Genomic DNA, 56,455 nt, shown 5'->3' with positions numbered 1-56,455 from the left:
GCCGGGAAACTCTCGGTGGGGCGTTTTGGGCTCGGGCGCATCGTCAAACCCGGTGCTGGCTACATCGTCAAATAAAGCGCTCGCTAACACGTGGTCGATCTTCAGCACGGACGAGGCTATCTCTCCTCCTACCTGAGCGCCACGGTCGTATGCTACGGCTACGAAGCCGAAGTCCTAACCCGTGACCTCGATCGGGACTACTCCTTTATTGAAAACAGCGGTATCCCGGCCGTTGTCAAACTGCGCAACGAACTCGCTTTAACTGAAGCAGATAGAAGAGTAGTGATTGCATTCCTCGATATGCACCTTGATCGGGGGCGGTACGCAGATCAGGCCAAAACCAGGAGCCCGGCCGTCTTGTTGAGAACCGGGGGACATATAGAAGATGCCGAGCTGAGCCTCGGGGATAGGCTACTCCTCTCACAGTCCCTCCAGGATGTCCTTAGGCTGGCCACGCTCGGGCTCGAACAATGGCCGTGGCAAGTGAAAGAGGCAAAGGGTCTGGCCACTGGAGACGGCGGAGTCCTCCTTTGGCAGCCGACCGACGGCGCCGACATCTCGACCGTCTCCTTCGCACTGTCCCCCACCCAACTGCTCGTGATCGGCCAAGTCCTCCCTGACGACATTCCCCTAAATCCTCTGCTCGGAATGAACAGCAGGCGGTGGATCGTCGGCACTAAGGGATCTCTCAATTTCAACACGGCTGCCGCCATTGCGTCACGACGTTCGCAGGGAAGATCTCGCCCGTAAACCGGTCCTCTTGCGTGCGAGCAGGAGCCTGAATCGCACCGGGTTTGATGGAGAGATCGATTACCCGAAAGGACGCATCTCATGCCAGCAAAATCGAAGTATCCCGCGGAGCTGAAGGAGAGGGCCACGCGCCGGCAGGTCCGCCCCGGGACACAAGGCCTCCATTGACGACCACTCAACCAAGGGACGACTGAACTGGGAGCGTACGTACTCTGGGCAGGCCTGTCGTCAGAGGCTTTTGACCTGCGAGTAGAGCTCACGTAGCGCTGCGTCCGACATGTCGATAATGGGCTCATACATGAATGAATTCACGTGGATATTCTCCGGCGTCATTAGAACGACGCCGTCGAGCGTCTCCTGCGCCTTAGAGCTACCAAGGCCGCAGTCCCTGAACTTCTGAAATAACGCGTGAGCTTGGTTAGCGGTGATTGCATCCGTGAAACCGGGGTCGTTAATTTCCGTCACCATGTGCTTCTCCGCGAGGATCCGTGTCGCGATCGATAATACAATCTTGTTCGCGAAGTTCACGCCCTCATCAGCCATGATCGCTTGGTCTGCCTGCTCGAGTAGGAGGTCGACAACAGGCTCAGCTGGTGAATCCCAGCCCTTTTCCCCCTGCCCGTCAAACGTGTCTTTAAAGATTCGGTCCAACTCCGCGTTTGTAATGGCAGCCGAATCGCCCTTCCAATGGAGGAGAGATGTCAGCTTGATGTAGTCCTCGTCATCAGATCCCTTGGTGTACTCAAGAATATTCCGTACGAACGGGATCGAGGCAACGCGCTGCATGCCATCGGTGAAGAAGTTCTTCTTGAATCCACGGATGAACGGGTTGTTGACGTGCTCGGCTTGGTTGAGAACGATCCCCGGCGTGCCCTTTTGTGCCATGAAGCAGCGATTATATGCCACGACGCCGCGACTGACGAGAGTTCGGAAGAAGTCGAAGTTGTGCGTTAGCAGGACGAGCTTGAAGTCAGTATGGTCAGCCATCTCTTTGAGGTACTGGATGATGGCGTACTTGTTCTTGTAGTCGAACGAGTCAGCGAGGTCGTCGATGACGAATATCGTCTCGCGCCCCGCAGCTTTGCGCGCCTCCATTTCGAACAATACGTTGAGGATGTAGAGAGCCTTCTTCTCTCCGTTACTGAGGACAGAAAGCAGGTCGTCTCGTGCCACACTGGTGGACTCGCCTCCCTCCTCGAACTGGAAGACCAGCTTGAGCATAGTCTCCTGGCCCAACAAGACACGGTGCTTGTTTTCGGCGCTGAGGCGGAACGGCACATAGAACCGATCATTGAAAATCTGAATGACTTTCTCCCACTGGGTGCTCTCCGCAGCGGCCTGCTGCTCAATCTCCTTCCGGCGTACCTCCGTATCTTTGAAGCACTTCACGACGCGCTGGAATAATTCCTCGTGCGTCTTGAGGTAGGACTTCCAGATGCTTTCCTGGAACAAATCGACATTCGCGAACTCCGGCAGGAGCTCTTCTCTGCTGGCGATGAAGTCGAAGAAACGGCGCGTCTCCACGTTCTTCTGCAAGGCCTTTTCGACAGCGTCCAGCTTCTTGCGCAGAGCGTCGTCTCCGGTAATGCGCGTCTTCTCCTCGACGATCAGCGCCTTTAAGTCTGCGTCGCTAGTCACCGCCCGAGGGGTCTCCTCACCATGCAGGAGCAATGAGTGGTTTGCGTCGAAAAACCCATTGTCACCCAAGCTCTTAGTTACGTTAGTCGCGTTGTAGAAGGTGAAAGAGCTCCGATTGAAGAAAGTTGATTCGTCCAGAAGCTCGTTCAGGCGGGTGACGTACTCGGTCAATTGAGCCTGAACACCTGGTGTTCGCAGAATTGCATCGACCTTGTCATTAAACAAGAGATCGTATGGGAGGTCAGCGAACCGGACGTCCTCCAGCTGCTCAACCTCGTAGCTGATGCGCACGAGCGCATCGAAGAACTTGTCGTCCTGCTGCATAAAAACACGCGACAGTGCGCTGGCCACGCTCTGCTTTGTCCCAGACTGCGCCTTGAGAGCTGCCACTAGTTCGTCACGAGCGTCGATGAGTTCAACCTGGAGCCCCTCGTATTCTTTACGCAGCTCCGGGTTCACGAGGAGGGTCGATGTCGACTCGGTTGGCCCTAGCGCCTCGTCGTAAGAAAGGACGACGACCACATCGTTAGGGTCCAAGTCGTCACCGTTCTCATCGGTAACGCTACGCTCTGTCTCACGCGTTGGGAACATGCGGTCAGACGTTTCAATTCCGACAGCGAAGTCCTTGAAGGTCCTCGCCAACGACGTCTTCATCGTGCCGTTAGGTGCATAGATCGCGACCGCGTTGCCCTTCTTAAAGCTGAACGACGCGTCGAGCTCGCGGATCCCGTGACAGTTTTTCAAAGCAACATTCAGTGTCTTCACGACTACCAGCCTAGAGGACGGCTGCGGCGCCTCCATGCAGACTGTGAGGAGCCTCCAGCAGATGTCGAGTGTGAAGAGTTTCAATGGCCATGAGCAACTGCCCGTTGGCGGCCACATGCATCAGATCCTCTGGCAGCTTCGGCTCGGCGAGCACATCGAGGACAAGCGCCGCATCGAGAATGAGCAGGACATCCCACCGGCGTCTATCGAGGAGATCGAGGGCAAGCGGGGCGAGACGCGCAACAACGCGGCCTACGCGTTCGTCCTGCCGGAGAACCCGTTCGAGAACGTCGGACGACCCGGTTACGAAGCACAGGACCGCGTGTTGTCGATGCTCATGCAGTGCGGGCCGAACATCGAGAATGAAGATCCCGGCGACGATAACTGAAGTGTTTGCGCGAGGGATTTAATCCTCGGCGAGCCGGCCCGCCAACGCCTGGAGATATCCCGGGCCGGAAGCCTCGATATAGTCGAACCAGCTGAAGGGGTGCCGGTCCACAAGGACAGCAGGCAGGAGCGGATGTCCGTTACGCAGCGGCACCTCCCACTCGTCCCAGCGGCACCGGTCATCGAAGCCGTCGCTCACGACGTCCCAGTCGTTATCTCCGATGAGATAATGCTCGCTCTCCTCGTCGTCGACGCTTTCACGAGGCCCAATCCGCTCGAAGAGCTCGGGCATCTCCTCCAGGGAAGCCTGAGCGCCGCTAAGTGCCGCTCCGATCAGCACCTCATCGATGAGTGGCCCCGGCCGGTCGAAGGGTAGGATGCCCGTCTCGATCCCGTCCGACAGCTTGTAGCAGCGCTGTCGAACCGCTTCGGCCCAGGCGCGGCTCTCCCCTACGAGCATCATCACCCGCAGATCGAAGAGGTCGAAGGGGCTGATCTGGTGGAGTGGCCTGTCGGGCTGCTGGATCCAATCGGCGATATCCATGTCGCCCCAACCGTCCACTTCCATCGCAATCGCATACGCCTGCCGCGGAGTCAGATAAGGAGAGTCGCCCCAGGCCACCTCGAAGGCGGCAACGGACTTAGCAAGGGCCCGCGCGTGCTCAGTCTCGCCAGAGAGGACACGCTCGCACTCCGTGCGAGTCTTGGCGCTCACGGACTCGGGATTCTCCTCCCAGCGTCGCCAGGTCGCGAGGCTGAGACCAGCGCTAGTAGCAGCGGCGCTCTGAGTTAGACCCAGTTCGGTACGTCGATCAGTGCGAGAGTTCATAGCATCAGACTACTGAGTACTCAGTAAGTACTCAATAGGCAACGTCAGGCCAGTATGTTGAGATCGAGCCCCCACTTTTTGCGACGCAACCGTCAGCAGATGTTAGAGCGCGAATCTAAAATCGACGACGTCGCCGTCCTTCATGACGTATTCTTTGCCTTCGATGCGCGCCTTGCCGGCGGCCTTGGCAGCGGCGGTTGACCCGGCAGCAACCAGGTCTTCGAAACCAATGATTTCCGCCTTGATGAATCCACGCTGGAAGTCGGTGTGGATGACTCCGGCTGCCTGGGGTGCGGTTGCTCCCTGCGGGATCGTCCAGGCACGTGATTCCTTCGGGCCGGCCGTCAAATAGGTCTGCAACCCCAGGGTGTTGAACCCGACGCGGGCCAGCTGATCGAGGCCGGACTCCTCATAGCCGGCGTCGGCCAGCATCTCGGCGGCTTCGTCCTCTTCGAGTTCGACGAGGTCGGATTCGAACTGGGCATCCAGGAAGATCGCCTCGGCCGGAGCCACGAGCTCGCTCAGGCGGGTGCGCAGGGCCTCATCGGCAAGGGCCTCTTCGTCCATGTTGAAGACGTAGATGAATGGTTTGGTGGTCATGAGCTGCAACGAAGCGATCTCGGCAAGGTCGAGCTTGGCTGCTGCGGCACCGGCGTACAGCGTGGTGCCCGTTTCCAAGACCTCCTGCGCCGTTTTGATGGCCGTCAGCAAGGAGGCGTCGGCCTTCTTGGCCTTGACTTCCTTCTCCAGTCGCGGGAGCTGGTTCTCGATCGTCTGCAGGTCGGCGAGGATCAGCTCAGTGGCGACGGTGTCGATGTCACCTGCGGGGTCGATCTCTCCGTTGACGTGGACCACGTCTGGGTCGGCAAAGGCCCGGGTGACCTGGCAGATGGCATCTGCTTCGCGGATATTGGCCAGGAACTTATTGCCCAGCCCTTCCCCCTCGGAGGCACCCTTGACGATTCCTGCGATGTCCACGAACGACACCGTCGCCGGCAGGATTCGCTCGGATCCAAAGATCCCGGCCAGGACCTTCAGCCGCTCATCCGGTAGCGGAACGACGCCGACGTTGGGCTCGATCGTGGCGAACGGGTAGTTCGCCGCGAGAACCTGCGCGCGGGTCAGTGCATTGAACATGGTTGACTTGCCGACATTGGGCAGTCCGACGATTCCGATAGTAAGTGCCACGGGAGACAACTCTACCTGCCGCAATGTGTCGGCGCGGACTGGCACAGTGGACCCATGGACGCTTTTGCATGGGTTGTGTCGACTCTCACGTTGTTATTGGGCTTGGTTCTCGGGGCTTTCGGTCTCTGGATGCTCGGACTCAAGGACCGCTTTTCCGTGCTCAACCACGAGAACCGAAGGACCACCCAGGAACTCGCCACCGCCGAATCTGCTCTGGCGGCGGCACGGGAGCATCTTGATTCCCTCCAGTCCCGGCAAGACGCTGAACGTCAACGCGACGCTGACGATCGGAAGGTCCTGCAGGTGTTGGCTCCCGTGGCGGAGAAGCTCCAACAGGTCCAACAGCAGGTGACGGTCCTCGAACGCGACCGGGTCGAGCAATACGGTCAACTCAGCCAGCAGTTGAACATGGCGGCCGAACAGGATGCTGCCATTCTGAGAACGACGTCGTCACTCGCCGGAGCATTACGGAACACCTCGGCACGGGGCACCTGGGGTGAAGTTCAGCTGCGGCGGGTCGTGGAAGCAGCGGGCATGCTGTCCCGCGTGGATTTCAACGAACAGGTCACCACGTCCAACGGCAAGCGTCCTGACATGGTCATCACCCTGCCCGGCGGCAAATCCGTCGTCGTCGACTCGAAGGTCCCGCTCAATTCCTACCTGTTGGCCCAAGAGATTGACCTCCTGGCGGAGCCGTCACGGGAGGCCGAGCGACGGACGTTGCTCGAAGCCCACGCCAAGGCCCTGCGGGCGCATGTCGACGATCTGGGTTCGAAGACTTATTGGGATTCCCTGGCAGCTAGTCCCGAGTTGGTGGTCTGCTTCCTGCCGGCGGAGTCCTTCCTCGCCGCAGCCGTCACCAGCGATCCGGAGCTCCTCGACCATGCGTTTTCGAGGAATGTCGCCCTGGCGGCACCGGCCACGCTGCTCTCGATCCTCAAGGGTTTGTCCTTTGCTTGGCGTCAAGAACTGCTCACGGATAACGCCCGGGCCCTCTTCGACGAGTCCAAGGAGTTATACAGCCGTTTGGGCACGCTGGGATCCCATGTGACGAAATTGGGCTCGTCGCTGAAATCAAGCGTCGAACGTTATAACTCGTTCGTGGGGACCCTTGAGTCCAGGGTTCTGCCCTCGGTACGCAGGATCCAGAATTTGGATCCGGGACATGACCTCTCCTCCGTCGATGGCGCGGGATTGTCCGTCCCACCGCTGGAGTCCACGCCTCGGGTTCTCAGTGCCAGCGAGCTCCTGCAAGCGGAGATGCCGGCCCAAGAACAGATGGTGGAACCGCCTAGCGGAGAGAGCGCCTAGTTTGCTGTTCCGTGCCCGCCGAGCCCCGTTGACGTATCGCCGGCTTCCTTGAGCTTGGCCCGCAGTTCCTTGGGCAGCGAGAAGATAATGTCCTCCTGTGCGGTGACGATCTCTTCGACCGGGCCGAACCCGTAATCGGCGAGTAGTTCCAACACCTCGTAGACGAGGACTTCAGGAACCGAGGCACCCGAGGACACGCCCACACTGGAAATACCTTCGAACCACGTCTCGTCGATCTCATGCGCGAAATCAACTCTGTGGGCGTACTTCGCCCCGTATTCCAGGGCAACCTCCACCAGGCGCACCGAGTTGGAGGAGTTCGACGATCCAACGACGATCACCAGTTCCGCCTCGGGGGCAATCTTCTTGATCGCTGTCTGGCGGTTTGAGGTGGCATAGCAAATATCGTCACTGGGCGGGTCCTGAAGCTTCGGGAACCGTTCGCGCAGGATATCCACCATTTCCAGCGTCTCGTCGACCGACAACGTGGTCTGTGACAGCCAGATCAGGTGCTCCGGATCCTCGACCTCGACGGTGCGGGCCTCCGCGGGGTTGTTCACGATCGTGATGCTTTCCGGGGCTTCCCCGTAGGTGCCTTCGACCTCTTCGTGGTCTGCGTGTCCAATGAGCAGGATGTGATTCTTGGCCTTGGCAAACCTCACGGCTTCCCGGTGCACCTTCGTGACCAGGGGACAGGTCGCGTCGATGGTGCGCAAATTGCGATCTTCTGCTGACTGGACGACGGCGGGACTGACCCCGTGAGCCGAGAAGACGACGAGCGCGCCTTCGGGGACCTCATCGGTTTCCTCCACGAAGATCGCTCCGCGTTCCTCCAACGTGGAGACGACGTGGACGTTGTGCACGATTTGCTTCCGGACATAGACCGGGGCCCCGTAGTGCTCCAAGGCCTTTTCCACCGCAATCACCGCGCGGTCAACACCGGCGCAATAACCTCGCGGGGCAGCCAAGAGGACACGTTTGGGTCCGGCCACGGGGGCAACGGCGGCTACTTCCTCGGGCGAACGACGACGACGGGGCACCTGTGGCATGGGCACGGAAACCGGGGCGGCAGAACTGATGGACATGCCATCCATGCTATCCGTTCCTGCGACGCCCCACGAGGAGCCGGATCACAACCCCGGCAACCAGGACCGCTGCCCCACCAACGAGTGAGGACACCCCGACGCCATGCACCTGCTCCGATAGCCCGGTCATGATCTTGGATCCCGCCAATGCGCCCAGCCCCGCGGACGCCTGAACAGCACCTTCCGGGGCGATGCGCGTCGCCAAGACCAACAGGGCTGCCGACCACAGGCAAACGACGATCCCTCCCACGGCCACCACTCCTCCCCGCGACCACGGGCGAGCCAGGACTACGGCGCCCAGCGCCAAGAGCCCTGAGCCGAGGGCTACCCAACCCCAGAAGCCTGCCAACCAGACCGTCGTGGCGACTCGTTGCGCTACCGCTGGATCGGAAGACGGTAGATCAAGGGGCACGGAGGTCTTGATGTCCTGGCCCAGGGAATCGATGACCAGCCCCAGGCCCACTCCGGGGCTAGCATCCTTGAGCCCGCCGATCCCCAAGTCCACTACCGGGCCAAGTTCTAGGGTGGCCGGCGCCGTCTTGGCGGATCCATCCCTGACAGTCGAGAGTCGATCCACGAAGATTTCGCGGGATTCGTCAATACTTTCAAGCCAGGCCGGTTGGAATCCGTCACTGTCCAACACCACATCCACGGCCCGTGCACTGGCTCGGTTCAACGGCTCAGCCAACGCCTCCGGCAATTCGATGCCGCCGGGGAGGGCATCGCGGATGCCATCGATCATGACCTGGGGCAATGCGGCGCGAATATCCTGGTCTGCGGGGAGCCCTCCAGCGATCTGGCGGGCGGGTTCTGCGGTGTGCGCCAAACGGTCGACAGAAGATCCCGTCACGGCCCCGCAGGCTAGTAGCGCCGACAAGATCATGAGCACCACGGGTCCTATAGAGCGCACGGCCTCCCCTTTACGGGTCGTTTCCATCGGCACGCCCGGCCGGGCGTGCGCCAATTATCCCAGCCTACTGGTATGCATGTACATGGGCCCGGACGACTGCCGGAGCCGCAACGAGACCGGGGAGCAAGAGCCGTGGAGAACCCGAACCCGTCCGCCGCAGCGGGCCGACAGCCCGAAGGTGGGGCCACCTTGCCACCAATGGCCGGTGACACGAGCCCCGACTCCCCCTGGCCGCTCCGAGTCTTCTCCGAAAAGCTCAAGCAGCATGTCGAAAGGGCGCCGGCGGCCTGGATCGAAGGCCAACTACTCGAAGCCAATGTCCGCAACGGCCACGCCTACCTCACCATGCGCGATGTTGATGTCGAATATTCGCTGTCGGTCAACGTCTGGTCCTCGGTGATGCGTCGGCTGGACACCAAACCAGAGGTCGGTTCCCGGGTGGTGGCCCGTGTGGCACCCAACCTGTATTTGAAGACCGGCCGACTCTCCATGATCGCCTCGGATTTGAGGCCGGTGGGGCTCGGTGATCTACTCGCCCGGCTCGAACGGTTGCGCCATGCGCTGGCCGAGGAAGGGCTGTTCGATCCTTCTCGGAAACTTCGCCTTCCGCTCCTGCCGCAACGCATTGGTTTGATCACCGGGCGTGACTCGGACGCCGAGAAGGACGTCATCCGCAATGCCACACTGCGCTGGCCCGCGGTGGAATTCGCGGTCCGTAACACCGCAGTGCAGGGGGTCAATGCCGTTCCGGAAGTCATGGCCGCACTCCGGGAGCTCGATGCCGATCCTACGGTCGATCTCATTGTCATCGCCCGAGGTGGTGGCGCCCTGGAGGACCTGCTGCCGTTCAGCGCCGAGGAACTCGTACGTGCGGTCGCCGCAGCTAAAACACCTGTGGTCAGCGCGATCGGCCACGAAGCCGATCGGCCGATTCTGGACGACGTGGCCGATGTGCGGGCTTCCACCCCCACTGATGCCGCCAAGCGGATCGTCCCTGACCTCACCGAGGAACTGCAGGGTATCGACCAGGCCCGGCGGCGGCTGGACCGTTCGGTGGCCCTCTTCTTGGACCGTGCCTCCCAACAACTTGACGCCCTGCGCACTCGACCAGTCCTGGCCCATCCGGAAGGCATGGTGCAGGTCAGAAGCGAGGACCTGGAGCGGCTGCGCGAGAGATCCCATCGGTCCATCGATATGTTGGTCCGTCGCGGGCACGACGCCGTAGCGCACCTGCGGGCCCAGGTCCGGGCACTTTCACCACAACAGACCCTGGACCGGGGGTATGCGGTGGTGCAAACGAGCGAAGGTACGGTGGTCCGCTCCCCCGCCGAGGCCCCCACCGATACCGAGCTGGCCATCCGGCTGGCCCGTGGAAAGCTCACCGCCGTCGTCTTATCGGGGCATGACGACCCACACGAGGCAGCACACGATAGAAAGGCATCAGCATGACCGAGACGGACTCCACAGCAGATATCACCGCGCTGAGCTACGAGCAGGCCCGCGAGGAGCTCGTGGCCGTCGTGGCCCAGCTCGAAGCAGGAGGTGCCAGTCTCGAGCAGTCGCTGGCCCTCTGGGAACGTGGCGAGGCGCTGGCCGCCCGCTGCGAAGCCTGGCTCGAAGGAGCCCGGGAACGTCTGGATGCGGCACGCAACCGTGCCGGTCGCGGCGACACCGAGGATCCTCCGGTCAGCTGAACGGTTCAGCCAACGTCCTTCGCTTCCTTGAGCCGGCGGCGTTCGGCTTCCACATCGAACCGGGCGGCCGGCCATTGCGGGTGGATCCCGGTCAAGGTTTCGAGCAGCAAATGCTGGACGGCCACCCGGGCATACCATTTGCGGTTGGCCGGGACGACGTACCAAGGGGCGTGCTCGGCGTCGGTTTCTTCGATGACCCGCTGGTAGGCCTGCATATACTCCTCCCAGAGAAGCCGATCATCAATGTCGTCGGGGGCGAACTTCCAGTATTTGTCCTTGCGATCCAGCCGTTCGGAAAGTCTTTGATACTGCTCCTGCGGGGAAATATGGAGCATGACCTTGATGATGCGCGTGCCTTCGTCTGCGATGCGCTGCTCGAACTCGCGGATCGCCCCGTAGCGTCGTTCGATTTCCTGGTCGGCGGCCAGAGACCTCACCCGGCCGATGAGCACGTCCTCGTAATGCGATCTGTCAAAGACCCCGATCATGCCCGCATGCGGCAGACGGCGTTCGACTCTCCAGAGGAAGTCGTGGCGCTTCTCGGCCGTCGTCGGTGCCTTGAACGATTGCAGCTCCACCCCCTGCGGGTCCACGGACCCGATGACGTGGCGCACGATGCCTCCCTTGCCAGCGGTGTCCATGGCCTGCAGAACCAACAGCACCCTTTCGGTGGCGTCGCCCCCGATCGCCTGCGCGTAGAGGCGTTCCTGGAGGTCATCGAGGCGTTCGTCGGCGGCAGCCAAGGCCTTCCTGCCGTCCTTCTTGCCTCCGGGGAAGCCGGGCTTCGCTCCCGGGTCGGCATCCTGCAAGGAGAAACCCCGACCGGCCCGCAACAGGGACGATAGCGGGTGGGTGACTCCGAAGGATGCCCCGGGAAAGTCCTGGGATTTCTTGTGCTTTGTGCCCATCTGAGGCCCCTTTGCCGTTGCTTCGCCCGGCGGCACCTCCACCGTGCGATCCACTATGCCATCCGGGGCACTCCCCCGATAGCGCCGGAGCGTCCCCGGATGGAAGGGAACGGCTCAGCGGCGGATATCGTCCAGGAACTCGGCGATCCGTCCGATGGCTTCCTCCAGGTCGGGTACCGAGGGCAGGGTCACCAACCGGAAATGGTCTGAGGTGATCCAGTTGAAGGCCCGCCCGTGGGAGATGAGGATCTTCTGCTGTTTGAGCAGGTCCAGGGCGAACTGTTCATCGTTATCGAAACGGAAGACCTCCCGGTCCAGTTTCGGGAACAGGTACATCGCCCCCTGCGCCTGCTGGACCGAAACGCCGTCGATATCGTTGAGCAACCGGTAAGCGGTGTCCCGCTGCTCCTTGAGCCGGCCGCCGGGCAGCAGGAGGTCGTTGATCGATTGGTATCCACCCAGGGCCGTCTGGATCGCGTGTTGCGCCGGGACGTTGGCGCAGAGACGCATATTCGTCAGCAGGTTGATGCCCTCGATGTAGTCCGCAGCCTGATGCCGGGGCCCGGAGATCGCCATCCAGCCGGCCCGGAAACCGCAGACCCGGTAGGCCTTGGAGAGCCCGGAGAACGTCATGATCAGCACGTCGTCGGCCAGGGCCGCCGTGTTGTAGTGCACGGCATCGTCGTAGAGGATCTTCTCGTAGATCTCGTCGGAGAAGACGATCAAGGAATGTTTGCGGGCCAGCTCGAGCATGCCCTCCAGGATGTGCTTGGGGTAGACCGCGCCCGTGGGGTTGTTCGGGTTGATGATCACCAGGCCCTTGGTCCGCGGGGTGATCTTCGCTTCGATGTCCTCAAGATCCGGTAGCCACCCTTCCTCCTCGATATTGAGGTAGTGCACCGGGGTGCCCCCGGCCAGTGAAACCGATGCGGTCCACAGCGGGTAGTCCGGCGCCGGGATGAGGATTTCGTCACCGTTATTCAACAGGGCGTTCAGGCTCAGGGTGATCAGTTCGGAAACCCCGTTGCCCAGGTAGACGTCATCAACGCCGATCGTCTGGATGCCGCGGGTCTGGTAATACTGCGAGACGGCTGTCCGGGCGGAAAAGATCCCGCGGGAATCCGAGTAGCCCTGGGCCTGGGGCAGGTTGCGGATGATATCCACCAGAATCGAATCGGGGGCGTCGAAACCAAAGGGTGCCGGGTTGCCGATGTTCAGCTTCAGAATCCTGTGCCCCTCGGATTCCATCCGTTGGGCGTGCTCGAGGAGCGGGCCGCGGATGTCGTACAGGACGTTGTGGAGCTTATTGGACTGCTTGAACTCGGGCATTGTCCCAGCATATGACAGCAGCGCCGGGTCGTCGTGGAAGGACGACCCGGCGCTGCGGCATCTGTTCTGTGGGGTGCCGGCCTACTTGCCGTCCAGCCCCTTGTCCTTCAGCCACTCGGCTGCGGCATCGGCGGGGTCCAGTTTCGCGTCGCCGGAGACCGAACGGTTCAGTTCAACCAGGTCATCGGTAGTCAATTCGCTGGAGACCTTATTCAGCACCGCAGCCGCGTCCTGGCTGACGACGCCGGAGTTGATCAGCGGAAGGACCTGCTGGGCGATGAAGTTGTCCTTCGGGTCTTCCAAGGAGACCAGTCCGTTGTCTTCGATCGCTGGGCTGGTGGTGAAGATGTCCGCGATCTGGACCTGATCGGAGATCAGCGCCTTGACGGTCAGCGGGCCTCCGCCATCGGCGATGGGTTCGAAGGATTTGGGAACACAGTCGTAGGCCTTCTTCAGTCCGGGCAGCCCGTAGGCCCGCGTCTTGAATTCCGGCGGAGCGCCCAGGACGAGTTTGTCGCAGACCTTCGCCAGATCCGACACGGTCTTGAGGTCATATTTCTCGGCCGTCGCCGAGGTGACGACCATCGAGTCCTTGTCTTCCGCCGCTGAGGCCTTGAGCACGCCCAACCCTTCGGGCACGGCCTTCTTGAGCGCCTCGGTAATCTCCGTATCGGAGACGGCCTTGGCGTCCTTATCGAAGAACAGCAGCAGGTTTCCCGAATAGTCGGGGACGACGTCGGCCGACCCGTCCTTCACGGCGCCGACATAGGCCTCCCGGGCCCCGATGCCCGGTTTGGTGGTCGCTTCGATGCCGGCGCCTTCCAAGGCTCCGGCATAGAGCTCGGCGATGATCTGGGATTCGGGGAAGTCGGCGCTGCCGATGACCAGTGGTCGATCCAAGGCCGATCCCGAAGCCTGTGGGCTATCTCCGGCGAGCGGGTCGGAGCCACTACAGGCCGACAGGCCCAGGGCTGCGACGATTCCGAGCGCTGCCATCAGCCGCACGCGGCGGACCGGACGGGCTCCAGAGGTGTTGATGTGGTTCATGGGGTGCCTCCTGTGTTGGTTCTCAAGCCGGGCGAGACGGCAATCCGTTGGACCATCGCCAGCACCGCATCAACCACAATAGCCAATGCTGCAATGATGACGGCCCCGCCGAAGACCTGGGGATAGTCACGGACGGCAATGCCGTCAATGAGATAGCGGCCCAGACCTCCGAGATTGATGATCGAAACGATGGCGACGGTGGCAATAACCTGCAAGACAGCCAGACGCAGGGCGCCCATGAGGACGGGCAACGCGTTGGGGACCTCGACGGTGAAAAGCACCTGCGATTCCGTCAGGCCCATGGCCCGGGCCCCATCGACGACTCCCGGGTTGACGGCCGAAATACCTGCCGCGATGCCGGCCAGCAGTGGTGGTACCGCCAACAACACCAACGCCCAGATCGGCGGCATGATGCCCAGGGTCCCCGAGAGCAGGATGAACAAGGTGACCATGCCCAACGTCGGCAGGGCACGCAGCATGCCGGATCCGGCAATGACGGCGACCCGGCCCCGGCCGGTGTGCCCAACGTAGAGGCCGATCGGCACGGCGATGACCAAGGCGATGGCCAAGGTGAGACCCGTATAGGCCAAATGCTCGACCAGACGGGTCGGTATGCCTCCGGGACCCGAGAGCGTCCCGGGGCGGGAAAACCATTCGGCGAGTCCGCCCAGTGGGCTGGCAGTGGGCACGGCAGCGGGCAGCAGGGCGATCGCGGCAGTGGAGGCACTCATGCTGCCACCCACCGTGTCGGTCGGGGTGCCGTCCGGGCGCGCTCCCAGGGGGTGAGCATCCGTTGGGCCAGCACCAGGATCAGGTCCATCAACAGGGCCAGCACCAGGGTGGCGACGATGCCCACCCCGACTTCGAAGGTGAAGCTGCGCCGCAGTCCGTCCATGAACAAGGTTCCCAGGTTGTCGATGCCGATCAGTGCCCCCACGCTGACCAACGAGATGTTGCTGACCGATACCACGCGCAATGCGGGGAAGAGGACCGGCAGCGATAACGGCAAGTCCACCGAGAAGAACCGACGCACGGGCCGGTAGCCCATGGCATCGGCGGCTCGCAGGACTGCGGGGTCCACCGATTCCAGGGCGTCGGCCGCGCTACGGACCAGCAGGGCGATGGCATACATGGTCAAGGCGACGATGATGTTCAGCGGGTCCAGGATCTGGGTGCCCAGGATGGAAGGCAGCACCACGAATAAGGCCAGTGAGGGAATCGTGTAGAGCAGGGCGCTGAGCTGGACGACGCCCCACCTCACGGTACGACGGCGCCGGGTTCCATTGATGCGGATCAGCCGGGCCACGGGAATGGAGATCAGGGCAGCGAGCAGCAGCGGCAGGATGGATTGAATGAGGTGGCTACCGGCCAGGCTCAGGATCTCCTGCCAATGACCTTCAAGCCACTTCATCGTGGTCTCTCCCACCGATCTGACGGCCAATTTCCGCGGCGTCCAGAAGTCCGGTTTCGGTTCCGTCCTCGTCCACGGCGAGCGCCAGCCCGGAGAGCGACGTCAGGGCGGCATCCAAGGCGGCACGGACGGTGGACGATCGTGGGATCCGGACGGCGTGTGCCACATCGTCGTCGGTATGCCCGGCCATCGGCTTCCAGTGCAGCTCGGTGGCGGGGCGGAAGGACAGCGCCCTGAAACCGCGGTCGCGGCCGATGAAGTGGGCGACGAAGTCATTGGCTGGGGCCCGGAGTAGTTCGTCGGGTGGGCTGAACTGTTGCAGCACTCCCCCGTTACCCATCACGGCGACGTGGTCTCCCAGCAGAACCGCCTCGTCAATATCGTGGGTGACGAAAACGATCGTCTTGGAGAGCTGGCCTTGCAGGCGCAGCAGTTCGCTTTGCAGCTCTCCGCGGACCACCGGGTCCACGGCGCTGAAGGGTTCGTCCATGAGGAGCACGGGGGGGTCCGCGGCCAGGGCCCGGGCCACCCCCACACGTTGCTGCTGGCCTCCGGAGAGTTGGGCCGGATACCTGCCGGCGAGCTCTGCGTCGAGCCCCACCGTGTCGAGCAGTTCCTTTACCCGGCGACGGTAGTCGGCCTTCGCGGTACCGATGAGTCGGGGCACCGTCGCGATGTTCTCGGCAATCGTGCGGTGCGGCATCAGGCCCCCGGCCTGCATGACATACCCCATGGAACGGCGCAGTTGATAGGGGGCGACGTCGGCGATATTGCGGCCATCGACCTCGATGGTGCCCGAGGTCGGATCCACCATGCGGTTGATCATCCTCAAGGAGGTGGTCTTCCCGCAGCCGGAAGGACCCACGAAGACGGTGATGGAGCCCTCCGGGATCTCCAGGTTGAGATCGGAGACTGCCGGAGCACCGCCGTCGTACTGTTTATTGACGTTCTCAAAGCGGATCATGGACGGCCCCCGTCAACGTGGTGGTGGTGTGCTTTCACTGCCCAGTCGACCCGTGAGGTCCGCTCCAACCGGGACAGCTCCTCGAGGTCGAACCAACCTGCCTGTGAGGTGGTGCCGTCAACTTCGAATTCCAGCTCACCACCGGTGATTTCTGCCGAGTAGAGCACCGCCACGTTTTGCAGTGGTTTATCGGTCGGGTGAAATCTGGATTCGGCAGGTATATGTCCGGCGTCCACGTCCAACAGTCCTGTCAGGCGCACGTCGTAGCCGGTTTCCTCCGAGACCTCTCTGACGGCTCCGTCTTCGATGGCCTCTCCAAGTTCAACGCCTCCCCCGGGCAGCGTCCATCGGGGGGTGAAGCCCGGCCATCTGGAACGCATGTCCCACAGGGCCAGCAAGATTTTGGAGTGACGGACCACCACACAATAGGCGGCCAGCCGTGTATCGAAACCTGTGTCCGGCTCCCGGGGCGCAGTGCTCATGGCCCCAGCGTACTGCGCCGGTCGGCCTCCCGCTCCGCGAACCGGGCCGCATGTGGTGGAATATTGGCATGTCTGCCGCCAAGAAGCCCTCAGGAAGCACCCCGTTGGACGAGGTTGACCGTGTGCTGATCTCCGAACTGCTCGCCGATGCCCGCATCAGTAATGCCGCGTTGGCCCAGCGGGCCGGGATCGCTCCGTCGACGGCCCTGCTGCGCACCCGCCAGTTGGTCGAACGCGGGATCATCGAGGGCTATCACGCTCGACTGCATCTACCGGCGGTCGGCCGGAGCGTCCAGGCGTTGATTGCCGTGAAGTTGCGCATCCACGACCGCGTTCAGATCGACAGGTTCACCGGTGGGGTGCCGCAGTTGCCCGAAGTCCTGTCGATGTTCCATGTCTCCGGCGGCACCGACTACCTGCTCCATGTGGCGGTTCCTTCAACGGAGGCACTGCGTGATTGGGTGCTGGACAACCTGGCGACCGATGAGGCCGTCGGCCATACCGAGACGACGCTGGTCTTCGATCATGTCCAGGGCCAGGCCGGCCCGCTCTGAAGAGCTGGCTGATGCCCCTAGGCGGCGTCGGGCTGCCGGTGGGCCAGCACGCTGATGGCCACCGCCAGGCATCCTGCGGCAATCACTCCGGCGAACCAGGCCACCGCTGCCGGTAAGCCGATCACTCCTGCGACCAGGCCGAGGCACAGGACCGGGACGGCGCTGCCCAGATAGGTCACCACATACACGGTGCTGATCACCTGGGAGTGTCGGGCGGGTTCCACCGCCAGGGCGACGTCGTTGAAGGCCGTGCGGAAGGCGGTGCCTTGTCCGGCACCGGCGAGCAGGCTGGCGGCGATGAGCAATGGCAGGCTGCGTACCGACCCTGCCACGGCAATCAGGACGATCCCGGCGGCCATGACCATCAGTGCCACCGGCAGCAGCTTGCGGTGCGAACGCCCCAGCAGTTGGGCGGCGGCCGAAGCGATCAGGGTCAGGGCGGCCAATGCTCCGATGCCCAGCATCGAGGTGATCCCGAACAGGTCGGCGAAATAGCGCGGGGCCAGCGAGAGCCCGAATCCGAAGAGGGCGAAGCTGAGGAACCCGATGGAAGCCGCCCGGCGGAACTGCACGCGGGCATCGGCTACGGGGCCCAGCCGGCGTGGCCGCAGGGCCTTCACCGCAGCGGCTCCGGGGGCAGGGGCCAGGGCGGGGCGGGCGTGCAGCACCCACAACGGCACCAACACGAGTAGCAAGGCGAAGCCCAACAGGAGGAACGGGGTCAGGTCGGGCCGGGGCAGGACGCCCAGCGCACCGCCCAACAGAGGGCCCGCAGCCACCCCCGACGCCGAAGCCAACAGGGTCAGCCGACTGGCCCACTCGGGGTTGCGGGGCAGGAGTTCACGCAGGGCGGCGCTACTGGCGCCCGTGCAGAGGGCGACGGCCGCCCCCTGCAGGATGCGTCCGAAGATCAGTCCCCCGAGCCCGGTGGCCAGACCGAAGACCACCGCTCCGGCCAGGCCCACGAGGACCGCGAGGACCAGGGCGGCCCGGCGGCCGATGTGATCGGACCAATGACCGTAGAGCACCAACCCGGCGATCAGCGCCAACACATAGGAGGCGAAGGCCAGGGTCACGGCGAACGGCCCCAACCCGAGCTGCTCCTGCAGGAGCGGGTACAGCGGGGTGGCCAGGTTCGCGCCGATGAGCAGAAGCGTCATGGCAGCGAAGGTCAGCAACAGGCGGGCCTTCACCGAGGCATCCCAACCGCGGTTCGGTGCCGTGGGGTGGGCGCGCATACGCAGTTCGCTGATGACGGTCACAAGGCCTCGCAGGGTGGGGTTCGGCGGCGGTGGTCTCCACGGTGGATGTCCCGTTTTGAGCTTCGAGTAATCATTCTGGGTGAGGATGGCCCCAAATATTTCACCTCGAGAGCACTAATTGATGATTTCGATCAAAATTCGACGTGAATGTGATCTACTGGGATGCATCATGGCTACTTTTGATGAACTCGAATTGCGTTTGGTCCTCGCCCTGCTCGAAGAACCCCGGGCGCAGATCGGGGACCTCTCCACCACGTTGGGGGTGGCCCGGAACACCGTGCAGTCACGACTTAAGCGACTCGATAGGACCGGGGTGTTGCGCCACGGCGGACGAGAGGTCGATGTGGCGGCGCTGGGTTTCGACGTGCTGGCGTTCATCACCATCGAGGTCTCCCACCGCGAACTCGACGCCGTCATCGCTGCCCTGAGGACCCAGGAACAGGTCCTGGAGGTCCATGAGATCTCCGGGCGCGGTGACGTGTGGTGCCGCGTCGTCGCCCGGGACACCCACCACCTTCAAAGCCTGCTGCGCTCGATCCTGCGCATGCGCGGGGTGATCCGTACGGAAACCTCCCTGGCCTTGAGCGAACATATTCCCTACCGGGCCGAACCGCTGCTGCGGCACCTCGCGGGAGCCGGCAGGCACTAAGCTGGAAGACGTCCGGACCCGGGATCAAAGACAACGCAGAACGTGGGAGCATCAGGTACTTGTCGGCATTGACACAGCGGTTGCAGGAGATTTCCGGCATGCCGCAGCCGGACCCACTGGCCTCGCCCGCCACGGCCCATGGCTGGCTTGAGCTGGCCTACGACCGCGCCTACTCGGAAGACCATCCCGGTGCCGCGCGCGCGGCGGCCGCGGGACTGGACATCCTCCGCCCCCTGTTGACCGGTTCCCCGGCGGCTCCTGCCCCCGAGGTGGGCCCCATCCCCGCCGGCGAGTCCCCCGCCCTCGAAACGGCGTTGTCGTTGCTCGGGGTCCTGGCCTCGGTCCAGCAGCTCGACGGAAACCTCTCCGATGCCGAAGAGGCCGCCGCCCGACGCATCGTCCTGTTGCGCGCGGCCCAACGGACCCATCAGGCAGACCTCGAAGAGCATCTGGGAGGACTCCTCTTCCGGGAACCCCTCCCGGAGGAAACCGCCATCCTGCAGGCCGCTCTGGCCACCCATGCGGCTTCGGGCGCCAGCGCCGATGTCCTAGCCGATGCCCGGCTGCCCCTGGCCGTGGTGCGTTTCGAAGGAGGCGACGAAGCGGCGTTGGAGGAACTGCAGCGTTGCGCCGACGACTACCGTGATGGCGGCCGCCCCGAAAGTGAGGCAGGGGCCCTGCTGTATCTAGCCCACGGATTCGCCAAACACGGTCGGCAGCCAGAAGCCATTGAAGCGGCCGACCGTTTACTGGCCCTCCAGACGAACCTGGCGATGCGGGCAGCGATCTGGATGGTCAAGGCCTCCTGCCACCACGAGCTGGGGCATCCGGTGGAGGCCGAAGGCTGCGCCGTTGAGGCGTTGGAACTGTATTCGGTGACTGGGGTCCGCCGCGGGGCGATCTCCGCCGCCGCCTTGGTGGCCAATTTCGCCTCGGCGGATCTGGATCAGGACGCAGCGATCACCGCCTGGCGGATCGCCGTCGAACAAGCCGAGCGCGGCGAATTCGAGGAAACCTGGGCCATCCGCCTCGCCTTGGGCAACCAGTTATTGGAAGCCGAGGAGTTCCTGCTCGCCGAAGAAGTTCTCGAATCGCTCGCCCATCTCTTGCAGGCCCGTGGGCGAGAAGACGACGCGGCCCGGACGTTGATGTCCCTCGGGCACTGCCTGCGTCACCAGGACCGCGAGGTCGATGCCCTGCAGGCCTGGGAAAAGGCCGCCGCCGGGTTCGAGGCGTCGGGTCTGGCCGGGGATGCCGCCCGCGCCCATCTCAGCGCCGGCACGCTCCTATCAGACGCCGAGGATCCCGGTGCCTGCCTGGGGCATTTCTCCCGGGCCACCGAACTGGCACGTGCTTGCGAAGATGATCCGACCGTGCTCCCGGTCGCCCTGCATGCTTACGGCCATGCCCTCTCCGAAAGCGGGGATCCTGCCGGTCTGGTGATCCTCGCCGAGGCGATCAAACTCGCGGACGAGGATGGGGCGGATTGGCATCAGGCCGATTTCCGGGATACCCGCGCCCGCTCTCTCTGGGCCCTAAACTACCCCACCGAGGCCGTGGCCGCCGCGCTGGAGGCCGCCGACCTGTTCCGGGTGGCCGAGGACACCGATGGGGCCGGCAATGCCGAACTTTTTGCCGCCCATGTGCTGTCCCAGACGGACCGCGGGGATGAGGCCGTCCAGTTATACCGTCTGATCGCCGCCGAGCATCGCCAGAGCGTAGCGCACTTCTATGCGGCCCAACGTGGTCTCTCCGAGGCACTCACCACCATGGAATTGCCGGTTCAGGCCAAGGAGGCGGCCGATCTGGCCAACCGGGCTCTCGTGGAGGCACAGGAGACCTACGCCCGCGACGATGAGGACCCGGAGGGGGAAGCTCCGGAGAACGAGGAAGCCCTGCCCGAGACTGCCGACCCAGCGGATCCCGTCGAGGATGCCGAGCCAAAGAACCTTCCTGAGGATCCGGAGCAGGGTTAGCTGCCCGCGCCTAGCCGGCCAGCTCGGCCAGCCTGCGGGCCATCTCCAGCCGGGCTCGCGCTTCCCGGTCCCAGGTCCGCATCCCCGGCCTTCTGGCGCCGGCAATCAGGGAAACGGCCACCGCAGCGGCCCGTGCATACAGGCAGCGGGCGTCGACCTCCCGGGAGAATTCGGCTCCCCAGACTTCCAGCGTGGACCAGATGGCCGACTCACGCTGCCGGTTTCGGCCCCCCAGCGCAGGAATCATGCCCAGGTGTCCCAGCAGGCAGGCGAGGTCATCGACCCGGTGTCCCGGTCCCACCGAGTCCAGATCCAGCAGCCCACTGACCGTTCGGCCCTCCATCAAGACGTTGGCTTCATAGAAGTCACCGTGCACCGGAACGACCGGCCCGGGGTCCTGGGCGTCGATCACCTCTCGAAGGTGTCGGGATAACGCGGCGATCTGCTGGACGTCCTCCGGCAGGGCGCAGCCGGCCGCGTGGGCGTAGCGGGCCAACCGGTCCGTCCAGGACGGGCGGCGGGGAAGCTCGAGCACTGCCGCGGGGAGTCGATCCAGCAGGGATACCAGTGTGGCCGGCTCCAGGCCTCCTGCTCCGTCCAGACGCAGTGCAGCACCGAGCGGTTCGCCGGGAAGCCCTGCCGTGGCCACGACCGAGTGGGCCACCGGGCTGATGACGTCGGCCACGGGCAGGCCGGCATCGGCGAGCAGCCGATGGCGCAGCGCCAACGGTTCTGCCTGGCCGGGACGGAGAACCTTCAGATACAGCCTGCGGGTTGCCACCACCGGTCCGGGGGTCGAGAAGTCGGCGCGGAAAACGGCCCGGCGCAAGGGACGGTAGGTCATGGTCCGCAGGCCCGTCAGCCGATCGCCCTGACCCCAGAGCCGCTGGGCTTCGGCAGCGACCCCGGCCCGGGCCAGTCCGGGCAACCGGGGGTCCTGCGGGTGGAGCCAGCTGGAGATGCGGAGCGGACCCTTGGCTTCGGCAGTGTCCTGGGGGGCTGGCAGGTGGGATTGACGCAGCCCGGGCGTCGCTTCCAGCGGTTCGGTGCTCAGGCCCACGAACTGTTCTGTCGTGCCGCGGCGAAGCGAGTAGACGGCGCTGGCTCCGGCGCCGGGACGCAGCTGAAATTGGACCTGACGGGCCGTGTCGACCACGCGGGCTTCGAAGCGGTCCGCCCAGATCTGGGCCATCAGTGTTTCTGCGTGGCGGCCCAGGGCCCCTGCCTGTTCGGCGTCGGACCATCCGGGCTGCATGGGTGGGGACCGCTGTTTCGGCTACCGCCGGTTCAGGCCCTGCGGCGTTGCAGGACGGCGTCGAGATTCATGCCACTGCTCTGCGCTGTGGGGCGACGGCGCGGAGCTTCGGGGACGGCCCGGACCTCTTCGCCGCGCTCGGCCCGTTCCGCCTGTTCGGCCAGTTGGGCTTCCTGTTCGGCGATGCGGGTCTGCGCCAGGATGCTGGTGGCCTTCTGCGGTTTCTTTTCCTCGCCGGCCGGCAGTGGCTCCGGGGCCGGACGTTCGGCCTTGGCGGCCCCAACGTAGGTCGGTTTCGGTACGGCGACCGGTTCCCATGTTGCGGGGGCGGTGGCGGCAGCCAGCGGGGCATGGTGCCGGACGCTCCCGTTTGCTTCGGGGGCTTGGGCCGCTGCGGTCTCCTGCTCACGGGCGTCGAAGACCTTGGTTGCCTGACGCCGGATCACTGGCTCGGCAGGCTGGGTGTCCATGGCTTCATGGAAGATCGCGTCCATGCGGGCCAGAACCTTCCGCCGACGGTCCCGCACCGCGAGGGCCCTCAACCCCATGAAGGATCCGACGAGCACGATCAGCCCGACGAGCGGGACGAATCCCGAGAGGATTCCGAACGGGGCCAGCAGGCCCCCGACGACCAGGGCGAGCGCAGCCAGCACGCCCGTCAGGGCGATGGCCAGTCGACCGTATCGGATCCGGAAGACTGCCGTGGTCGGTGCGGCGGACCGGGTCCGTGCGGGCGTTGCCATGGTGTTCCTCCGGGGACGTTCGGTGTCGTGGGTTCGGGTGTTCTTGGGGGCCGGTGCCGGCTGCAGATCGGCCGGATCGGGGCCGACCCTTTCCACGGTTTCCTCCGCTTGGCCGGGCGCTGATGTGAAGGCTTCGTCGAGGGTCGAGGCGAGGACGAGGGCGGGCTCGCCGGTGCGCCGACCGCGACGGATGAGTGAGGGGACGATGAAGGCGAGCAGCACGGCGATCATGGCCGCCAGAACCACTGAACTTTCGACTTGGATGTCCACACCTCGACGTTACGTGGCCCACCGTGCAGGTGTCGGCATTGACCCCGGTGTGTCCGGCCTGAAGTCGGTCTTTGACCCCGAGGTGACCTGCGGTTCAGTGTGTGGCGGCGTCCCCGAGCCAGCGGTGGAGCAATCCTTCGGGCACCTCTTCGGCGGTCAGCGCGAAGGCTCGGTGGTCGCTCCAGGCACCGTCAATATGCAGAAAGCGTTCGCGCAGGCCTTCATCACGGAACCCCAGCTTCTGCACCACGCGCAGACTGGAGGCGTTTTCGGGCCGAATATTGATCTCCATCCGGTGCAGCCCCAGCGTCGAAAAACAGTAGTCGGTGGCCAAGGCGACGGCATGCGGGGTGATTCCCCGGCCAGCGCGGCGGCCATCCACCCAATACCCCAGCGATGCGCTCAGCGCCGATCCCCAAAGAATGCCCGATACGGTGAGCTGGCCGACCATGGTCGGTTCACGTCGGTCGCTGGTACGCAGGCCGATCGCCCACGGAAGGGTCAGACCGGCCCGGGCCTGACGGTTCAGTGACGCAACCATGTCACGGTAGCTCGGCAACGGCCCCTCGGGACGCGGGGAGGTGGCTTCCCACGGTTGTAGCCATTCGGCATTGCGACGTTTCAGCGCCATCCATTCGGCCTTATCCCGGTAGCGCAGCGGCCGCAACACCAGATCACCGCTTTCCAATGCCACCGGCCACGAACCGGTCCCGAATCCCATGCTGTTAGCTTATCCGCAGCACCGCAGTTCCGAGGCCGCGGCGCCGCGTCACTTCAGCCGGGTAGCGGCTTCATCCTCGGCTTCGTGTAGCCACTGCCTTACCATCGAAGGGTGGAGACGATGTCGAAGGCGGCGGCCCGTACGCATTTCAGGGCCCTGCGTGCCGAAATGGATCCTGAACGACGCCGGCAGGAAGCTCTCGGCATCACCTCGGTTCTGCTCAGCTGGTTGGGTGAGGAGCGGAAGCGCACCCTGACCTCTGTTTTGTCTTTCGGCACCGAACCTGACACGGCAGCGCTTTTGGAGACGTTGCATGGTCTTGGCCACCGGATCCTGGTCCCCATCTGTGAGCCCGGGCGACAGCTCTCCTGGGCCGACTGGTACCCTGCGGTTCCCATGGCCCGGGCTACGGTGGCACCAATCGATGAACCCGTCGGGGAACGTCACGGGGTGGAGGTGATGGACGACGTCGATGTCGTCCTGGTCCCCGCACAGGTCGTGGATCCCGCTGGCGGGCGGTTGGGCCAGGGCGGCGGGTATTACGACCGCTTCATCGCTTCGCTGGCCACCCGCCCGACCCGTCCGGTGCTCTTGGCGATGGTTTACGAACATGAGCTGGTCCCGGAGGGGAGCTTCGAGGTCGGAGAGCTGGACCAACCGGTGGACGGGGTCATCACCGCCGCGGGAATCAGCTGGATCGGTCCTCAGCGCACCGTATGAGGTAGAATTGGCACTCGACGGATGTGAGTGCCAAAAAGGCCTCGATGGACCGCACAGGCCCTCCGCCGAGACCAGTGCAACGAAGGAAGATCATGCCTACATATGCCTACGCCTGCAAGGATTGCGGCCACACCTTCGACACCGTGCAGTCCTTCAGCGAGGATTCGCTGACCGAATGCCCCGAGTGCCATGGATTGCTGCGTAAGAAGTTCAACAGCGTCGGTGTTGTCTTCAAGGGGTCGGGCTTCTACCGGACGGATTCACGGAATAGTTCCAACGGTTCCGCCCCGGCGAGCACGGAGTCATCCTCCGGGTCCAAGACCAGCGGATCGGATTCTTCCTCCACCGCGGATTCTTCCTCCAGCTCCTCGTCGAGTTCTTCGGCGGCCGCGTCCTCGGATTCTTCCTCCGCCTCCTCCGCGGGGCAAAAGGTCTCCTCGAACTCCTGACCGGCACCCCACAGGTGGACTGGGCTTCCATCGGCGGCGCCCTCATCCACAGCCGGCATCTACTGGGCGGACACTACGGCCCGTTGAGCTTCTACTGGAAGCATGAGAAGCAGAGAACGCCGGATGGCAGCCAGCGGCCGAAGCACCGGGTACCGGCGCTCCTGGCGTGAAGTACTGGCCCGTTATCGCCGCCCGCTGGTTGCTGCCTTGGCCGCGTTGACGGTGGCCGTTGCCCTCTCGGCCGTGGCCCCCGAGCACACCGATACGTCTGCCGTCGTCGTTGCTACCCGGGATCTTCCCTCGGGAGCCGTGCTGGATGCCTCGTCGGTACGGGTCGCCCATTTGGCGCGTGAGGCCCTGCCGCCCGGCATCCTCGATGACGTCGAAGCCGTTCTCGGGCAACAATTGGCTTTTCCTGCGGCCTCGGGCTCTCCGGTGGCTTCGGCCATGCTGGTCGGACCGGGGCTCCTGACGGGAACAGCTTCCGGGACCGTCGCCGTCCCCGTCAGGCCCAGCGATCCCGAAACCATTGGGCTGCTCTCCCCCGGCCAACTCGTCGACGTCGTCCTCAGCCAAGGCAATGGCTATGAACGGGCCGTTGACTCCAAGGTCATTGCCCGCAAGGTCCCGGTGTTGTGGGTGCCCACCGGTTCGGCCGACACCTGGCTCGATTCGGGACAGGCTGCGGGCATGGTCGTCGTCGCCGCATCACAAGAGGATTCGGCTGCACTGGCGGGGGCTGCCGCCCGCGGACGGATCTTCCTGGTCCTCGTCGGCCCCGGTGTCCCCTAGCCCCAGTGCGGAGGACGCTGTTCGCGCAACCACTGGTCGTGGCTTCCCTCGCTATCGCCCCAGCCCCGCGGGTCATCGTCACCGGCCCGGGTCGGGAGCACCGGATCGAATCCCTGTCCTGCGGTGCGATCTGCTGGAGCACCAGCACCTAGATCGGCGGCGTGACGGCCGGCGGTGGACGTTTCATCCTGGCCGGCCCGGCTCTGATCCTGCTCGTCGGCTCCCATGTCATCCTCCCGATGGTGGTGGGTATCTGCCGGGTCATCCAGACCCAGGTAACGTGCCATAGTGGAGGCGATGCTGGCCGGGTCCGAGAAGACGTCGATCGTCCACAAGGGGATATAGCGCCATCCCATGGTCTCCAGGAGTTGCGGGCGCAGACGGCTGCGTTCACGCACGGTCATGTTCCGGTACTCTTCGGTCCCATCGGAGACGACGGCCAACGGCAGCTCGGCCCCTGCGCTCGTATCCGCTGCCTGGGCGGCAAGATCCAGTACACCACGGTAGCGTTCCTTCACGATGGCCCCGGCGGCTTCGAGCCGCTCCTTCAGATCCGCTACCAGCGGGTCCTCCAAGGGGTGCCCATCACCGGTGACACCTGATTCGCCGGAGAGCACACGGCCCACCAACTCGATGAATTGTCGGGCCCCGCCGGTCACCCGGTCCATATCCATGTCCTCGGGTGCCACGGCGCTGACCAGATGCAGCAGGTCGCGTGAACGTGTCACCCCGGTCACGAAGAGCTCGTCGCCACGTTCCGAGGACAGTGCACCGAAATCGTGCAGGCTCTTGCCATGCGGGGTCCGCCCGTAGCCGAGCGAGAAGATCACGGCATCACGGACCAACCCGTGGGCACGTTCCACCGAAGAAACCTGGAAGGCTTCCACGCGTTCCTTGAAGAAGGGCTGCGCCCCCGGATGGTTGGGCAGCTGCAGGGAAATGGCCTCGGCGATCCTGGCGGCGTGACGCTGGTTCGCGGCGATCACTGCCAGGGAACGGTGCGGCCGGCGGCGGATATGGCTAAAGACCAGATCCACGACCCGGTTGACTTCAGCGACGGTCGTCTCCACCGATTCCCCGCCCGAACCGGGCATCCCTGTTCCGTCCGGAACATAGTCCACCGACAGCGAGGGGGTTCCCCCGGACATCGCCCGGGCGGCCGGCAGCCGGTGCAGCGATCCCGAATAGTAGGCACGCCCCAAGGCTTCGGTCAGTCCCTCATCGACGCCCCGGTACACGGTGCGCAAGCGCCGCAGGGGCAGCACGGTGGAGAGTTCCTCGAAGGTGCTGGCTGGTTCGTGGGGTGCACGGGCCGAGGCGGTGGGATCGACCGAGACGTTGAAGCCACGCGGTTTGCCCAGCATGGCGTCGCCGAAGGCGATGACCTGTCCCGAACGGCTGATGGAGCCCACCGCCGAACGGAGCGACAGGGCATCAGCATCGAGCAGGATCACTGCGTCGAATTCGACATCTTCGGGGACGACGGCGGGGATCAGTAGCGGGGATCCGATCCAGACGGGGACCAGGGCGTTGACCAGTCCGACCCCCAGACCGGCGACGTCCTCCAAGGTGGGCTCGCCGTTCTTGAGCAGGGAACGCAGTTCACGGGAGGCGGCCCGGTGGTCGGCCAAAGCTGCCTTCCACCGTTGGGCCAGTTGCCACCTCAGGCGTGAGGCGCCCGAAGCGATATGGGCGTTGTCGGCCAGGCGGTATTCGGCCTCAAGTCGGCGCAGGCTCGCGCCGTCGGACATGGCCAGGTATTCGTCACCGGAGATCATGGCCTCCAAGGCCGACTGCCACCAGGCCAGATCCAGTTCGGCAGCCACCTCATCGGCGTCGACTTCGCGTTCGGCCAGATCCTCGAGCAGTTCACCGAGTCCCTGTTCACGCAGTTGCTCCAGGACCAGGGTGCGTTCGGGCAAGACGTGCAAGGCGTTCTCGTCGTCAACGAGGTCCTTCAGCCGGGTCACCAGCTCCTCCAGCGGCAGGTGCTGCAGTTCGTCATCGGCGTCCACGGGGGCCAGGGCCTCATCGAGTCGGGCAATCCGCGCTGCGGCGTCGAGGTAGGCCTTATTCAGTTCGATGAGTCCGGTGGGAACCTTGGGATGCCGCTGGCTCGTGGCATAGCTATTCCACATTTCGCGCTGCTGCTGGACCTCGATGATGGAGGTGTGCAGATCGGAGATATGTACACCGGGGCGCACGTATTCCTTGGCCACACGGCGAAGCCGCGAACGGGTGATGGAGCTCATCTCGATACCGCGTTCGCGGCGCCACGAGGAGCTGGCGGTGGCGCTGATGAGGTCCTCGACCGAACGGTCGAAGATATCCGGTTCGAATTTGTCCAGGGACCCGCGGACAGCCACCAGCAGGTCCAGCTGGGCACCCCATTCCACGAAGGTCTCCCCCAGGGTGATTTCTGAGTGTTCGGCGACCTTGAGCATCTGGGCGTGCAGTTTGGGCAGGTCTTCGGCCAGTGAGCTGGCAATCTCCAAGGCGTCATCGGTCTCCCGACGATTGCGTAGGCGCGCCCCGTACCAGGGGCTGGCCGTGGTGGAGGCGGTGAAACTGCCGACTTCGGCAGCCCGGCGCAGTCGCACCGCTGTTTCTTCGCGGTCGCTGATGCTGTCCAATACGGAGCGTTTGAGCCGAACCGAGGTGGCCGGTGCCGGGTCCATGGAGGTGAGGCGGGCCAGTTCCTGCATCGCCTGGTAGGGCGAACATCCCCAACGGCTGCGCACATCGTGGAGGGAGTTCACGTGGTCCAGGAGGGCATGGCGGTGCTCGGTCAGACGCTGGTGGAGCTGACCCAGCTGTGGTTCGGCGGCACGTTCGTTCCGCAGGATCGCCTGGGTTAGCTGGTCGCGCAGTTCCTCGGGCCCGACCTCTGGCGACAGGCGCAGGGCCATGGAGGCCAGATCAAGTTCGGCCAATTTTTCGGTCAGGCTCCGCGCGGTTTCCCGGCGTTCGGCCACGATGAGCACCCGTTTGCCTTGGCCGGCCAAGATCGCCGCGGCGTTGACGGCCGTTTGGGTCTGCCCGGTTCCGGGTGGGCTGGAGACGACGACGGATTCCCCGGCATCGACCAGGTCGAGGACCTCCTGCTGGCTGGCGTCCGCGTTCAGGACCAGGGCCTCGTCCGCGGGATGACGTTCGTCGCTGCTCAGGACGGTGACCTCGGGTTCCTCCACGACGACTTCCTCGCCGGCGTCCTCGTCCAGCAGGCGGGAAATCACCGGGTGGGTGACGTCGATGCGCGAGGGGTCGGCGGGATCTGCCAAATCAGCGAAGGTCGATACGAGCAAACGGTGTTCGATGACGGTTCCCGGCAGGGAAGCCACCTGCTCCCGCAGGGTGTCCAACGCGCGGCGCGGATCGAACCGGGCGGTCATATACGCGGCGCCTTCGAGGGCCTCCACGTCGATGTCCAGTCCTTGCTGCTCCTGGAAGTAGCGCACCAGCGCCGGGTTCACCTGGGCTCGCCCGGCCAGCTGGACTTCGTCTTCTTCCTGTCCTTCCCGCTGGGTCAACGAAATCCGCCCGAGCATGATCGGGGCGCTGAACTGTTCGGAACGACCATCTTGGACAGCCCGCCAGGTCGCCACGCCGGAAGCGAGGTATCCCACATCGATGCCGCGGTCCTCGGAGAGTTCGCGGATCTTCGCGCGCAATGCCCGTGCGGTGCGGCGGCCCTGGTTATAGGCGTCGACGTCACGCAGGAGCATGGACAGGCGGGTGCGCCGGCCGGCCAGGAACTGTGCCAACCCCGAGGGGTGGGCGTGGGTGATGTCGATGCAGTTGGACGTCGAACCGGCAAAGCGCAGCAGGGTATCGGTTCCCGCACCCGGACCGAGCTTCTCTAGCCAATCGGTCAATGCTGCCTCGCCTTGTTGCGTCCCTACCACCGGAACACCACCTTCCTCACATTTGGTCCCCCGTCAGAACCCGCCCAGCGCGGGGTGATGGAGATCGGCCAGTACGCAATCCTCAGCGCACGCCACTACTTAAGGTACGCGACCCCGGCACCTCGGTGCTTGATCGCAACACGTCCACGACGGGTTAAGCCAGCGAAGAGAGGGCCTGATGCCCTCCCTTCACCTCAGCCCAGGCCCCGACGGGGCCGTGGGCCTACTCCCATTCGATGGTTCCCGGGGGCTTGCTGGTGACGTCCAAGACCACCCGGTTGACCCCATCGACCTCGTTGGTGATCCGGTTGGAGATCCGCGCGAGCAGATCGTAGGGCAGCCGTGACCAGTCCGCGGTCATGGCGTCCTCGGAGGACACCGGACGCAAAACGATCGGATGCCCGTAGGTGCGGCCGTCGCCTTGAACGCCGACCGAACGCACGTCGGCCAACAGGACGACGGGCATCTGCCAGACCTCCTGATCAAGCCCGGCGTTGGTCAGTTCCGCGCGGGCGATGGCGTCGGCCTTGCGCAGCAGCTCCAGCCGTTCCTCATCCACCGAGCCGATGATGCGGATGCCCAGCCCCGGGCCGGGGAAGGGCTGACGCTGCACGATTTCGGCTGGCAGGCCCAATTGGGCTCCGACGGCACGAACCTCATCCTTGAACAGTTCGCGGAGTGGTTCGACGAGCTCGAACTGCAGGTCCTCGGGCAGACCACCGACGTTGTGGTGGCTCTTGATGTTTGCAGCACCTTCGCCGCCCCCGGATTCGACGACGTCGGGGTAGAGGGTGCCTTGGACCAGGAAGCGCACCGGTTCGCCGGTATCTGCTGCTTCGGACATGATCGCTGCCTCGGCGGCTTCGAACGCGCGGATAAATTCGCGGCCGATGATCTTACGTTTGGTTTCGGGGTCGGTGACGTCCTTCAACGCGCTCAGGAAGCGTTCACGTTCGTCCGCGACATGCAGCTTGGCGCCGGTGGCCGCGACGAAATCGCGTTCAACCTGTTCGGCTTCGCCTTCGCGCAGTAGTCCGTGGTTGACGAAAACACAGGTCAGTTGGTCGCCGATGGCTTCCTGGACCAGCGCTGCCGCGACGGCCGAATCAACACCGCCGGACAGACCGCAGATCGCCCGGCCGGAACCGACCTGCCCGCGGATGCGGGCGACCTGCTCCTCAAGGATGTTCCCGGTGTTCCAGCTCGGTTCCAGGCCGGCACCGTTGAACAGGAAGTTCTCCAGAACCCGCTGCCCATAGACCGAGTGCTTGACCTCGGGGTGCCATTGGACGCCGAAGAGTCGTTTGTCTTCGTTGGCGAAGGCCGCCACGGGGGCGCCTTCGGTGGAGGCCAGGACGTCGAAGCCTTCCGGTGCTTCGTGCACCGAGTCGCCGTGGCTCATCCAGACCTGCTGGTCCTCCGGCAGTCCGGCCAGCAGGGAGCGTGAGACCCCGGTGGAGGTGGCATCGGTGGACCCGTATTCCCGCAGGCCGGTCTGGGCGACTTTTCCGCCCAGGGCGTTGGCCATCGCTTGGAAGCCGTAACAGATGCCCAAGACCGGCACACCGGCCTCGAAGAGGTCTGAGCCGACGCTCGGGGCACCGTCAGCGTAAACGCTGGAGGGCCCGCCGGAGAGGATGATGGCCGCTGGATTCTTGGCCAAGATCTGCTCGGTCGTAAAGGTGTGCGGAACGATCTCCGAATACACATTGGCCTCACGGACGCGGCGTGCGATCAGCTGCGCGTACTGGGCTCCGTAGTCGACGACCAGAACCGGCTGGTGCTCTGGGGTGGGTGCTGGGTTGCTCACGCGCTCCAGCTTAGTCGCCAGCGGGCGTCGACCGCACCTTCACCCTCGGGACCGCGTTTTTCCTCAGTAGCGTTTGGCCGCCTCGGGGTGTTCACGCAGCTCCCGTTCGACCTCCCCGTGGACCTTTTTTTCCATGTAGAACGAGAGCAACGGCACGACCCCGCCCAGGGCGATCGTGATGAACCGGCTGAAGGGCCAGCGCATTTTGGACCACAGGTTGAAATCGGCCAGCAGGTAAATCACGTACATCCAGCCGTGGACGATCAACACCGTGGTGGAGAGGTTCAGCGAGCCGAGGTAGGCCTCGAAGCTGAAGGCATATTTGGCGATCATCTCCACGCAGAGCAAGAGCAACATCACGCCGGTGGCGTAGGCGAGCACGCGATAGAAGGTTGCTGCCGTGCGGATTTGTGCTGGCGTTCCGGCGAAGCGGCGCTTGCGGGGTGCTGGACTGGGTTGCTGGGTCACTGCTGGTCCTCATGAGTCGGGGGGTTGGTTGCTGCCTGGGCTTCGGCCAGAGCGTCTTCGATGTCTTCTTGTTGACGCCGGTAGTCGTCGACGACCAGACGCCACCAGAGGAAGACGGCAAAGCCTGCGAAGACGACCCATTCGATGCCGTAGAAGATATTCAGCCAGTTCAGTGGCTGTTCTTGGGGTTGGGGTCCAACAGTGACCTCGTCCAACCCGACGGACGTCGCACCAGCGTCCGCCCCATCGGGGCCGGTGACCTGGGAGGCGACGATGAAGCCGCTATAGGAAGGCACGTCCCAGATGTTGATGAGTTCGGCGACCGAGAGGGAGCGCAATGCCGGATCGCCATCGGGCTTCTGGTCGATCGGCGCTTCGGTGGGAAGCAGCCGACCGGTGACTTCCAGCTCGCCGGCCGGAGCGGCCGGCGGCGTCGTCGATTCGGGCTGCCAGCCCCGGACAACGGGGATCGTGTTCTTATCCGGTGCACCGTCGACGGCGAAGGCAGAGACGACCCAGAATCCCTGGGTTCCGTCTTGGACACGGCCTCTCACCAGGACTTCCTTATCCTTCAGAAAGCGCCCCTTGGCTGTCACGACTTGGTCAGCAACCGATTCGAACATCACCGTTTCGGGCTCGAAGTGGTCGGTCAACGGCACCGATGATTCGGTGGTGGATACCGGCGGCGGCGGCGCATCCTGGGATCTGGAGAACTGCCACTGGCTCAGCAGCACGAAGCCGCTCGCCAACAAAAGGGCCCCCAGCAGAGCGAGGATCCATTTGGGCTTCAGGGCAGTCTTCAACACACACCCAACCGTACTTCGATTGCTTGTAGAAGAGCGAATGCACCGGCGGCATAGCCCACAAAAAAATATGTCAAGAACATATTGACACCACGTCAGTGTCAAGGAAATATTGACGCCATGCTTTCTTCTCCCTCCACCGACCGTCACCCACGGAAGACGAACCGGAGGATTCCCTGGGTCATCGCGGCAGCCACGATCGCCGTGTTGGTGGTCGCCGCACCGCGCGCCCTGCCCGCGGAGGCACCCGCCGGCGACCACGGGTTGGCCACCCGAATTACCGAAGGCCCCGGGGCACCTTCGGGAGACTTTGCTGCCGCCGTCATCCACGACGGCACGGTGGACTTCGCCGGGCGCGGGGCCGACGAGCACACGGCCTTCGAGGTCGGTTCGATCAGCAAGGTCTTCGGCGGGATGCTGCTGGCCGATGCCATTGACCGCGAAGAGGTCACCGCCAACACGACGCTGGGAGAGGTCTTCGGCTATCCCACCGACGGTTCCGGGGCCATCACCCTCCAACAACTCGCGACCCACACCTCCGGCCTGCCCCGCATGCCGAGATCGGTACCCTTTTTCGTCGGAGGCTTCCTTGCACAGTTCGCCAACACGAATTCCAGCGCCCAGTCCGTCGACGAAGTGATCAAGCTGGGACGCAACTCCCACCCGGATGAGGATCCCGGCTTCGCCTATTCGAACTTCGGAGCGGCCTTGCTGGGGCAGGCACTGGCCCAGGTCGCGGGAACCAGTTATCCCGAACTCGTCAAGGAGCGGATCACCGGTCCGCTGGGGATGGACCGCACCTGGGTTCAGCCGGTGGATGCCGGCACCAGCTCTGCCACGCAGGGCTCAGCACCACGGTTGCCAACGCCGATGGCCACCGGGCATCTGGCTTCCGGACATGTTGCCGCCACCTGGCCCATGGATGGGTTCGCACCGGCCGGCGGAATCCATTCCACGGCAGGGGACCTGGTGCTGTTGGCTCAAGCAGTACTCGATGGGACCGTCCCCGGCAGAACGAGCCTGGACCCGGTTGCTGACAACGCAACCGACGGGAAGGTGGGGCTGGCCTGGATGATCACTTCCGGAACCGGCCAATCATCGGATGACCACGAAGTCATCTGGCACAACGGGATGACCGGCGGCTTCGCCACCTACCTGGGTCTGCAACCAGACGCGGACCGCGCCGTCGTCGTACTCTCGGGCACGGCCCTCGGCGTGGACGAAGCAGGACTCGATCTCTTGAACGGAGGCAACCGATGAGCACCGTGATCAGCTACGCGGTTCCCTTCATCCTGCTGGCCTTGACGGCCCCCTGGTGCCTGCGAATGCTGCGCACGACGAACGCGGAACCGGCGCTGAACCGCATCACTCAGTTGACGGGCATGACGGCCCTCGCAGCTTTGGGAGCGGTGGTCCTCCGGGCCGGCATCGTCCCGTTGTGGTCCTGGTATCCCACCGCTGTGGCCGTGGGCGTGGGCGCCATTGCCCTCAGCGTCCGCTGGCCGGTCCTGGTCCGTAGCGGCGCCGCTGAACGGAGGATCCGCACCGTCGTGTCGCTCGTAATCAATGGCGCGCTTCTGGTAGTGGTGTCATATGGATTCCTCCGCTGACGACCCGGCCGAGACGACGGCTCGGGCTCGCCGTGCTGAGAAGCTGGCGGCCCGGCTCGCGGACCCTCTCGAAGCGGACGGGGCCGTGACCGCCCTCCGGCAGGCCGAGGAGTTGAAATACCTGGCCGGTGACCTCCTGACCGCCGCGGCATCCCGCGCCCATGATGCCGGTCTGAGCTGGCAGGACATCGGCAACCAGCTGGGCATCTCGCGGCAGGCCGCTTATCAGCGATTCGCTTCCGGTAGCTCGGCCGACGACGGACGACGGCGAGAAGACCGCGAGCTCGTCCAACAGATCAGGGAGCTTTTCGCGGCCATCGATTCTGGTGACATCGATCGGATCGGCACCGAATTCACCCCGCGCATGCTGGCCCAGGTCCCCCCATCCACCGTGAGGGCACTCTGGGCCGATGCCGTCGACTCCCTGGGTCCCTTCGACCGCCTGACTGCGGCCACGGTACGGCGCAATGGTTCCACGCGCTTCGTGCACTGTTCGCTGGTCTTTGCCGACGGCCTCCTCGAGGGGCGGGCGGCAGTGGACCGCTCCGGCAAGGTCGCCGGTCTGCTGATCACCGATCCGGGGTTCACGCCGCCGGCGGGCTGAACCTGGCCGGCAGCAACTGCCGCACCGTGGAACGACTAGACGTCGGTGAAGTCGACCGTGGAATTGATCAGGTCGGCAATGACCTCGGCGTCGTAGGCGCGCCGCAGGGATTCGCGGAAGGACGGCTTGACCAGGCTGCGGGCCAGGGTCGCCAAGACCTGCAGATGCAGTGAATAGCTTCCCGCGGGGGTCGCCAGCAGCAGGACGACCGTGGCCGGCCCGTCCACCGAACCGAAGTCCAAAGAGTGCCCGAAGGCCGTGATCCCCACGGCAATGGACACCTTGTCGGCGTGAACGGTCCGGGCATGGGGCATGCCGATCCCCCCGGGCAGGCCGGTAGCGAGTTGGTGTTCGCGGGAGTTGACCTCCCCCACGAACCCCTCCAAGTCAGCGATCCGACCGGCGTCGAACAGTTTGCCGGCCAGCAACCGGACGGCCTCCTGCCGATCGGCCGCCTCCATTTCGAGGACCACCAATTCAGGGGTCGTGAGTTCATCGTGCTGTTCAATCGCGGACGGGGACAATGTCTTCCACATTCAGTCGTGTTTCATCGGCGGACTCGTCGTCGGGTTGTTCCTGGCTGGCGCGTTCGGCAGCCACCCGGGCTTCATAGAACGCCACTTCGCGTTCGCATTGTGCCTGGCTCCAGCCCAGCAGCGGAGCCATGATTCCGGCGACGACCGGGGCAGCAGCCACTCCCCGGTCCCAGGACTCGATGGAGACCCTGGTCCGGCGCGTCAACACGTCTTCGACGTGCCGTGCCCCTTCATGGGTGGTCGCATAAACGACTTCCGCGGCCAGGTAGTCGTCGGCCCCGGGCAGCGGGCGGGCCAACTCAGGGTCTGAGGTGGCCAGGGCCAGCACATCACGGGCCAGCGAACCGTAACGGCCCAGCAGGTGTTCGATCCGGGAAACATGCAGTCCGGAGGTTCTGGCCAGACGATGCCGGCTGTTCCATGCCGCCTGGTAGCCCTCGGCCCCCAACAACGGAATCGTTTCGGTGCAGGAAACCGGGGCGTTCAGGTCCATTGAACGCACCGCCTCGTCGATCGCGTCGCGGGCCATGACCCGGTAGGTGGTGTATTTACCCCCGGCCACGACCACCAGCCCCGGGACCGGGTGGGTCACGACGTGTTCACGGGAGAGCTTGGCCGTGGAATCGGATTCTCCGGCCAGTAATGGGCGCAGCCCCGCATACACGCCTTCGACGTCCTCGCGGGTCAACGGACGCTTCAGCACCTTGTTCACATGGTCGAGGATGTAGTCGATGTCCTCGCTGGACGCCGCCGGGTGGGCCTTGTCCAAGGTCCAGGCGGTATCGGTGGTCCCGATGATCCAATGCCGCCCCCAGGGGATGACGAAGAGTACCGATTTTTCGGTGCGCAGGATCAATCCGACCGTCGATTGGAAGCGGTCGCGCGGGACCACCAGGTGCACGCCCTTCGAGGCCTTGACCCGCAGCTGTCCCCGATCGGTCACCAGATCCTGGGTTTCGTCGGTCCAGACGCCGGTGGCGTTGACAATCTGTTTGGCCCTGACAGTGAAATCTTCTCCGCTCTCCTGGTCCGCGAGCTGGGCACCGACCACACGTCCTGCCTCGCGGACGAAGTCCACGACCTTGACCCGGTTGGCCGCCACAGCGCCGTAATTTGCTGCCGTTCGGACCAGGTCCATGACCAGACGCGCGTCGTCGACCTGTGCATCGTAATAGCGGATCGAACCGACGAAGGCCTCGTCCTTGAGGCTCGGTGCGCTGCGTAGTGTCGCCTTCCGGCTCAGGTGCCGGTGGAAGGGCACCCCACGGCTATGCCCGGAGGCCAGCGACATCCCGTCGTAGAGGGCAATGCCCGCCCCGACGTAGGGACGTTCGATGAAGCGCTTGGTCAGCGGGTAGAGGAACGGGACGGGCCGGACCAGATGCGGGGCGATCCGGTCAATGAGGAGTCCCCGCTCCTGCAGGGCCTCGCGCACCAGCGCGAAGTCCAACATTTCCAGATAGCGCAGCCCACCGTGGATGAGCTTGGAAGAACGCGAAGAGGTCCCTGCGGCCCAGTCGCGGGCCTCGACGATGGCGACCTTCAACCCCCGGGTTGCTGCATCGAGGGCGGCTCCGGCACCGACGACTCCCCCACCGATGATCAGCAGGTCCAGTTCGGCTTCGGGGTCGGCACTGGTCGCCCGCATCGTCTCGAGTGAGGCGGCGCGGAAGGCCGGGTCAAGAACCCCCCGGGTTGATGTGGCGCCCGGTTCTCCGTGCTGCATCCGTGGTGTCATGCTACCCAGCTTCGTACGGGGAGACGACGACGTCAACGCGTTGGAATTCCTTCAGATCCGAATACCCGGTGGTTGCCATGGCCCGACGCAAGGCGCCAATCAGGTTCGAGGTGCCGTTGGTGTGGCGCGAGGGCCCGAGCAGGACTTCCTCGAGCGGCCCAACGGTTCCCACGCGAACCCTATCCCCGCGGGGGCTGTTGTCGTGGTGGGCTTCGACTCCCCAATGCCAGCCACGCCCCGGAGCCTCTTCGGCCCGGGCCAGCGCACTGCCGAGCATGACGGCGTCGGCGCCCATGGCAATGGCCTTGACGATATCGCCGCTGGTCCCCAGGCCGCCATCGGCGATGACATGGACGTAGCGTCCCCCGGATTCGTCCAGGTAGTCGCGGCGTGCGGCGGCCACATCGGAGATGGCGGTGGCCATCGGAGCATGGATGCCCAGGGCCCGGCGGGTCGTGGCGGTGGCCCCTCCCCCGAAACCGACCAGGACGCCGGCGGCACCGGTACGCATCAGGTGCAGGGCCGGGGTGTATCCGGCGGCGCCGCCGACGATGACCGGGACGTCGAGCTCGTAGATGAACTGTTTGAGGTTCAGCGGTTCTTGGTTCTGCGACACGTGTTCGGCCGAGACGGTGGTGCCGCGGATGACGAAGATGTCCACCCCGGCGTCGATCACCGTCCGGTAGTACTCCTGGGTCCGCTGCGGGGTCAGGGAGCCGGCCACCGTGACCCCGGCATCGCGGATTTCCGCCAGCCGCGAGGTGATCAGTTCGGCTTGGATCGGCGCCTGGTAGAGCTCCTGCAGCCGGGCCGTGACGGCAGGGTTGACGTGTTCGCCCAGGGTCCTATCGTCCTCGACCTTGGACTCGAGCGAGGCAATCTCCTCCAACACCGGTTCCGGATCCTCGTACCGGGTCCACAGCCCCTCGAGGTTCAGGACCCCGAGGCCGCCGAACCTGCCCAGGGAGATGGCCATGGCCGGGCTCATCACCGAGTCCATCGGGGCACCGATGATGGGGCTGCTGAACTGGTAGGCGTCGATCTGCCAGTTCACTGACACGTCCTGCGGATCACGGGTGCGGCGGGTGGGGACGACGGCGACGTCATCCAGTGAGTAGGCGCGCACGCCACGTTTTGCCCGGCCGATCTCAATCTCATAAGTCACCGGCCTAGCCTATCAGCGCCGCTCCCACCGGGTGGGGCTTCGTGACCTGGGGGCTCTGCCCCGAGAAGAAACGCCGGCCACCACGCAAAATCACCGATTCTCCCCAGACCGTCTGAACGCGCCATAATGGATCTGGCCGTTTGAACGGACTGCCCTTCCGTCACGGATCGGACTGGTTCCCCGGCGCTCCATAGCTCCGGGCCGCTGCCTCCACGACAGGTTCATTCCCGGCACCTCCCACAGCAGGAAAGCCACCCATGCAGCAGAATCTCTGCGGCCTCGATCCGGTCTCGGCCGGTGCGGCCGACCACCCGACGGCACCCGCCCCGGTGCACCAGCAGACACCGGTAGGACGGCACCCGAGTCCGGTGCGCCCATGAGCCGGGATCCCGTGCTGACCGATCAGCAACCAGCACCGGATGGTTCCGGGGCCGGGCCAGCCACGGGGTACTCCCCCGACCGCGAGCTCAAACGCGGATTGAGCAGCCGTCACCTGCAGATGATCGCCATCGGCGGTTCCATCGGCACCGGGCTGTTCGTCGCCTCGGGCGGTACGATCGCCCAGGCCGGCCCGGGAGGTGCGCTGGTCGCCTACGCAGCAGTCGGCCTGATGGTGTTCCTGCTGATGCAGTCGCTCGGGGAGATGTCGGCCAAGCTTCCGGTAGCCGGCTCTTTTCAAACCTTCGCCACCCGTTTCGTCTCGCCCTCATTCGGATTCGCCATCGGGTGGAACTACTGGTTCAACTGGGCGATCACCGTGGCAGCCGAGCTGGTTGCTGCAGGAATTGTGATGTCCTTCTGGCTGCCCGACGTTCCCGGCTGGGTCTGGGCCGGCCTCTTCCTGACAGTACTCACGGGTTTGAACGCCCTCTCGTCCCGGGCCTTTGGCGAAAGCGAATTTTGGCTGGCCCTGATCAAGGTCCTGGCCGTCGTGATCTTTTTGGTGGCCGGAGTCTTCATGATCCTCGGCATATTGGGACAGAACTCCCCCGGTCTGAGCCATTGGCAGAACCCCGGCGAAGTCTTCAACGGCGGCTGGGTGTCGATCATTTCCGTCTTCATGATCGCCGGGTTCTCCTTCCAGGGCACCGAACTGGTAGGGGTGGCTGCCGGCGAGGCGAAGAACCCACGGCGGGAGATCCCCCGGGCCATCCGCTCGGTCTTCTGGCGCATCATGCTCTTTTATATTGGAGCCATCTTCATCATCGGCTGCCTCATTCCCTTCACCGACCCGAGCCTCTTGGCCTCCGGGGAGGCCGATGTGGCCGCCTCCCCTTTCACCCTGGTCTTCGAAAGAGCGGGGATCGCTTTCGCTGCGGCCTTGATGAACGCCGTCATCCTCACCGCCATCCTCTCGGCCGGCAATTCGGGGCTCTATGCCTCGACCCGCATGCTCTACGCCCTGGCTCGAGACGGTCAGGCCCCGGCGATCTTCGGAAGGGTGAACACACGCGGCGTTCCCCTCCCGGCGCTGTTGGCCACCGCAGCCGTCGGCCTGTTCGGTTTCCTCAGCGCATTATTAGGTCAGGGCTCGGCTTACGCCTGGTTGGTGAATGTCTCGGGCCTTTCCGGCTTTCTGGTGTGGACGGGGATTGCCGTCTCCCACTACCGATTCCGCCGCGGCTTTCTGGCCCAGGGCCATGACGTCAGCGAACTGCCGTATCGGGCTGCCTTCTTCCCCATCGGTCCGCTATTGGCCTTCACGGTATTGCTGCTGGTGATTGCCGGACAAAACTATGAGGCCGTCGTTGCCGGACGAGGGCTGGAAGTCCTCTCCTCCTATATCGGCATCCCCCTCTTCTTGGGGCTCTGGATCATCCACCGTTGGGTCACCAAAAGCAGGGTCGTGCCCTGGGTGGACATGGATTTTTCGGCCCCATCGGAAGCCGAGATCGCCGCCGAGACCGAGTAGCCGACGGCGATTGGACAGATGATTCGTCCCGCGAGCCCTTCAGTTTCGCCAGAGGGCAACAGCCGAGGTAGCGCCTCTTCAGCGCCGGCATCAGTACCCCCAGTCGGATTCGAACCGACAACACAGAGATTTTAAGTCTCCCGCCTCTACCAATTGGGCTATGGGGGCCCATCCATAAATCCTACAAGAGTGCGCCGTCCCGCGATCACAACACGGCGCCGCGTCCTCCCGGGATTCCGGGTGGACGCGGCGCCATGGCTGCTACGGGTTTCGGCGGTACCGAAGACTACTTGGCTGCGGCCTTGGGCTTCGGGGTGGCTGCCTCCACGAACCCGCGGCGCGGGGTCTCCAGATCGGCGATCTGAGTGATGTCGCGCTTGAACAGCAGGTTGGCGAACCAGTCGCCGGCCACGCGGAACTTGCGCTCGAACGTCGGCATGGCCATGCCGTGGTACCCACGGTGGGCAACCCAGGCCGGCAGGCCCTTGAGCTGCACGCCGAGGACCTTGGCCACGCCCTTGCCGGTACCGAATCCGGCGACGGCGCCCAAGTTCTTGTGCTCGTACTCGCCCACCTGGCCGACTCCGTAACGGGTGGCGTAGATGTTCGAGGCCAGCAGCTTGGCCTGGCGGACGGCGTGCTGCGCGTTGGGTACGCAGGTTCCGTCGGGCAGGCCACCGGTGACGTCCGGAACGGCGGCGACATCGCCGGCGGCCCAGGCGCCCTCAATGGGTCCGTCGTCGCCGGTGATGCGCAGGTCGGTTCCGACGCGCACGCGGCCACGCGGTTCGATCGGGAAATCGGTGGAGTGGACCATCGGGTTGGCCTGCACACCGGCAGTCCAGACCAAGGTGTCGGTCTCGAAGGTCTCGCCGGGGGTCTTCTCCGGCATGTTCGTCAGTTCAAGCTTGCCGTTTTCGGCCTTGCCCAGCGACGTGTTCAGCAGGACCTCGATGCCGCGTGAGCGCATGTGCTCCACGACCCAGACGGCCTGCTCTTCGGTGACCTCGGGCATGATGCGGCCCATGGCTTCGACCATGACAAAGCGGATCTCGTCCTGCTCAACACGGCTGGTCTTGGCCACTGCGGCGCGTACCAGGTCTTCGAGTTCGGTGATGGTCTCGATGCCGGCGAAGCCGCCACCGACGACCACGAAGGTCAGGGCACGACGCCGGGCTGCCGGATCGCTCATCATCGATGCGGTCTCAACCCGCTCGAGGACCTTATTGCGCAGGGCAACGGCCTCTTCGATGGACTTGAGTCCGATGCCCTCGTCGGCGAGGCCGGGGATCGGGAAGGTCTTGGTGATGGAGCCGGCGGCCATGACGACGTCGGTGTAGCCCAGTTCGAAGGGCTCCCCGTCGGTCGGGACGACGACTGCCTTGCGGTTGGCGTGATCCACGGCGCTCACTCGTCCGGTGATCAGTTCCGCGTTATCCAGGTGGGTGCGGTGCGAGACGGTCACGTGGCGGGGTTCGATTTTGCCACCGGCGACCTCGGGAAGGAAGGGCTGGTAGGTCATGTAGGGCAGCGGATCAACGACCGTGACGACGCCGCCGTGGGCCTTGACCTTATTCTGCAGCTTCATTGCGACGTACAAGCCGACGTATCCACCGCCAACGACGAGGATACGTGGGCGATCGGAAAGTTCAGGAGTGTTTGCCATAGGCCCATCCTAACGCGAACATCGGCTATGTGAAAGTCTTCACTAACGACTTTCCGGAAGATCGTCGAAGGGGTCCCGGTCGGCTTCCGAAGCGGTCCATTCGGCGTCCGCCACGGTACCTGCTTCCGCTGCCAACGTGGCCCGGTTCCGGCGCCGGGTGTTGACCACGTGCGCTCCCCCGCCCACGATGATGATCAGTGTCAGCGCGCCGAAACCGATGACCAATACTGCCGGCAGTGCGCCGGCAGGATCTTCCGGGGCGATGGCCTGGGGGGCGGCCACCGGCGGAACGGAGGATTCCTGTTGGGGTTTGGCCTTGGGCTTGGAGGGGGTGGGACGGACGACTTGGCCCCGCCGATGCACATGGATCCATTCGGCGATCGTCCCCAGGGGGTTCTTATCCACCGAGGGAACATCGGTAGTCAGCGCCGCCTCGGCATCCAATAATCCGTAGCCGTACAGGTTGTCCACGCCTGGTTTCCCGGCGTCCTCCGCCGTGGCTAAAATCCGTTGGATGACATCGTGGGCCTTCATATCCGGGTACTTCGAGCGGATGAGTGCGGCGACACCGGAAACCAACGGGGCCGCGCCCGAGGTTCCTGACCAGTCGGCGTAACCACCATCGGGCAGCCCACCCACCAGCGGGTCCGCGGGGGCGGCAACGCCGATGCTGATTCCTTGCGTCGAGGAATCCCAACTGGCCTTGCCCTTCTTATCGACACCGGCCACGGTCAACACTCCGGGGATGGTCGCCGGGGCCCCGACTTGTTCCATTCCCCCGGCACGGTTCCCGGCGGCGGCGACGATGACGACGTCGTGCTCCTCGGCGTACTTGAAGGCCTCATCCCAGCTGGTGGGCCAACTCGGCGTCGTGGATCCCAGCGACATATTGATCACGTCGGCCCCCTGGTCGACGGCCCATTTCACCGCATGCGGGACTTGTTCGCTGATGGGTACCCCGCCGGGGTTTTCCGAACCCAACCACAGGGAACCGGAGAGCAGTTCGGCCTTGGGAGCGACCCCGATGACGCCGTCCGGCCCGGGGCCGGATTTGGGGATTTTTACCGGATCAGGTTTCTTGGGCGGGTCTTCGTCGTCCTTCTTCGCGTCCTTGACGGCACGCTTCCAGGCAATGGTCTGCTTTTCGTCTTCCGCTGTGGCCTTGGCGATGGCCTCTTCATTGTTCCCGTGTCCGGCCAGCAGGGTTCCCACGAGCGTTCCGTGCTCGGGCAAGGCGCCCAGGGGCTTGGTTCCGTCCTTGTTCCCTGCCTGTGAGAAGTCACTGCCACCGACGACGGTTCCGCTCAGGTCGGGGTGCGAGTCGGCGATGCCGGTGTCAATGACCGCAACGGTGACTCCTTCCCCCTTGGAGACCTTCCACGCCTGCTTGATGCCATAGTCCTTGAGCCAATATTCGCTGTCACGGATTTGGTCTGCCTGAGCGGCGGGGGCCGCCACCAGCAGGGTTGCCGCGGCTAACAGGGTCGCCAAAAGGCCGGCGGTGGCACGGAGTGGACGGGGCCTCACGGGCGGTTCCTTCCAAGGTCGGGGACGACGGCGAGAGGACAGCTTATTGGCGTGCCAACCCGAGGGCGATGCCGTCCAGAATATCGTGTTCGCTGGCGACCGCCGTGCGCACCCGGTTTCCGGTCAGCTCGGCCATCCTCAACAGAATGGTCCGATAGATCAGTGCCCCGGCGGCGATCACGTCGACGCGGCCCGGGTGCATGTAGGGAAGTTGTTCCCGGCGGCGGCGTGAGAAACCCAGGAATTCGCTGGCTGCTGCCTCGATGACACCGATGGGCAGTTCGGAACCGTCGATCTTCTCGGGCTGGTAGCTGTGGAGATCCAGCACATGGGCGGTCACGGTGGTGATGGTCCCTGCCACGCCGACCACCCGGTCCACCTCGTGTAGCGGAACCGTCTGAAGAACCGTGTCGATCTGCCGGTTGGCTTCTGCTTCCGCTGCTGCGATTTGTTCGGCCGTCGGCGGGTCGTCGGTGAGGAAGCGTTCGGCGTAGCGCACGCACCCCATATCCATGCTGATTGCTGCCCGCACGCCGTCGCTGGTACCCACCACGAATTCCGTGGATCCTCCGCCCAGATCAACGACCAGGACATTCTCCGTATCCGCTGGAGGCCTCACGGACACTGCACCAGCGAAGCTCAAAGCTGCTTCCTCCGAGCCCTCGATCACCTCCGGGGTGACCCCCAAGCGGGTGCGGACTCCTTCCATGAATTCGTTGCGGTTGCCGGCGTCGCGGGTAGCCGAGGTGGCGACGAACCTGACGTGTTGGGCCCCATGCTTGCCGATGAGCGCGGCGTATTCATCCACGGCGGTGAAGGTGCGCTCCAGGGCCTCGGGCACGAAGTTTCCGGTGGCGTCGACCCCTTGGCCCAAACGCACAATACGCATCTGGCGGGACACGTCGAGCAGTCGGGTCTGCCCTTCCTCGTCCTCGATGACGTCGGCGATGAGCAACCGGATGGAATTCGTCCCGCAATCGATGGCGGCAACCCTCATGCTTGGTCTCCTGTGTCGTGTCCTTCGGGCTGCTGCCCGGTCGTTTCGGCGTGTTCGCGCGCCTGCCTGGCTGCACTGCGCCGGGCCTTCTTCACGGCAGGATCCTCGGCCTGTGTTTTGACGTGGCGGCTGCGGTCTTGTGCGGGCACTGGTGCCTCGGTATCCCACGCGCCGTGGCAATGGCAGCGCTCAGCGGTCCACCATTCGGCAATACCGGCGATGGCTTCGTCTCCCAACGGGTTGACCCCGGCGCCGGCTGAGAGCGAATGCCCCACCAACACGTGCAGGCATTTCACCCGGGTCGGCATCCCGCCGGCGGAGACCCCGTCGATTTCCGGGACCGCACCGATTCCGGTACGTTGCCCGATGGCATCACGGGCTGCGAGGTAGTCGTGGTGGGCCGCCGTGTAGGTGGCGGCCAGGGCTTCATCCTGTCCCAGCCGTTCGGTCATCGTCGCCATCAGCCCGGCGGCCTCGAGCCGGGAAACGGCCGAGGTGATGACGGGGTGGGTGAGGTAGAACGTTGTCGGGAAGGGGATGCCCGAGGCCAGCCGCGGGGCGGTGGTGGCCACCAGTGGGTTGCCGCAGAGGCAACGCGCCCCGATCTCCACCACATCGCGGGCCGGGCGGCCGAGCTGACGGCTCAGCGTGTCCAGGTCCTCAGGGGTGGGGACCCGCTGTTCGGCGTCCAGCGCTTCATGGCGCGGTGCTGTGGCGGGATGCTCCACGTGTTCTCCTTCGGGAAATGATCAGTCGGTGGCCGAGCGTACAACGGTGTCCCAGAGGGAGTCGACCCATGGCAGGTCGGTCCGGACATCGCCCACGCTTTGTGGGCCGGCTGCGGATTCCTCACCGGTTGCTCCGACCACCATGTACTTCTTCTCGCCGGGCATCACCAGGTTGATCCGGTTACGGGCCTGTGCCTTGACGTAGGCCGGGTCGTCCCAACGGGAGATCTGTGTGACGAGCTCGTCCTGTTCCTGCTGCTTCTGGGCGATCGACGCCTGAACTTCGGCGACCTCGGCCCGCTGGTCCATATAGGTTCCCACACTGGGCAGCAGCAGGACCGTGACCACGGCCAAGATGACCGCCAGGGTCAGCAGGCGCCCGGAGAAGGCCCGGGCCGGGACCGGCGCGCCACCTTCCGCGGGAGTCTGTGCGGCCTCGGGCTTGCGGTGTCCACTGCCGGAGCGGATCGCCCCGGAAAGTTCTGCACGTTCGCGCAGTCGCTTCTCCCGGGGGCCGCCCTGCCGGGGCCCGGGACGTTTACCGGGCTGATTCGGTTTTTTGGTGGGCGGTGTGCCTGGCTGCTTCTTCGCCGTGGAGGTACGGGCCGCCGGTTTGCCTGCCGCCGGTTTCTTGGCAGCTGGTTGACTGGCCGGTTTCTTGGCAGCTGGTTTCTTGGTGGCCGGTTTACCTGCCGCCGATGCGCTGGCCGCTTCGGGACGCGAAGAGGCGGCCCGGGGCGCCTCCTCGTGCGCCGGGGCCGCACCCATCGGGACGACTTTCTGCCGGTTGACCGCTGTCGGTGTGCGGGGGGCCGCCGGGGTGTTCGCGGCAGGGGCTGCCGCGTTTTCGCCCTCGTTGGCTGCTGTAGCACCGTGCCCCTGATCGGCAGGCCGGACCCGAGGCATGTTGGGACGTCGGGTTGCCATGGGTCTCCTACCGGTCTGTTCGGTGGTCTCTGGGGTGGGCTGGGCACACGTTTCAAAGGCGTGAGGGGAACCACCGGTGTCCGGCGGCTCCCCTCAGCACTTTACGCGTTGCGGTGCGACGTTAGGCGGTGAAACGCGGGAAGGTCGCCTTTCCTGCGTAGAACGCGGCGTCGCCGAGCTCTTCCTCGATCCGCAGCAACTGGTTGTACTTCGCGACACGCTCGGAGCGGGCCGGGGCACCGGTCTTGATCTGGCCGGCATTGGTGGCGACGGCGATATCGGCGATCGTCGTGTCCTCGGTTTCGCCGGAGCGGTGCGAGGTGACGGTGGTGTAACCGGCCCGCTGGGCCAGCGACACGGCATCCAGGGTCTCGGTCAGTGAGCCGATCTGGTTCACCTTGACCAGCAGCGAGTTCGCCGTGGCCGAATCGATGCCCTTCTGCAGGCGCTCGGGGTTGGTGACGAAGAGGTCGTCGCCGACGATCTGGACCTTCGAACCGATGGCGTCGGTGAGGGTCTTCCACCCGTCCCAGTCGTCTTCGTCCAGCGGGTCCTCGAGGGAAACCAGCGGGAAGTCCTCGACGAGCTGGGCGTAGTAGTCGCTCATCTCGGCGGCGGTGCGTGAGCCACCTTCGAACTGGTAGGTCCCGTTCTCGAAGAACTCGGAGGAGGCGACGTCCAGGGCCAGGGCGATGTCCTCGCCGGGGATCAGACCGGCCTTCTTGATGGCTTCGATGATCAGTTCCAGGGCAGCACGGTTGCTTTCCAGGTTCGGCGCAAAACCGCCCTCGTCCCCCAGCCCGGTGGCCAGCCCGCGTTCCTGCAGGACCGACTTCAGCGCGTGGTAGACCTCGACGCCCCAGCGCAGTGCCTCGGAGAAGGTGGAGGCGCCCACGGGGACGACCATGAACTCCTGGATGTCGACGTCGGAGTCTGCGTGTGAACCCCCGTTGAGGATGTTCATCAGCGGTACCGGTAGAACGTGGGCGTTGGGGCCACCCAGGTAGCGGTAGAGCGGCAGGTTGGAGGACTCGGCAGCGGCGGAGGCCACGGCCAGCGAGACACCCAGGATGGCGTTGGCGCCCAGGGTCGACTTATTGGCGGTGCCGTCCAGGTCGATCATGATCTGGTCGATGGCCCGCTGGTCGGTGGCGTCCTGGCCGATGAGGGCCGGCTGGATCGTGTCGATGACCGCGTCAACGGCCTTGGAGACGCCCTTGCCCAGGTAGCGGGACTTATCACCGTCGCGCAGCTCAACGGCTTCGAAGGCTCCGGTGGAAGCGCCGGAGGGCACTGCCGCGCGGCCCAATGAGCCATCGGAGAGCAGGACTTCGGCTTCTACGGTCGGGTTGCCACGCGAATCGAGGATCTCGCGAGCGTGGATGGCATCGATCAAGGCCATGGAAGGTACTCCTTCGTGGGTGGGTTTGGGGGCCGTACACAGCATTGGATACGCGGGCACGTTGCCTCGCCTCCCAGCCTAGCCTGTGCCGGCTGTGGAGGAGGAAGTTGGTTGCGCATGAGTCATGTAACGTGCGACGGCGGTGCGCAGCGAGCGTTCCGCGTCCAGCCCACGCTCATGCGCGTCGGCGACGATCCCCAGCAGCAGGTCACCCAGCTCGTCTTCGGTGTCCACCACCACGGATTCCGGGGCCTTCGGGGTGTCCGGCGCCGGGGTGGCGCCGGCCCAACGGCGGGCCCGGCCGATCGTCTTATCCGCCAAGGCGAGGGCCGGAAGATGACGCGGGAGCGAGGAGAACGGGTCGGTGCGGGAGGGGTCCTCGGCGCGTTTGGCAGCATCCCAGGACCCGATGATCTCCTGGATGCTCTCGGGGTAGCTCCCGCGGAGGCTGCCATCCGGGTGGAAGACGTGCGTGTTGCGGCGGATCATCTTTTCACTCAGGTGGGCGGCGATATCTGAAAAATCGAAGGCCCCGCGTTCGGCGGCGATTTCGGCGTGCAGAACCAGTTGCAGAAGCACGTCGGCCAGTTCCCCGCGCAGTTCGTCATCATCCTGGCCGGTTTCGATGGCCTCGAGCAGTTCATAGGACTCCTCGACGAGGTATTCCACCAGCGAGGCGTGGGTCAGTTCGGCGGTCCAGCGGCAGTGCCGGCGGAGGTCCGCAATGATGCCCAACAGGCGTTGCGGCTCCCCCGCCGAACCCAGGCTCCCCCCGGGTCGGGCCTCACTCATCCTCGGCTCACACCTGGTCATCGTCCTGGTCATCGCCGTCGCCGGTCAGCCCGGCATATTCGGCGTTGATGTATTCGACCAGGGCTTCGCGTTCCTCCAACGGCAGGAAGGCAGCCTCGGCGGCGTTGAGCGTGAGCTCGAGCAGGTCATCGAGGTCGTAGTCGAAGGCTTCGACCAGCAACTCGAATTCGCTCGAGAGGCTCGTATCCGACATCAGGCGGTTGTCCGGGCTGATGGTGACGGTGAAGCCCGTCTGGTAGAGCAGGTCGATGGGATGGGATTCGATGCCCTCACCGAAGCCCGTGGTGGCCCCGGTCTGCAGGTTCGAGGACGGGCAGATCTCCAGCGGAATACCCCGATCGCGCACCCAATTGGCGACCGGCCCCAGGGTGACCAGCCCGGTGTCTTCCTCGACCTCCGAGCCATCATCGTCGGTGCCTCCGAACTGGATGTCGATGTCCTCGGCGATGCGCACACCGTGGCCCAGCCGCTCGGCCCTCCCCGTCAGGAGGGCGTCGACGATCGAGTCCACTCCCGCTGCTTCGCCAGCGTGGACGGTGGTGGGGAAGAAGTTCTTGGCCAGCAGGTCGAAGGCCTCGGTCATCCGGGAGGGCGGGAAACCGTCCTCGGCGCCGGCGATGTCGAAGCCGACGGCACCGTTACCACGGTGACGCAACGCCAATTCGGCGATTTCCACGCCGCGGTCGGCATGGCGCATCGCGGTAATGAGCTGCCCGACCTGGATGGGCCTTCCACTCTCGGCCACGGCTTCGACCCCTTCGTCCAGGCCTTGCTGGACGGCTTGGACGGCCTCGTCCAGACTCAGTCCACCGGCGAGATGTTGTTCGGGTGCCCAGCGCACTTCGCCGTAGACGACGCCGTCGTCGGCGAGGTCCTCCACGAATTCGCGGGCAACCCGGATCAGGTTCTCGTGGGTCTGCATCACCGCGACGGTATGTTCGAAGGTTTCCAGATAGCGGGGCAGCGAACCGGAGTTCGCCGATTGCCGGAACCATTCGCCGAGGGCCACCGCATCGGTGGACGGCAGTTCATGGTGTGCCGCTGCGGCAAGTTCAATGATGGTGGACGGTCGCAGGCCACCATCGAGGTGGTCGTGCAGCGAGACCTTCGGCAGGCTGCGGAAGTCGAATTCGGGGTCATAGGCGGTATGGATCAGCTCTTCACTCACGCACCCCAGCGTACTGGGCGTGCCGACGCAACGGAACCATTCCCGCTCGAGGATGGGCTCCCCTCGTTGCCCGAGGCTCAGCGCCTCCGGTCCGCGGGCACTTCAAGCAGTTGGGGGGTTGGCTGCGCGTCCGGGGACTGCGGGTCGATTCCCAGTCGACGACGCAGAACATTGAGAACCCGGTCCACGATGAAGCCGAACACCATGGCGATCGAGATCGACAGTCCGATGCCCAGCAGCGGGTTGTCTTTCATCCAGTGGCCGCCCACCGCGCCGATGGTGGTGGAATAGGCGCTCCAGGTCAGGCAGCCCAGGGTGTCGAGCAGTGTGAAGCGGCGGAGGGAGAACCGGGTGGCCCCCGCGGTGAAGTTCACTGCCACGCGTCCGATGGGAATATAACGGGCCGTGAAGATCAGCAGGGCGCCACGTCGTTCGAGTTCGCGGCGGGCCACGGCAAAAGTCTTGCGCGCCCGCCGTCGGCGCATCCAGCGGAAACGATCCAGGCCGATGCGCCGCCCGAACCGGTAGGCGAAGTGGTCCCCGGCAATGGCCCCGGCGGCCCCCACGAGTCCGAGCAGGAGCAGCGGCGGTGCGCCGGAGGCCACGGCCACGCTCGCCAGGGCCACAATCAACGATTCGCTGGGCACCACGGGCAGCAAACCGTCGATCAGGCAGAACAGGAACAGCAACGGCAGGATCCACCACGCCGTCGAAGCGTAGAGGATCACTTCGTTGATGACATCCATGAAGCAGGTTCCCTCAGCTGGAATGAGTCAATCGTCGAGTGGACGACGACGGCCACGGGCGGACTGGGCCGGGCGATGCTTCCAGTCTGGTCCATGAACACCGGGCTTGCCGTCCCTCCCAGGGATGATTCAGGGTTCAATCCGGGTCATCCCTGAGGCCAGCGGGGCCGCTACTGGGCGATCCGATCCAGGATCAGGCGTTGGCCGCTTCTGCTCCCTTCAGCGCTGATCGTGGCTGCCGATTCCAGCGCCTCCAGCGCCCTGCCGAACTTCTCGGGGGTGTCGGTCAATAAGGTCATGAGCGGTTGACCGCGGCGAACCACGTCCCCGGGTTTGGCGTGCAAACGCACCCCTGCCCCGGCTTGAACCTCATCCTCCCGGCGGGCCCGCCCGGCGCCCAACCGCCAGGCGGCAATACCCACGCTGAGGGCATCGAGTTCGGTCAGCACCCCATCGGCCTGGGCGTACACGGTCTCCGATTCGCGGGCGACCGGCAGCGCGGCTGCGGGGTCACCTCCCTGGGCGGAGATCATCAGCCGCCAGACGTCCATGGCCCGACCATCGGCCAGGGCGGCAGCAGGGTCGGCGTCGTGCACTCCGGCGCCGGCAAGCATTTCCTCGGCCAGTTTCACGGTCAGGTCCACCACATCTGCCGGTCCGCCCCCGGCGAGAACGTCCACGGATTCTTGGACCTCGATCGCGTTGCCGGCGGTGAGCCCCAACGGGGTGGCCATATTGGTCAGCAGGGCCACCGTTTTCACTCCGGCGTCGGTGCCCAACCCCACCATGGTCCGCGCCAGTTCGCGGGCATCGTCCTCGTCCTTCATGAACGCCCCGGAGCCGACTTTGACGTCCAGGACCAGTGTCCCGGTCCCTTCAGCGATTTTCTTGGACATGATCGAGGAGGCGATCAGGGGGATGGCTTCGACCGTTCCGGTCACGTCACGCAGGGCGTAGAGTTTTTTATCCGCAGGGGCCAAGCCGGTTCCTGCCGCACAGATGACCGCCCCGCAGCCGGCAAGCTGGTCCATCATCGCCTCGTTGGATAGCGAGGCCTGCCATCCGGGGATGGACTCGAGCTTATCCAGGGTGCCACCTGTATGTCCGAGGCCACGGCCGGACAGCTGGGGTACGGCTACCCCGAAAACGGCCACCAGCGGGGCCAGCGGCAGGGTGATCTTGTCCCCCACCCCACCGGTGGAGTGTTTATCCGCCGTCGGCTTGGCCACCCCCGACGGGCTGCGCAGTGTCGAGAAGTCCATGCGTTCACCCGAGTTGATCATGGCCGTCGTCCAGCGGGAAATTTCTGCCCGGTCCATCCCATTGAGCAGAATCGCCATGTTCAGGGCGGCCATCTGCTCCTCGGCAATGACCCCGCGGGTATAGGCGTCGATGGTCCAGTCGATCTGTTCGGGACTCAGCGTCCCCCGATCGCGTTTGATGCCGATGATGTCGACGGCGTCGAATTTCTCGGTGCTCATGCTGGGCCTTTCGTCGGTTCCCGGCCGGGCGGCCGGGGCTAGTGCAGGAGGGTTTCGGGTCCGAACGCGTCAGGCAGGACCTGTTCCATGGTGGCGATGCCACGCACGGTCATCAGTTCCATATCGGGTCCACGGTGTTCGTGCAGCAGTTGGCGGCAGCGCCCGCAGGGCATGAGGATGTTGCCGTTCCTATCGACGCAGTAGAACGCTCGTAGCCGGCCGCCCCCGCCCATATGGAGTTGTCCGATCATGGTGCATTCGGCGCAGAGGACCACCCCGTAGGCGGCGTTCTCGACATTGCAACCGCTGATGATCCGTCCGTCCTCGGTCAGGGCTGCCGCCCCGACCGGGAACTTCGAATAGGGGGCATAGGCGTGTTCCATCGCCGCGGTCGCCGCGGCCCGCAGGCTCTCCCAACCGGCGGCATCCAGCGGCGTCGTCGTTTCCTCGGCCACGCGCCTACTCCTTCACGTATGGGACGCCGTTGGAGGCCGGAGGCCGTGATTTCCCGGCCAGCCCGGCGACGGCGAAGATCGTCACGATATAGGGCAGCATCTGCATGAACTGGTTGGGCACCGGGGTGCCCAGGATGCTCAGCACGAAGGAGAGGTTCAGCGAGAAGCCGAACAGCAGGGAAGCGAAGAAGGCGCCAATGGGGTTCCAGCGTCCGAAGATCATGGCTGCCAGGGCGATGAAGCCTTGTCCTGCGGTCATTTCCTTGCTGAAGGACGAGGAGGTCACCAGGGTGAAGAAGGCACCTCCGACACCGGCGACCACGCCGGCCAGGGCCACATTGGAGAAGCGGATGGCGTTGACCCGGATGCCCACCGTATCGGCGGCCTTCGGGTGCTCGCCCACGGCCCGTACGCGCAGACCCCAGCGGGTCTTGAACAGACCGAACCAGACCAGGAAGACGGCGACGTACATGCCGTAGCCCAGGATCGTCTGGTTGAAGAAGATCGGGCCGAAGACGGGAATGTCCGCCAGGCCGGGGATCCTGATGTTGTGGAACGACGGCGGGGAGTTGAACAGCGCCGAGTTCTCCTTCATGACCGTGGAGAACAGGAAACTGGTCAGCCCCGCGACCAGGACGTTGAGCACGACGCCGACGATGACCTGGTTGACCAGGTACTTGATGCTGAAGACCGCCAGCACCATCGAGACGATCACGCTGGCCACCACGGCGGCCAGGACGCCGGCGATCAGGGACTGGGTGATGGAACCGACGATGGCAGCACCGAAGGCGCCGGCCAGCAGCTGACCTTCGATGGCAATGTTGATCACGCCCGAACGTTCACACAGCACCCCCGAGAGCGAACCGAAGATCAGTGGGATGGCGAGAGTGAACGATCCGGCGATCAGACCGGAGAAGTAGACGTTGGGGTTGTTCGCACTGCCGATGACCCAGACCAGGAAAGCGATGACCCAGACCGAGGCGAAGACCGGGACGATCCAACGGGGCAGGGCCTCGGCGCGGGCGGTGGACCTGAAGGCATATCCGGCTAGCAACAGCAGGACGACGGCGGCGGCCCACCCCACGAGGGTGGTGCCTAGTTGCACGTCGGGAACCTGGATTGCGTCGGCCTTGGCGGAGATCCGGAAGCGGGCGGTGGCATGTGGGCTGCCGATGGCGAACCCGACCAGCGCCAGCAGGGCCAGGACGGCCAGGGTGACCGGTGCGCCCCAGTTGCGGATCGCCGGGGCCATGGCCGCCACGCGGGACGGGGGTGTGGTGGTTGCGGTGCTCACGCTGCTCCTCCGGCCTGGGCGGCGGATGCCGCCTGGGTGGACTTCTTTTTCTTGCCGGCGGTGATCCCGAAGATCGTGCGCACCAGCGGCGGAGCGGCGATGAACAGCACGATGAAGGACTGCACCACCAGCACGATGTCGATGGGGATGCCGGTATTGGCTTGCATGCCGACGCCACCGGCCCGCAGGGCGCCGAAGAGGAGCCCGGCAAAGAAGGTGCCGATCGGTTTGGAACGCCCCAGCAGGGCGACCGTGATGGCGTCGAAGCCGAAGCTGGCGGCAATATCACCCGATAAGGAGTGTTCGGTGCCGGAGATCTGTGCTGTGCCTGCCAGTCCCGCGAGGGCACCGGCGATGACCATCACCAGGGTGTAGGCCCGTGGGACGTTGATGCCCGCGGTGCGTGCGGCCAGGGGGTTGGCGCCGACGGCTCGTAGTTCGAATCCGGAGGTCGAACGGTTCAGCAGCCACCAGACGAATCCGACGGCCAGCAGGGCCACCACGAATCCGTAGTGCAGCCGGAACCCCGAACCAAAGATCAGCGGGTACGTCGCCGAATCGTGGACTGCGGGGCTGATGGGGTTATTGGATCCGGGGCGCTGGAAGGCGGTGGTGGTCAGCACATAGAGCAGCAGGTACAGAGCGATGTAGTTGAGCATGATCGTCACGATCACCTCGTGCGCGCCCCGTCTGGCCTTCAGGATCCCGGCGATGCCGCCCCAGATGGCGCCACCGATGACTCCGGCGACGACGGCCAGCAGCAGGTGGATACCGGCCGGCAGCTCCAAGGTGAAACCGACCCAGCCGGCCAGCATGGCGCCGACGATGATCTGTCCCTGACCACCGATGTTGAAGAGGCCGACCCGGAAGGCCAAGGCCACGCCGAGTCCCGCCAGGATCAATGGTGTGGAGACGGTCAACGTTTCGGTCAGCGGATAGATCGCATTGGCGAAGCCGTCGGCCTGCGTGTTGAAAACCGAGCTGCGGAACAGTGCGCCGTAGGCCTCGGAGACCGACGCCCAGACGGCGGTCAGCATGTCGAGGGGGCGGGCGAAGAAGTAGCTCGCCGCTTCGGTGACCCGCTCGTCGGTCGCGGCGATCAAGATGGCACCGACGATCAGTGACAGGACGATCGCCAGCACCGATACCAGACCGCTGCCCTGGGTGATGCGTTGCAGCAACGTGGCACCGGGCTCCGGTGGGCCGGCCTCGGCCAGCTGGGCGGGAGTGTTTCCTGCGGCGGCCCCTCCGGGAACGGATCCGCCACCCTCTGGTGATGCGGGGGGACCTCCTGCTGCGGGGTCCTGGGGTGTCAGGTCGGCGGGATCATTCATTCCCGGACTCCTCTTCGTGGTTCGGGGTCCGGGCGCTGCCCGGGGTCGTCGCGCCGGCGTCGTCGGCTGAGGCGCCGGCCATCATCAGGCCCAGCACGTCGCGCGGGGTATCCCCCGGGACGATGCCCACCAGCCGTCCCTTATAGAGGACGGCAATTCTGTCGGCGAGCTCGGCAACTTCGTCGAGTTCGGTGGAAATGATCATGACCGGTGTTCCGCCATCGCGTTCGGCGACGATCCGTCGGTGCAGGAATTCGATGGAACCCACATCGACGCCGCGGGTGGGTTGCGAGGCGATGAATAGTTTCAGGGGCCGGGAGAGTTCCCGGGCCATGACGACCTTCTGTTGGTTGCCTCCGGAGAGTGTTCCGGCGTTGGACTGCCCGCCCTGGGTACGGATGTCGTACTCTTCGATCTTCTCGTCGGCGTTGCGGTTGATCACCGTGGGGAGCATGTTGAGTCCGCGGGCGAAGGGAGGCCTGTCGTACTGGTTGAGTACGAGGTTCTCCGCGACCGTGAAGGAGGAGACCAGTCCGTCGGTGCTGCGGTCCTCGGGGACGAATCCGACACCCGAGTTGATGATGGACTTCACCGTACGGCCCAGCAGGTTTTCCCCCTGCAACATGATCTTTCCCGTGGCGTGGTCTTCCAGCCCCATGATCGCCTCGGCCAATTCGGTCTGGCCGTTGCCTTGGACACCGGCGACCGCGAGGATCTCGCCTTCGGAGATCTCGAAGCTGACGTCGTCGAGCATGACCTGCCCACTGGGGGCAAGAACCGTCAGGTTCTGCACACTGAACGTGGGTTTGCCCGGCTTTGCCGGTTCCTTATCGGTAGCCAGGTTCACGGCGCGCCCGACCATCAGTGAGGCCAATTCGGTCGCCGGGGCGCTGGGATCTGCGTTGCCCACGACCTTGCCGCGGCGGATGACGGTGATGACGTCGGAAATCGCTTTGACCTCACGCAATTTATGCGAAATGAAGACGATCGAGGTTCCGGTATCGCGCAGTTGCCTGATGATGTTCAGCAACTCGTCGGTTTCCTGGGGGGTGAGCACCGCGGTGGGTTCGTCAAGGATCAGGATCTTGGCGTCACGGACGAGCGCCTTGATGATTTCCACCCGTTGTTGGACACCGACCGGTAGGTCCTCGATGACGGCGTCGGGGTCCACATGGAAACCGAACTGGTCGGAGATCTCCCGGATCTTCCGACGAGTGGCGTCCAGATCGAGGATACCCGCAGCGCGGGTGTTTTCGTCACCGAGCGCCACGTTCTCG

General features: G+C 64.7%; 52 protein-coding genes, 1 tRNA gene and 1 pseudogene (1 of these 54 only partly in view). 15 read left to right on the top strand and 39 right to left on the bottom strand.

Translation table 11 applies throughout. The annotated features are described in order from the left end of the window. Positions 1–90: 90 nt before the first annotated feature. Positions 91–750 carry a hypothetical protein gene (locus CIK75_RS12120; protein ID WP_096224369.1) on the top strand — a complete coding sequence of 220 codons (660 nt, stop codon included), beginning with the start codon at positions 91–93 and terminating at the stop codon, positions 748–750. Between the two features lie 228 nt (positions 751–978). Here the strand turns inward: CIK75_RS12120 and CIK75_RS12115 are convergent, their stop codons facing one another. Next, positions 979–3,153 (bottom strand): phage infection protein, encoded by a 2,175-nt coding sequence (locus tag CIK75_RS12115; protein ID WP_096224440.1) that lies wholly within the window; start codon positions 3,151–3,153, stop codon positions 979–981. Between the two features lie 61 nt (positions 3,154–3,214). Between CIK75_RS12115 and CIK75_RS12110 the strand changes: the two genes are divergently transcribed. Continuing rightward, the gene (locus tag CIK75_RS12110; protein ID WP_143413343.1) at positions 3,215–3,541 is read left to right on the top strand and encodes a hypothetical protein; all 327 of its coding nucleotides are present in this window, start codon (positions 3,215–3,217) and stop codon (positions 3,539–3,541) included. 18 nt (positions 3,542–3,559) lie between these two features. On the opposite strand, the gene CIK75_RS12105 is transcribed toward CIK75_RS12110, so the two are convergent. Beyond that, on the bottom strand, positions 3,560–4,255 hold the full coding sequence (locus tag CIK75_RS12105) for a hypothetical protein (RefSeq protein WP_096224367.1): 696 nt from the start codon (positions 4,253–4,255) through the stop codon (positions 3,560–3,562). A gap of 216 nt (positions 4,256–4,471) precedes the next feature. Beyond that, on the bottom strand, positions 4,472–5,557 hold the full coding sequence (gene ychF, locus CIK75_RS12100; protein WP_096224366.1) for a redox-regulated ATPase YchF: 1,086 nt from the start codon (positions 5,555–5,557) through the stop codon (positions 4,472–4,474). A 54-nt stretch (positions 5,558–5,611) separates the two neighbouring features. Between ychF and CIK75_RS12095 the strand changes: the two genes are divergently transcribed. Then, positions 5,612–6,868, top strand: coding sequence for a DNA recombination protein RmuC (locus CIK75_RS12095; RefSeq protein WP_096224365.1), 1,257 nt, complete (start codon positions 5,612–5,614; stop codon positions 6,866–6,868). Here CIK75_RS12095 and CIK75_RS12090 read toward each other — a convergent pair. Together CIK75_RS12090 and CIK75_RS12085 are read right to left on the bottom strand one after the other, a co-directional pair. Continuing rightward, positions 6,865–7,953: a 4-hydroxy-3-methylbut-2-enyl diphosphate reductase gene (locus CIK75_RS12090; protein ID WP_087000023.1), complete on the bottom strand. Its 1,089-nt coding sequence runs from the start codon at positions 7,951–7,953 to the stop codon at positions 6,865–6,867. The two genes, CIK75_RS12095 and CIK75_RS12090, sit on opposite strands and share 4 nt — an antisense overlap. Positions 7,954–7,963: 10 nt before the next feature. Beyond that, the gene (locus CIK75_RS12085; RefSeq protein WP_143413342.1) at positions 7,964–8,803 is read right to left on the bottom strand and encodes a hypothetical protein; all 840 of its coding nucleotides are present in this window, start codon (positions 8,801–8,803) and stop codon (positions 7,964–7,966) included. Positions 8,804–9,061: 258 nt separating this feature from the next. Here CIK75_RS12085 and xseA point away from each other — a divergent pair, with 258 nt between their 5' ends. Together xseA and CIK75_RS12075 are read left to right on the top strand one after the other, a co-directional pair. After that, positions 9,062–10,312 (top strand): exodeoxyribonuclease VII large subunit, encoded by a 1,251-nt coding sequence (gene xseA, locus CIK75_RS12080; protein WP_096224363.1) that lies wholly within the window; start codon positions 9,062–9,064, stop codon positions 10,310–10,312. Beyond that, positions 10,309–10,557, top strand: a complete 249-nt coding sequence (locus CIK75_RS12075; protein ID WP_086999525.1) for an exodeoxyribonuclease VII small subunit — start codon at positions 10,309–10,311, stop codon at positions 10,555–10,557. The genes xseA and CIK75_RS12075 overlap by 4 nt, the downstream gene beginning before the upstream one ends. Positions 10,558–10,562: 5 nt before the next feature. Here CIK75_RS12075 and CIK75_RS12070 read toward each other — a convergent pair whose 3' ends face one another. From CIK75_RS12070 to CIK75_RS12040, 7 genes are all read right to left on the bottom strand, one after another. Then, the gene (locus CIK75_RS12070) at positions 10,563–11,465 is read right to left on the bottom strand and encodes a PPK2 family polyphosphate kinase (RefSeq protein WP_086999523.1); all 903 of its coding nucleotides are present in this window, start codon (positions 11,463–11,465) and stop codon (positions 10,563–10,565) included. Positions 11,466–11,579: 114 nt separating this feature from the next. Next, a complete protein-coding gene (locus CIK75_RS12065; protein ID WP_086999520.1) occupies positions 11,580–12,794 on the bottom strand; it encodes a pyridoxal phosphate-dependent aminotransferase in 1,215 nt (404 codons plus the stop codon). An 81-nt stretch (positions 12,795–12,875) separates the two neighbouring features. Further along, positions 12,876–13,841, bottom strand: a complete 966-nt coding sequence (locus CIK75_RS12060; protein WP_086999518.1) for an ABC transporter substrate-binding protein — start codon at positions 13,839–13,841, stop codon at positions 12,876–12,878. After that, positions 13,838–14,572 (bottom strand): ABC transporter permease, encoded by a 735-nt coding sequence (locus CIK75_RS12055; RefSeq protein ID WP_086999516.1) that lies wholly within the window; start codon positions 14,570–14,572, stop codon positions 13,838–13,840. Before CIK75_RS12055 ends, CIK75_RS12060 begins: the two co-directional genes overlap by 4 nt. Further along, on the bottom strand, positions 14,569–15,252 hold the full coding sequence (locus CIK75_RS12050) for an ABC transporter permease subunit (protein WP_086999514.1): 684 nt from the start codon (positions 15,250–15,252) through the stop codon (positions 14,569–14,571). Before CIK75_RS12050 ends, CIK75_RS12055 begins: the two co-directional genes overlap by 4 nt. Further along, a complete protein-coding gene (locus tag CIK75_RS12045) occupies positions 15,239–16,216 on the bottom strand; it encodes an ATP-binding cassette domain-containing protein (protein WP_086999512.1) in 978 nt (325 codons plus the stop codon). Before CIK75_RS12045 ends, CIK75_RS12050 begins: the two co-directional genes overlap by 14 nt. Then, a complete protein-coding gene (locus CIK75_RS12040) occupies positions 16,213–16,698 on the bottom strand; it encodes an NUDIX domain-containing protein (protein WP_086999510.1) in 486 nt (161 codons plus the stop codon). Before CIK75_RS12040 ends, CIK75_RS12045 begins: the two co-directional genes overlap by 4 nt. A gap of 68 nt (positions 16,699–16,766) precedes the next feature. Between CIK75_RS12040 and CIK75_RS12035 the strand changes: the two genes are divergently transcribed. Further along, on the top strand, positions 16,767–17,252 hold the full coding sequence (locus tag CIK75_RS12035) for an Lrp/AsnC family transcriptional regulator (protein WP_096224362.1): 486 nt from the start codon (positions 16,767–16,769) through the stop codon (positions 17,250–17,252). Positions 17,253–17,269: 17 nt separating this feature from the next. Here CIK75_RS12035 and CIK75_RS12030 read toward each other — a convergent pair whose 3' ends face one another. After that, complete coding sequence (locus CIK75_RS12030) at positions 17,270–18,514, bottom strand: MFS transporter (RefSeq protein ID WP_096224361.1); 1,245 nt, start codon at positions 18,512–18,514, stop codon at positions 17,270–17,272. A 169-nt stretch (positions 18,515–18,683) separates the two neighbouring features. Here CIK75_RS12030 and CIK75_RS12025 point away from each other — a divergent pair, with 169 nt between their 5' ends. Beyond that, positions 18,684–19,163: an Lrp/AsnC family transcriptional regulator gene (locus tag CIK75_RS12025; protein ID WP_087000021.1), complete on the top strand. Its 480-nt coding sequence runs from the start codon at positions 18,684–18,686 to the stop codon at positions 19,161–19,163. A gap of 98 nt (positions 19,164–19,261) precedes the next feature. Further along, on the top strand, positions 19,262–21,139 hold the full coding sequence (locus tag CIK75_RS12020) for a hypothetical protein (RefSeq protein ID WP_096224360.1): 1,878 nt from the start codon (positions 19,262–19,264) through the stop codon (positions 21,137–21,139). A 10-nt stretch (positions 21,140–21,149) separates the two neighbouring features. Here CIK75_RS12020 and CIK75_RS12015 read toward each other — a convergent pair whose 3' ends face one another. From CIK75_RS12015 to CIK75_RS12005, 3 genes are all read right to left on the bottom strand, one after another. Continuing rightward, positions 21,150–22,394, bottom strand: a complete 1,245-nt coding sequence (locus tag CIK75_RS12015; RefSeq protein ID WP_096224359.1) for an aminoglycoside phosphotransferase family protein — start codon at positions 22,392–22,394, stop codon at positions 21,150–21,152. Between the two features lie 32 nt (positions 22,395–22,426). Beyond that, positions 22,427–23,407 carry a hypothetical protein gene (locus CIK75_RS12010; protein ID WP_096224358.1) on the bottom strand — a complete coding sequence of 327 codons (981 nt, stop codon included), beginning with the start codon at positions 23,405–23,407 and terminating at the stop codon, positions 22,427–22,429. A 94-nt stretch (positions 23,408–23,501) separates the two neighbouring features. Further along, on the bottom strand, positions 23,502–24,128 hold the full coding sequence (locus CIK75_RS12005; protein ID WP_086999498.1) for a GNAT family protein: 627 nt from the start codon (positions 24,126–24,128) through the stop codon (positions 23,502–23,504). A 120-nt stretch (positions 24,129–24,248) separates the two neighbouring features. On the opposite strand from CIK75_RS12005, the gene CIK75_RS12000 reads away from it, so the two are divergent. Next, on the top strand, positions 24,249–24,848 hold the full coding sequence (locus tag CIK75_RS12000; RefSeq protein ID WP_096224357.1) for a 5-formyltetrahydrofolate cyclo-ligase: 600 nt from the start codon (positions 24,249–24,251) through the stop codon (positions 24,846–24,848). Positions 24,849–24,892: 44 nt separating this feature from the next. Further along, positions 24,893–25,081, top strand: a pseudogene (locus CIK75_RS16670) (FmdB family zinc ribbon protein); the annotation flags it as partial. Positions 25,082–25,095: 14 nt separating this feature from the next. On the opposite strand, the gene CIK75_RS16665 reads toward CIK75_RS16670, so the two are convergent. Beyond that, positions 25,096–25,356: a hypothetical protein gene (locus CIK75_RS16665; RefSeq protein WP_343251903.1), complete on the bottom strand. Its 261-nt coding sequence runs from the start codon at positions 25,354–25,356 to the stop codon at positions 25,096–25,098. Between the two features lie 43 nt (positions 25,357–25,399). Between CIK75_RS16665 and cpaB the strand changes: the two genes are divergently transcribed. Beyond that, positions 25,400–26,089, top strand: a complete 690-nt coding sequence (cpaB, locus tag CIK75_RS11990; protein ID WP_096224355.1) for a Flp pilus assembly protein CpaB — start codon at positions 25,400–25,402, stop codon at positions 26,087–26,089. Here the strand turns inward: cpaB and CIK75_RS11985 are convergent. From CIK75_RS11985 to CIK75_RS11970, 4 genes are all read right to left on the bottom strand, one after another. Continuing rightward, entirely contained in the window at positions 26,086–29,964 is a 3,879-nt protein-coding gene (locus CIK75_RS11985) for a DUF4011 domain-containing protein (protein ID WP_158225963.1), read from the bottom strand. The two genes, cpaB and CIK75_RS11985, sit on opposite strands and share 4 nt — an antisense overlap. Before the next feature lie 253 nt (positions 29,965–30,217). Next, entirely contained in the window at positions 30,218–31,804 is a 1,587-nt protein-coding gene (guaA, locus tag CIK75_RS11980) for a glutamine-hydrolyzing GMP synthase (protein ID WP_086999488.1), read from the bottom strand. Between the two features lie 63 nt (positions 31,805–31,867). Beyond that, positions 31,868–32,272, bottom strand: a complete 405-nt coding sequence (locus CIK75_RS11975) for a DUF3817 domain-containing protein (RefSeq protein ID WP_086999486.1) — start codon at positions 32,270–32,272, stop codon at positions 31,868–31,870. Then, the gene (locus tag CIK75_RS11970; RefSeq protein WP_096224353.1) at positions 32,269–33,078 is read right to left on the bottom strand and encodes an SURF1 family protein; all 810 of its coding nucleotides are present in this window, start codon (positions 33,076–33,078) and stop codon (positions 32,269–32,271) included. Before CIK75_RS11970 ends, CIK75_RS11975 begins: the two co-directional genes overlap by 4 nt. Before the next feature lie 117 nt (positions 33,079–33,195). Here CIK75_RS11970 and CIK75_RS11965 point away from each other — a divergent pair, with 117 nt between their 5' ends. The 3 genes from CIK75_RS11965 to CIK75_RS11955 are packed head-to-tail and all read left to right on the top strand — an operon-like array spanning position 33,196 to position 35,289. After that, complete coding sequence (locus CIK75_RS11965; protein WP_096224352.1) at positions 33,196–34,335, top strand: serine hydrolase domain-containing protein; 1,140 nt, start codon at positions 33,196–33,198, stop codon at positions 34,333–34,335. Beyond that, positions 34,332–34,685, top strand: a complete 354-nt coding sequence (locus tag CIK75_RS11960) for a hypothetical protein (RefSeq protein ID WP_096224351.1) — start codon at positions 34,332–34,334, stop codon at positions 34,683–34,685. Before CIK75_RS11965 ends, CIK75_RS11960 begins: the two co-directional genes overlap by 4 nt. After that, positions 34,669–35,289, top strand: a complete 621-nt coding sequence (locus CIK75_RS11955) for a hypothetical protein (protein WP_086999478.1) — start codon at positions 34,669–34,671, stop codon at positions 35,287–35,289. Before CIK75_RS11960 ends, CIK75_RS11955 begins: the two co-directional genes overlap by 17 nt. Positions 35,290–35,324: 35 nt before the next feature. Here the strand turns inward: CIK75_RS11955 and CIK75_RS11950 are convergent, their stop codons facing one another. From CIK75_RS11950 to CIK75_RS11940, 3 genes are read right to left on the bottom strand one after another with little or no spacing between them, the layout of a single operon-like run. Continuing rightward, positions 35,325–35,825: a PTS sugar transporter subunit IIA gene (locus tag CIK75_RS11950; protein ID WP_086999476.1), complete on the bottom strand. Its 501-nt coding sequence runs from the start codon at positions 35,823–35,825 to the stop codon at positions 35,325–35,327. Further along, complete coding sequence (locus tag CIK75_RS11945) at positions 35,794–37,551, bottom strand: glycerol-3-phosphate dehydrogenase/oxidase (protein WP_087000019.1); 1,758 nt, start codon at positions 37,549–37,551, stop codon at positions 35,794–35,796. The genes CIK75_RS11950 and CIK75_RS11945 overlap by 32 nt, the downstream gene beginning before the upstream one ends. Before the next feature lie 13 nt (positions 37,552–37,564). Beyond that, positions 37,565–38,728, bottom strand: a complete 1,164-nt coding sequence (locus tag CIK75_RS11940) for a GuaB3 family IMP dehydrogenase-related protein (RefSeq protein WP_086999474.1) — start codon at positions 38,726–38,728, stop codon at positions 37,565–37,567. Positions 38,729–39,104: 376 nt separating this feature from the next. On the opposite strand from CIK75_RS11940, the gene CIK75_RS11935 reads away from it, so the two are divergent. Further along, positions 39,105–40,640, top strand: a complete 1,536-nt coding sequence (locus tag CIK75_RS11935) for an amino acid permease (protein WP_096224350.1) — start codon at positions 39,105–39,107, stop codon at positions 40,638–40,640. Positions 40,641–40,734: 94 nt separating this feature from the next. Here CIK75_RS11935 and CIK75_RS11930 read toward each other — a convergent pair. From CIK75_RS11930 to CIK75_RS11860, 15 genes are all read right to left on the bottom strand, one after another. Next, positions 40,735–40,808 (bottom strand) — tRNA-Leu (locus tag CIK75_RS11930). A gap of 118 nt (positions 40,809–40,926) precedes the next feature. Then, positions 40,927–42,306, bottom strand: coding sequence for an FAD-dependent oxidoreductase (locus CIK75_RS11925; protein WP_086999473.1), 1,380 nt, complete (start codon positions 42,304–42,306; stop codon positions 40,927–40,929). Positions 42,307–42,348: 42 nt separating this feature from the next. Next, entirely contained in the window at positions 42,349–43,833 is a 1,485-nt protein-coding gene (locus CIK75_RS11920; RefSeq protein ID WP_241895423.1) for a S8 family serine peptidase, read from the bottom strand. A gap of 43 nt (positions 43,834–43,876) precedes the next feature. After that, positions 43,877–44,830 (bottom strand): Ppx/GppA phosphatase family protein, encoded by a 954-nt coding sequence (locus tag CIK75_RS11915; RefSeq protein ID WP_086999471.1) that lies wholly within the window; start codon positions 44,828–44,830, stop codon positions 43,877–43,879. Next, a complete protein-coding gene (locus CIK75_RS11910) occupies positions 44,827–45,522 on the bottom strand; it encodes a DUF501 domain-containing protein (RefSeq protein ID WP_087000013.1) in 696 nt (231 codons plus the stop codon). Before CIK75_RS11910 ends, CIK75_RS11915 begins: the two co-directional genes overlap by 4 nt. 57 nt (positions 45,523–45,579) lie before the next feature. Next, on the bottom strand, positions 45,580–46,485 hold the full coding sequence (locus CIK75_RS11905) for a septum formation initiator family protein (RefSeq protein ID WP_241895422.1): 906 nt from the start codon (positions 46,483–46,485) through the stop codon (positions 45,580–45,582). 121 nt (positions 46,486–46,606) lie between these two features. Then, on the bottom strand, positions 46,607–47,887 hold the full coding sequence (gene eno / locus CIK75_RS11900; RefSeq protein WP_086999469.1) for a phosphopyruvate hydratase: 1,281 nt from the start codon (positions 47,885–47,887) through the stop codon (positions 46,607–46,609). A gap of 78 nt (positions 47,888–47,965) precedes the next feature. Further along, positions 47,966–48,679: a MazG nucleotide pyrophosphohydrolase domain-containing protein gene (locus tag CIK75_RS11895; protein ID WP_086999467.1), complete on the bottom strand. Its 714-nt coding sequence runs from the start codon at positions 48,677–48,679 to the stop codon at positions 47,966–47,968. A 7-nt stretch (positions 48,680–48,686) separates the two neighbouring features. Next, positions 48,687–49,868, bottom strand: coding sequence for an adenosine deaminase (locus CIK75_RS11890; RefSeq protein WP_086999465.1), 1,182 nt, complete (start codon positions 49,866–49,868; stop codon positions 48,687–48,689). Between the two features lie 77 nt (positions 49,869–49,945). Continuing rightward, positions 49,946–50,614, bottom strand: a complete 669-nt coding sequence (locus CIK75_RS11885) for a VTT domain-containing protein (protein ID WP_086999463.1) — start codon at positions 50,612–50,614, stop codon at positions 49,946–49,948. A 170-nt stretch (positions 50,615–50,784) separates the two neighbouring features. After that, positions 50,785–52,095 (bottom strand): thymidine phosphorylase, encoded by a 1,311-nt coding sequence (locus tag CIK75_RS11880; protein WP_086999460.1) that lies wholly within the window; start codon positions 52,093–52,095, stop codon positions 50,785–50,787. Between the two features lie 38 nt (positions 52,096–52,133). Continuing rightward, the gene (locus CIK75_RS11875) at positions 52,134–52,526 is read right to left on the bottom strand and encodes a cytidine deaminase (RefSeq protein WP_256382359.1); all 393 of its coding nucleotides are present in this window, start codon (positions 52,524–52,526) and stop codon (positions 52,134–52,136) included. A gap of 28 nt (positions 52,527–52,554) precedes the next feature. After that, positions 52,555–53,802, bottom strand: a complete 1,248-nt coding sequence (locus tag CIK75_RS11870; RefSeq protein WP_087000009.1) for an ABC transporter permease — start codon at positions 53,800–53,802, stop codon at positions 52,555–52,557. Between the two features lie 38 nt (positions 53,803–53,840). Continuing rightward, positions 53,841–55,178, bottom strand: coding sequence for an ABC transporter permease (locus CIK75_RS11865; protein ID WP_086999456.1), 1,338 nt, complete (start codon positions 55,176–55,178; stop codon positions 53,841–53,843). Further along, a protein-coding gene (locus tag CIK75_RS11860) for an ABC transporter ATP-binding protein (protein ID WP_086999454.1) crosses the window boundary here: on the bottom strand, positions 55,171–56,455 show its 3' portion. Its footprint extends 284 nt past the window's final position; only the last 1,285 of its 1,569 coding nucleotides appear in the window; its start codon lies beyond the right edge, outside the window — the gene reads right to left on this strand; the stop codon is at positions 55,171–55,173. Before CIK75_RS11860 ends, CIK75_RS11865 begins: the two co-directional genes overlap by 8 nt.

This window comes from Glutamicibacter sp. BW78, from assembly GCF_002332245.1.
GTDB lineage: Bacteria > Actinomycetota > Actinomycetes > Actinomycetales > Micrococcaceae > Arthrobacter_H > Arthrobacter_H rhombi_A.
Note: the sequence above shows the minus strand (reverse complement) of the source record. Positions and strands in the feature narration are given on the sequence as shown.

Excerpts from the sequence above, each read along its gene's own strand:
- CIK75_RS12110 (WP_143413343.1), top strand. The coding sequence starts at position 3,215 with ATGTCGAGTGTGAAGAGTTTCAATGGCCATGAGCAACTGCCCGTTGGC.
- CIK75_RS12095 (WP_096224365.1), top strand. The coding sequence starts at position 5,612 with ATGGACGCTTTTGCATGGGTTGTGTCGACTCTCACGTTGTTATTGGGC.
- CIK75_RS12090 (WP_087000023.1), bottom strand. The coding sequence starts at position 7,953 with ATGTCCATCAGTTCTGCCGCCCCGGTTTCCGTGCCCATGCCACAGGTG.
- xseA (WP_096224363.1), top strand. The coding sequence starts at position 9,062 with ATGGCCGGTGACACGAGCCCCGACTCCCCCTGGCCGCTCCGAGTCTTC.
- CIK75_RS12075 (WP_086999525.1), top strand. The coding sequence starts at position 10,309 with ATGACCGAGACGGACTCCACAGCAGATATCACCGCGCTGAGCTACGAG.
- CIK75_RS12070 (WP_086999523.1), bottom strand. The coding sequence starts at position 11,465 with ATGGGCACAAAGCACAAGAAATCCCAGGACTTTCCCGGGGCATCCTTC.
- CIK75_RS12065 (WP_086999520.1), bottom strand. The coding sequence starts at position 12,794 with ATGCCCGAGTTCAAGCAGTCCAATAAGCTCCACAACGTCCTGTACGAC.
- CIK75_RS12060 (WP_086999518.1), bottom strand. The coding sequence starts at position 13,841 with ATGAACCACATCAACACCTCTGGAGCCCGTCCGGTCCGCCGCGTGCGG.
- CIK75_RS12055 (WP_086999516.1), bottom strand. The coding sequence starts at position 14,572 with ATGAGTGCCTCCACTGCCGCGATCGCCCTGCTGCCCGCTGCCGTGCCC.
- CIK75_RS12050 (WP_086999514.1), bottom strand. The coding sequence starts at position 15,252 with ATGAAGTGGCTTGAAGGTCATTGGCAGGAGATCCTGAGCCTGGCCGGT.
- CIK75_RS12045 (WP_086999512.1), bottom strand. The coding sequence starts at position 16,216 with ATGATCCGCTTTGAGAACGTCAATAAACAGTACGACGGCGGTGCTCCG.
- CIK75_RS12040 (WP_086999510.1), bottom strand. The coding sequence starts at position 16,698 with ATGAGCACTGCGCCCCGGGAGCCGGACACAGGTTTCGATACACGGCTG.
- CIK75_RS12035 (WP_096224362.1), top strand. The coding sequence starts at position 16,767 with ATGTCTGCCGCCAAGAAGCCCTCAGGAAGCACCCCGTTGGACGAGGTT.
- CIK75_RS12025 (WP_087000021.1), top strand. The coding sequence starts at position 18,684 with ATGGCTACTTTTGATGAACTCGAATTGCGTTTGGTCCTCGCCCTGCTC.
- CIK75_RS12020 (WP_096224360.1), top strand. The coding sequence starts at position 19,262 with ATGCCGCAGCCGGACCCACTGGCCTCGCCCGCCACGGCCCATGGCTGG.
- CIK75_RS12015 (WP_096224359.1), bottom strand. The coding sequence starts at position 22,394 with ATGCAGCCCGGATGGTCCGACGCCGAACAGGCAGGGGCCCTGGGCCGC.
- CIK75_RS12005 (WP_086999498.1), bottom strand. The coding sequence starts at position 24,128 with ATGGGATTCGGGACCGGTTCGTGGCCGGTGGCATTGGAAAGCGGTGAT.
- CIK75_RS12000 (WP_096224357.1), top strand. The coding sequence starts at position 24,249 with ATGTCGAAGGCGGCGGCCCGTACGCATTTCAGGGCCCTGCGTGCCGAA.
- CIK75_RS16665 (WP_343251903.1), bottom strand. The coding sequence starts at position 25,356 with ATGCCGGCTGTGGATGAGGGCGCCGCCGATGGAAGCCCAGTCCACCTG.
- cpaB (WP_096224355.1), top strand. The coding sequence starts at position 25,400 with ATGAGAAGCAGAGAACGCCGGATGGCAGCCAGCGGCCGAAGCACCGGG.
- CIK75_RS11965 (WP_096224352.1), top strand. The coding sequence starts at position 33,196 with ATGCTTTCTTCTCCCTCCACCGACCGTCACCCACGGAAGACGAACCGG.
- CIK75_RS11960 (WP_096224351.1), top strand. The coding sequence starts at position 34,332 with ATGAGCACCGTGATCAGCTACGCGGTTCCCTTCATCCTGCTGGCCTTG.
- CIK75_RS11955 (WP_086999478.1), top strand. The coding sequence starts at position 34,669 with ATGGATTCCTCCGCTGACGACCCGGCCGAGACGACGGCTCGGGCTCGC.
- CIK75_RS11950 (WP_086999476.1), bottom strand. The coding sequence starts at position 35,825 with ATGTGGAAGACATTGTCCCCGTCCGCGATTGAACAGCACGATGAACTC.
- CIK75_RS11945 (WP_087000019.1), bottom strand. The coding sequence starts at position 37,551 with ATGCAGCACGGAGAACCGGGCGCCACATCAACCCGGGGGGTTCTTGAC.
- CIK75_RS11935 (WP_096224350.1), top strand. The coding sequence starts at position 39,105 with ATGAGCCGGGATCCCGTGCTGACCGATCAGCAACCAGCACCGGATGGT.
- CIK75_RS11925 (WP_086999473.1), bottom strand. The coding sequence starts at position 42,306 with ATGGCAAACACTCCTGAACTTTCCGATCGCCCACGTATCCTCGTCGTT.
- CIK75_RS11915 (WP_086999471.1), bottom strand. The coding sequence starts at position 44,830 with ATGAGGGTTGCCGCCATCGATTGCGGGACGAATTCCATCCGGTTGCTC.
- CIK75_RS11905 (WP_241895422.1), bottom strand. The coding sequence starts at position 46,485 with ATGGCAACCCGACGTCCCAACATGCCTCGGGTCCGGCCTGCCGATCAG.
- eno (WP_086999469.1), bottom strand. The coding sequence starts at position 47,887 with ATGGCCTTGATCGATGCCATCCACGCTCGCGAGATCCTCGATTCGCGT.
- CIK75_RS11895 (WP_086999467.1), bottom strand. The coding sequence starts at position 48,679 with ATGAGTGAGGCCCGACCCGGGGGGAGCCTGGGTTCGGCGGGGGAGCCG.
- CIK75_RS11885 (WP_086999463.1), bottom strand. The coding sequence starts at position 50,614 with ATGGATGTCATCAACGAAGTGATCCTCTACGCTTCGACGGCGTGGTGG.
- CIK75_RS11880 (WP_086999460.1), bottom strand. The coding sequence starts at position 52,095 with ATGAGCACCGAGAAATTCGACGCCGTCGACATCATCGGCATCAAACGC.
- CIK75_RS11870 (WP_087000009.1), bottom strand. The coding sequence starts at position 53,802 with ATGGCCCCGGCGATCCGCAACTGGGGCGCACCGGTCACCCTGGCCGTC.
- CIK75_RS11865 (WP_086999456.1), bottom strand. The coding sequence starts at position 55,178 with ATGAATGATCCCGCCGACCTGACACCCCAGGACCCCGCAGCAGGAGGT.